The 57,232-nt window shown below is 72.9% G+C and carries 52 protein-coding genes and 1 pseudogene (2 of these 53 cut by a window edge); 33 read left to right on the forward strand and 20 right to left on the reverse strand.

Annotation, left to right across the window (positions count from 1 at the left end; translation table 11 throughout):
• Positions 1-2,759, reverse strand: the 5' portion of a protein-coding gene (gene ileS / locus ABVB68_RS11010) for an isoleucine--tRNA ligase (RefSeq protein ID WP_353600733.1). It extends 385 nt beyond the left edge of the window; the window shows 2,759 of its 3,144 coding nt (coding positions 1-2,759); it begins with the start codon at positions 2,757-2,759; the stop codon falls past the left edge of the window.
• A 603-nt stretch (positions 2,760-3,362) separates the two neighbouring features.
• On the opposite strand from ileS, the gene ABVB68_RS11015 reads away from it, so the two are divergent.
• The 5 genes from ABVB68_RS11015 (at position 3,363) to ABVB68_RS11035 (ending at position 8,652) form a co-directional block, all read left to right on the forward strand.
• The gene (locus tag ABVB68_RS11015) at positions 3,363-4,559 is read left to right on the forward strand and encodes a TraR/DksA family transcriptional regulator (RefSeq protein ID WP_353600734.1); all 1,197 of its coding nucleotides are present in this window, start codon (positions 3,363-3,365) and stop codon (positions 4,557-4,559) included.
• Positions 4,560-4,626: 67 nt separating this feature from the next.
• Positions 4,627-5,268 carry a signal peptidase II gene (lspA, locus tag ABVB68_RS11020; protein WP_353600735.1) on the forward strand — a complete coding sequence of 214 codons (642 nt, stop codon included), beginning with the start codon at positions 4,627-4,629 and terminating at the stop codon, positions 5,266-5,268.
• Positions 5,269-5,582: 314 nt separating this feature from the next.
• On the forward strand, positions 5,583-6,527 hold the full coding sequence (locus ABVB68_RS11025) for an RluA family pseudouridine synthase (RefSeq protein WP_353600736.1): 945 nt from the start codon (positions 5,583-5,585) through the stop codon (positions 6,525-6,527).
• A complete protein-coding gene (locus ABVB68_RS11030) occupies positions 6,524-6,991 on the forward strand; it encodes a GNAT family N-acetyltransferase (protein ID WP_353600737.1) in 468 nt (155 codons plus the stop codon). Before ABVB68_RS11025 ends, ABVB68_RS11030 begins: the two co-directional genes overlap by 4 nt.
• Positions 6,992-7,065: 74 nt before the next feature.
• A complete protein-coding gene (locus ABVB68_RS11035; RefSeq protein WP_353600738.1) occupies positions 7,066-8,652 on the forward strand; it encodes a Na+/H+ antiporter in 1,587 nt (528 codons plus the stop codon).
• Positions 8,653-8,748: 96 nt separating this feature from the next.
• On the opposite strand, the gene ABVB68_RS11040 is transcribed toward ABVB68_RS11035, so the two are convergent.
• On the reverse strand, positions 8,749-9,855 hold the full coding sequence (locus ABVB68_RS11040) for a mechanosensitive ion channel family protein (RefSeq protein WP_353600739.1): 1,107 nt from the start codon (positions 9,853-9,855) through the stop codon (positions 8,749-8,751).
• Positions 9,856-9,962: 107 nt separating this feature from the next.
• Here ABVB68_RS11040 and ABVB68_RS11045 point away from each other — a divergent pair, with 107 nt between their 5' ends.
• Positions 9,963-10,535 carry a dienelactone hydrolase family protein gene (locus tag ABVB68_RS11045; protein ID WP_353600740.1) on the forward strand — a complete coding sequence of 191 codons (573 nt, stop codon included), beginning with the start codon at positions 9,963-9,965 and terminating at the stop codon, positions 10,533-10,535.
• A 21-nt stretch (positions 10,536-10,556) separates the two neighbouring features.
• Here the strand turns inward: ABVB68_RS11045 and ABVB68_RS11050 are convergent, their stop codons facing one another.
• The 4 genes from ABVB68_RS11050 to ABVB68_RS11065 form a co-directional block, all read right to left on the reverse strand.
• The gene (locus ABVB68_RS11050) at positions 10,557-12,227 is read right to left on the reverse strand and encodes an alkaline phosphatase D family protein (protein WP_353600741.1); all 1,671 of its coding nucleotides are present in this window, start codon (positions 12,225-12,227) and stop codon (positions 10,557-10,559) included.
• Positions 12,228-12,320: 93 nt separating this feature from the next.
• Positions 12,321-13,163 carry a thioredoxin domain-containing protein gene (locus tag ABVB68_RS11055; RefSeq protein ID WP_353600742.1) on the reverse strand — a complete coding sequence of 281 codons (843 nt, stop codon included), beginning with the start codon at positions 13,161-13,163 and terminating at the stop codon, positions 12,321-12,323.
• Between the two features lie 87 nt (positions 13,164-13,250).
• Complete coding sequence (locus ABVB68_RS11060; RefSeq protein ID WP_353600743.1) at positions 13,251-13,937, reverse strand: hypothetical protein; 687 nt, start codon at positions 13,935-13,937, stop codon at positions 13,251-13,253.
• 68 nt (positions 13,938-14,005) lie between these two features.
• Complete coding sequence (locus ABVB68_RS11065; protein WP_353600744.1) at positions 14,006-15,331, reverse strand: DUF2252 domain-containing protein; 1,326 nt, start codon at positions 15,329-15,331, stop codon at positions 14,006-14,008.
• Positions 15,332-15,623: 292 nt separating this feature from the next.
• Between ABVB68_RS11065 and dnaE the strand changes: the two genes are divergently transcribed.
• Positions 15,624-19,163, forward strand: a complete 3,540-nt coding sequence (gene dnaE / locus ABVB68_RS11070) for a DNA polymerase III subunit alpha (protein ID WP_353600745.1) — start codon at positions 15,624-15,626, stop codon at positions 19,161-19,163.
• 146 nt (positions 19,164-19,309) lie between these two features.
• On the opposite strand, the gene ABVB68_RS11075 is transcribed toward dnaE, so the two are convergent.
• Complete coding sequence (locus ABVB68_RS11075; protein WP_353600746.1) at positions 19,310-19,489, reverse strand: hypothetical protein; 180 nt, start codon at positions 19,487-19,489, stop codon at positions 19,310-19,312.
• A 225-nt stretch (positions 19,490-19,714) separates the two neighbouring features.
• On the opposite strand from ABVB68_RS11075, the gene ABVB68_RS11080 reads away from it, so the two are divergent.
• From ABVB68_RS11080 to ABVB68_RS11095, 4 genes are all read left to right on the forward strand, one after another.
• Positions 19,715-20,938: an NYN domain-containing protein gene (locus ABVB68_RS11080; RefSeq protein WP_353600747.1), complete on the forward strand. Its 1,224-nt coding sequence runs from the start codon at positions 19,715-19,717 to the stop codon at positions 20,936-20,938.
• 130 nt (positions 20,939-21,068) lie between these two features.
• Positions 21,069-22,082: an ABC transporter ATP-binding protein gene (locus ABVB68_RS11085; protein ID WP_353600748.1), complete on the forward strand. Its 1,014-nt coding sequence runs from the start codon at positions 21,069-21,071 to the stop codon at positions 22,080-22,082.
• Between the two features lie 64 nt (positions 22,083-22,146).
• Positions 22,147-22,968 (forward strand): ABC transporter permease, encoded by an 822-nt coding sequence (locus ABVB68_RS11090; protein ID WP_353600749.1) that lies wholly within the window; start codon positions 22,147-22,149, stop codon positions 22,966-22,968.
• A gap of 34 nt (positions 22,969-23,002) precedes the next feature.
• A complete protein-coding gene (locus ABVB68_RS11095; protein ID WP_353600750.1) occupies positions 23,003-23,629 on the forward strand; it encodes an AAA family ATPase in 627 nt (208 codons plus the stop codon).
• A 448-nt stretch (positions 23,630-24,077) separates the two neighbouring features.
• Here ABVB68_RS11095 and ybaK read toward each other — a convergent pair whose 3' ends face one another.
• From ybaK to ABVB68_RS11115, 4 genes are all read right to left on the reverse strand, one after another.
• Entirely contained in the window at positions 24,078-24,578 is a 501-nt protein-coding gene (gene ybaK, locus ABVB68_RS11100; RefSeq protein WP_353600751.1) for a Cys-tRNA(Pro) deacylase, read from the reverse strand.
• A gap of 34 nt (positions 24,579-24,612) precedes the next feature.
• Complete coding sequence (locus ABVB68_RS11105) at positions 24,613-25,353, reverse strand: LON peptidase substrate-binding domain-containing protein (protein ID WP_353600752.1); 741 nt, start codon at positions 25,351-25,353, stop codon at positions 24,613-24,615.
• 11 nt (positions 25,354-25,364) lie between these two features.
• A complete protein-coding gene (locus tag ABVB68_RS11110; protein ID WP_353600753.1) occupies positions 25,365-26,417 on the reverse strand; it encodes a hypothetical protein in 1,053 nt (350 codons plus the stop codon).
• A 210-nt stretch (positions 26,418-26,627) separates the two neighbouring features.
• Positions 26,628-28,205: an oxidoreductase gene (locus ABVB68_RS11115; RefSeq protein ID WP_353600754.1), complete on the reverse strand. Its 1,578-nt coding sequence runs from the start codon at positions 28,203-28,205 to the stop codon at positions 26,628-26,630.
• Positions 28,206-28,415: 210 nt separating this feature from the next.
• Here ABVB68_RS11115 and hisD point away from each other — a divergent pair, with 210 nt between their 5' ends.
• From hisD to ABVB68_RS11165, 10 genes are all read left to right on the forward strand, one after another.
• The gene (gene hisD, locus ABVB68_RS11120) at positions 28,416-29,741 is read left to right on the forward strand and encodes a histidinol dehydrogenase (protein ID WP_353600755.1); all 1,326 of its coding nucleotides are present in this window, start codon (positions 28,416-28,418) and stop codon (positions 29,739-29,741) included.
• Positions 29,738-30,862, forward strand: a complete 1,125-nt coding sequence (locus ABVB68_RS11125) for a histidinol-phosphate transaminase (protein WP_503006070.1) — start codon at positions 29,738-29,740, stop codon at positions 30,860-30,862. Before hisD ends, ABVB68_RS11125 begins: the two co-directional genes overlap by 4 nt.
• Positions 30,859-31,452 (forward strand): imidazoleglycerol-phosphate dehydratase HisB, encoded by a 594-nt coding sequence (hisB, locus tag ABVB68_RS11130; protein WP_030743584.1) that lies wholly within the window; start codon positions 30,859-30,861, stop codon positions 31,450-31,452. Before ABVB68_RS11125 ends, hisB begins: the two co-directional genes overlap by 4 nt.
• Before the next feature lie 3 nt (positions 31,453-31,455).
• On the forward strand, positions 31,456-31,620 hold the full coding sequence (locus tag ABVB68_RS11135) for a CG2302 family histidine operon protein (RefSeq protein WP_353600756.1): 165 nt from the start codon (positions 31,456-31,458) through the stop codon (positions 31,618-31,620).
• On the forward strand, positions 31,611-32,255 hold the full coding sequence (gene hisH, locus ABVB68_RS11140) for an imidazole glycerol phosphate synthase subunit HisH (protein ID WP_353600757.1): 645 nt from the start codon (positions 31,611-31,613) through the stop codon (positions 32,253-32,255). The genes ABVB68_RS11135 and hisH overlap by 10 nt, the downstream gene beginning before the upstream one ends.
• A gap of 3 nt (positions 32,256-32,258) precedes the next feature.
• The gene (priA, locus tag ABVB68_RS11145; protein ID WP_353600758.1) at positions 32,259-32,984 is read left to right on the forward strand and encodes a bifunctional 1-(5-phosphoribosyl)-5-((5-phosphoribosylamino)methylideneamino)imidazole-4-carboxamide isomerase/phosphoribosylanthranilate isomerase PriA; all 726 of its coding nucleotides are present in this window, start codon (positions 32,259-32,261) and stop codon (positions 32,982-32,984) included.
• Positions 32,981-33,376, forward strand: a complete 396-nt coding sequence (locus ABVB68_RS11150; RefSeq protein ID WP_353600759.1) for a RidA family protein — start codon at positions 32,981-32,983, stop codon at positions 33,374-33,376. The genes priA and ABVB68_RS11150 overlap by 4 nt, the downstream gene beginning before the upstream one ends.
• Positions 33,373-34,143, forward strand: a complete 771-nt coding sequence (gene hisF, locus ABVB68_RS11155; RefSeq protein WP_353600760.1) for an imidazole glycerol phosphate synthase subunit HisF — start codon at positions 33,373-33,375, stop codon at positions 34,141-34,143. The genes ABVB68_RS11150 and hisF overlap by 4 nt, the downstream gene beginning before the upstream one ends.
• 342 nt (positions 34,144-34,485) lie before the next feature.
• Positions 34,486-35,076, forward strand: a complete 591-nt coding sequence (locus ABVB68_RS11160) for an ArsR/SmtB family transcription factor (protein WP_353600761.1) — start codon at positions 34,486-34,488, stop codon at positions 35,074-35,076.
• 14 nt (positions 35,077-35,090) lie between these two features.
• The gene (locus tag ABVB68_RS11165) at positions 35,091-36,356 is read left to right on the forward strand and encodes an MFS transporter (protein WP_353600762.1); all 1,266 of its coding nucleotides are present in this window, start codon (positions 35,091-35,093) and stop codon (positions 36,354-36,356) included.
• Between the two features lie 92 nt (positions 36,357-36,448).
• Here the strand turns inward: ABVB68_RS11165 and ABVB68_RS11170 are convergent, their stop codons facing one another.
• Together ABVB68_RS11170 and ABVB68_RS11175 are read right to left on the reverse strand one after the other, a co-directional pair.
• Positions 36,449-36,844, reverse strand: a complete 396-nt coding sequence (locus tag ABVB68_RS11170) for a VOC family protein (RefSeq protein WP_353600763.1) — start codon at positions 36,842-36,844, stop codon at positions 36,449-36,451.
• A 13-nt stretch (positions 36,845-36,857) separates the two neighbouring features.
• The gene (locus ABVB68_RS11175) at positions 36,858-37,493 is read right to left on the reverse strand and encodes a TIGR03085 family metal-binding protein (protein ID WP_353600764.1); all 636 of its coding nucleotides are present in this window, start codon (positions 37,491-37,493) and stop codon (positions 36,858-36,860) included.
• Between the two features lie 83 nt (positions 37,494-37,576).
• Here ABVB68_RS11175 and hisI point away from each other — a divergent pair, with 83 nt between their 5' ends.
• The 10 genes from hisI (at position 37,577) to lgt (ending at position 46,607) form a co-directional block, all read left to right on the forward strand.
• The gene (gene hisI, locus ABVB68_RS11180; RefSeq protein ID WP_353600765.1) at positions 37,577-37,978 is read left to right on the forward strand and encodes a phosphoribosyl-AMP cyclohydrolase; all 402 of its coding nucleotides are present in this window, start codon (positions 37,577-37,579) and stop codon (positions 37,976-37,978) included.
• Between the two features lie 11 nt (positions 37,979-37,989).
• Positions 37,990-39,468 carry an anthranilate synthase component I gene (locus ABVB68_RS11185; RefSeq protein WP_353600766.1) on the forward strand — a complete coding sequence of 493 codons (1,479 nt, stop codon included), beginning with the start codon at positions 37,990-37,992 and terminating at the stop codon, positions 39,466-39,468.
• A gap of 52 nt (positions 39,469-39,520) precedes the next feature.
• Positions 39,521-40,159, forward strand: a complete 639-nt coding sequence (locus ABVB68_RS11190; RefSeq protein WP_353600767.1) for a TIGR02234 family membrane protein — start codon at positions 39,521-39,523, stop codon at positions 40,157-40,159.
• A gap of 203 nt (positions 40,160-40,362) precedes the next feature.
• On the forward strand, positions 40,363-40,620 hold the full coding sequence (locus ABVB68_RS11195) for an HGxxPAAW family protein (protein WP_353600768.1): 258 nt from the start codon (positions 40,363-40,365) through the stop codon (positions 40,618-40,620).
• Between the two features lie 153 nt (positions 40,621-40,773).
• Positions 40,774-41,244 carry a DUF2752 domain-containing protein gene (locus ABVB68_RS11200; protein WP_503006072.1) on the forward strand — a complete coding sequence of 157 codons (471 nt, stop codon included), beginning with the start codon at positions 40,774-40,776 and terminating at the stop codon, positions 41,242-41,244.
• Between the two features lie 139 nt (positions 41,245-41,383).
• The gene (gene trpC / locus ABVB68_RS11205) at positions 41,384-42,193 is read left to right on the forward strand and encodes an indole-3-glycerol phosphate synthase TrpC (protein WP_353600769.1); all 810 of its coding nucleotides are present in this window, start codon (positions 41,384-41,386) and stop codon (positions 42,191-42,193) included.
• A gap of 296 nt (positions 42,194-42,489) precedes the next feature.
• Positions 42,490-43,773 carry a tryptophan synthase subunit beta gene (gene trpB / locus ABVB68_RS11210; RefSeq protein ID WP_353600770.1) on the forward strand — a complete coding sequence of 428 codons (1,284 nt, stop codon included), beginning with the start codon at positions 42,490-42,492 and terminating at the stop codon, positions 43,771-43,773.
• On the forward strand, positions 43,770-44,588 hold the full coding sequence (gene trpA, locus ABVB68_RS11215; RefSeq protein ID WP_353600771.1) for a tryptophan synthase subunit alpha: 819 nt from the start codon (positions 43,770-43,772) through the stop codon (positions 44,586-44,588). Before trpB ends, trpA begins: the two co-directional genes overlap by 4 nt.
• A gap of 107 nt (positions 44,589-44,695) precedes the next feature.
• The gene (locus ABVB68_RS11220; protein WP_353600772.1) at positions 44,696-45,469 is read left to right on the forward strand and encodes a DsbA family protein; all 774 of its coding nucleotides are present in this window, start codon (positions 44,696-44,698) and stop codon (positions 45,467-45,469) included.
• Between the two features lie 85 nt (positions 45,470-45,554).
• Positions 45,555-46,607: a prolipoprotein diacylglyceryl transferase gene (gene lgt / locus ABVB68_RS11225; RefSeq protein ID WP_353600773.1), complete on the forward strand. Its 1,053-nt coding sequence runs from the start codon at positions 45,555-45,557 to the stop codon at positions 46,605-46,607.
• A gap of 75 nt (positions 46,608-46,682) precedes the next feature.
• Here lgt and ABVB68_RS11230 read toward each other — a convergent pair whose 3' ends face one another.
• The 7 genes and pseudogenes from ABVB68_RS11230 to ABVB68_RS11260 form a co-directional block, all read right to left on the reverse strand.
• Positions 46,683-47,495: an HpcH/HpaI aldolase/citrate lyase family protein gene (locus ABVB68_RS11230; protein ID WP_353600774.1), complete on the reverse strand. Its 813-nt coding sequence runs from the start codon at positions 47,493-47,495 to the stop codon at positions 46,683-46,685.
• Positions 47,492-48,697, reverse strand: coding sequence for a CaiB/BaiF CoA transferase family protein (locus ABVB68_RS11235; RefSeq protein WP_353600775.1), 1,206 nt, complete (start codon positions 48,695-48,697; stop codon positions 47,492-47,494). Before ABVB68_RS11235 ends, ABVB68_RS11230 begins: the two co-directional genes overlap by 4 nt.
• Positions 48,694-49,587, reverse strand: coding sequence for a ribokinase (gene rbsK, locus ABVB68_RS11240; protein WP_353600776.1), 894 nt, complete (start codon positions 49,585-49,587; stop codon positions 48,694-48,696). The genes ABVB68_RS11235 and rbsK overlap by 4 nt, the downstream gene beginning before the upstream one ends.
• The gene (locus ABVB68_RS11245) at positions 49,584-50,945 is read right to left on the reverse strand and encodes an ADP-ribosylglycohydrolase family protein (RefSeq protein ID WP_353600777.1); all 1,362 of its coding nucleotides are present in this window, start codon (positions 50,943-50,945) and stop codon (positions 49,584-49,586) included. The genes rbsK and ABVB68_RS11245 overlap by 4 nt, the downstream gene beginning before the upstream one ends.
• Entirely contained in the window at positions 50,933-52,144 is a 1,212-nt protein-coding gene (locus ABVB68_RS11250) for an ADP-ribosylglycohydrolase family protein (RefSeq protein ID WP_353600778.1), read from the reverse strand. The genes ABVB68_RS11245 and ABVB68_RS11250 overlap by 13 nt, the downstream gene beginning before the upstream one ends.
• 8 nt (positions 52,145-52,152) lie before the next feature.
• Positions 52,153-53,271: an ADP-ribosylglycohydrolase family protein gene (locus ABVB68_RS11255; protein WP_353600779.1), complete on the reverse strand. Its 1,119-nt coding sequence runs from the start codon at positions 53,269-53,271 to the stop codon at positions 52,153-52,155.
• Positions 53,272-54,188: 917 nt separating this feature from the next.
• A pseudogene (locus ABVB68_RS11260) lies at positions 54,189-55,253 on the reverse strand (ADP-ribosylglycohydrolase family protein); the annotation flags it as partial.
• 293 nt (positions 55,254-55,546) lie between these two features.
• Here ABVB68_RS11260 and ABVB68_RS11265 point away from each other — a divergent pair.
• Both ABVB68_RS11265 and gltB read left to right on the forward strand, forming a co-directional pair.
• Complete coding sequence (locus ABVB68_RS11265) at positions 55,547-56,278, forward strand: VIT1/CCC1 transporter family protein (protein WP_353600780.1); 732 nt, start codon at positions 55,547-55,549, stop codon at positions 56,276-56,278.
• 406 nt (positions 56,279-56,684) lie between these two features.
• On the forward strand, positions 56,685-57,232 hold the 5' end (the start) of the coding sequence (gene gltB / locus ABVB68_RS11270) for a glutamate synthase large subunit (RefSeq protein WP_353600781.1). 4,051 nt of this gene lie beyond the right edge of the window; 548 of the gene's 4,599 nt are visible here — the first part of the coding sequence; the start codon lies at positions 56,685-56,687; the stop codon falls past the right edge of the window.

The raw sequence follows: 57,232 nt of genomic DNA on the forward strand, positions 1-57,232 counted from the left end.
TCGACCTCCACCGAGGCCGTGCCTTCACGCAGGGCCAGGGACAGCGCGGCGGCGTCGGCGGCCGCGACGGCCTTGGCCACGTCCTGCACCCGCTTGCCGAACCGCTTGCCGAGCGCACGGAAGTTGGCCTTGGCGGTGGTGTCGACCAGCGAGCCGCCGACCTGCGAGAGGGACGCCAGCGAGGAGACGTTCAGCTCCTCCGTGATCTGGGTGTGCAGCTCGGGGTCGAGGGACTCGAAGCCGGCGGCCGCGATCAGCGCGCGGGACAGCGGCTGGCGCGTCTTGACGCCCGACTCCGCGCGCGTGGCGCGGCCCAGCTCCACCAGCCGGCGGACCAGGACCATCTGCCGGGACAGCTCCGGGTCGATCGCGCCGAGGTCCGCCTGCGGCCAGGACGCCAGGTGCACCGACTCCGGCGCACCCGGGCTGACCGGGACGATCAGGTCCTGCCACACCCGCTCGGTGATGAAGGGGGTGATGGGCGCCATCAGCTTCGTGACCGTCTCCAGCACCTCGTGCAGCGTGCGCAGCGCGGCCTTGTCGCCCTGCCAGAAGCGGCGGCGCGAACGGCGGACGTACCAGTTCGACAGGTCGTCGACGAACGCGGACAGCAGCTTCCCGGCGCGCTGGGTGTCGTACGCCTCCAGCGCCCGGGTCACCTGGTCGGTGAGCGCGTGCAGCTCGGACAGCAGCCACCGGTCGATCAGCGGGCGCTCGGCCGGGGCCGGGTCGGCCGCGCTCGGCGCCCAGCTCGACGTGCGGGCGTACAGGGCCTGGAAGGCGACCGTGTTCCAGTACGTCAGCAGGGTCTTGCGGACGACCTCCTGGATGGTGCCGTGGCCGACCCGGCGGGCCGCCCACGGGGAACCGCCGGCTGCCATGAACCAGCGCACCGCGTCCGCGCCGTGCTGGTCCATGAGCGGGATCGGCTGCAGGATGTTGCCCAGGTGCTTGGACATCTTGCGGCCGTCCTCGGCGAGGATGTGGCCGAGGCACACGACGTTCTCGTACGACGACTTGTCGAAGACCAGTGTGCCGACGGCCATGAGGGTGTAGAACCACCCTCGCGTCTGGTCGATCGCCTCGGAGATGAACTGCGCCGGGTAGCGGCTCTCGAACAGTTCCTTGTTCTTGTACGGGTAGCCCCACTGCGCGAAGGGCATGGATCCCGAGTCGTACCAGGCGTCGATGACCTCCGGTACGCGCGTGGCCGTCTTCCCGCAGCCGTCGTGGCGGCAGGCGAAGGTGACCTCGTCGATGTACGGGCGGTGCGGGTCCAGGTCCGACTGGTCGGTGCCGGTCAGCTCGGTCAGCTCCGCGCGGGAGCCGACGCAGGTGAGGTGGTCGTCCTCGCAGCGCCAGATCGGCAGCGGGGTGCCCCAGTAGCGGTTGCGGGACAGCGCCCAGTCGACGTTGTTGTTCAGCCAGTCGCCGAAGCGGCCGTGCTTGACCGTCTCCGGGAACCAGTTGGTCTTCTCGTTCTCCTGGATGAGGCGGTCCTTGATCGCCGTCGTGCGGATGTACCAGGAGGGCTGCGCGTAGTAGAGCAGCGCGGTGTGGCAGCGCCAGCAGTGCGGGTAGCTGTGCTCGTACGGCAGGTGCTTGAAGAGGAGGCCGCGCTGCGCCAGGTCCTCGGTGAGCCTCTCGTCGGCCTTCTTGAAGAAGACGCCGCCGACCAGGGGCACGTCCTCCTCGAAGGTGCCGTCGGGGCGGACCGGGTTGACCACGGGCAGGCCGTAGGCGCGGCAGACCTTGAGGTCGTCCTCACCGAAGGCGGGGGACTGGTGGACCAGACCCGTACCGTCCTCGGTGGTGACGTACTCGGCGTTGACCACGTAGTGCGCCGGTTCCGGGAACTCCACCAGCTCGAAGGGGCGCTGATACGTCCAGCGCTCCATCTCGGCGCCGGTGAACGTCCGGCCGGTGGCCTCCCAGCCCTCGCCGAGCGCCTTGGCGAGCAGCGGCTCGGCGACGACGAGCTGCTCCTCGCCGTTCGTCGCGACGACGTAGGTGACGTCCGGGTGCGCGGCGACCGCCGTGTTGGACACCAGGGTCCAGGGGGTCGTCGTCCACACCAGGAGCGCGGCCTCACCGGCGAGGGGGCCGGAGGTGAGCGGGAAACGGACGTACACGGACGGGTCGACGACCGTCTCGTAGCCCTGCGCCAGCTCGTGGTCGGACAGGCCGGTGCCGCAGCGCGGGCACCAGGGGGCGACGCGGTGGTCCTGGACCAGCAGATCCTTGGTGAAGATCTCCTTCAGCGACCACCAGACCGACTCGACGTACTCCGGGTCCATGGTCCGGTAGGCGTCGTCCAGGTCGACCCAGTAGCCCATGCGGGTCGTCAGCTCGGCGAAGGCGTCCGTGTGCCGGGTCACCGACTCGCGGCACCTGGCGTTGAACTCGGCGATGCCGTACGCCTCGATGTCCTGCTTGCCGGAGAAGCCCAGCTCCTTCTCGACCGCCAGCTCCACCGGCAGGCCGTGGCAGTCCCAGCCGGCCTTGCGGGCCACGTGGTAGCCGCGCATCGTGCGGAAGCGGGGGAAGACGTCCTTGAAGACGCGGGCCTCGATGTGATGGGCGCCGGGCATGCCGTTGGCGGTGGGCGGGCCCTCGTAGAACACCCACTCGGGGCGGCCCTCGGACTGCTCCAGGCTCTTGGCGAAGATCTTCTGGTCGCGCCAGAATTCGAGCACGGCGTGCTCAAGAGCGGGCAGGTCGACCTGAGCGGGCACCTGGCGGTACGTCGGCGCTGTCATCTGCGAGCATCCTCCAACGGACTTGCTGCCTTCCGTCGGAGGGACGAGAGCCTTCGATCCTGTCTACGCCGTGTGCGGCGCGCTCCCGCGGTACCACCCTCCTTGGCCCTCCGCCGCGCCGTACACGCCGGTGAGCCCCCTCATTGGGGTCGCGAAGCCGGTTCTACTCGCCCCCGCCTGTCGGCTGCGGCTTTCCTCCGGCGGCTCCGGGGTGATCTTCACGTCGCGCTCGCCCCCGGGCTCACACCGTCCCCGGGTCGCTCTGGGCTGCGTACGCCGCTACTCGTCCCCATCCACGCTTCTCGCTCCGCCCAGTGTACGGCGCCGCGCGGACAGCGGCGGACCGGTTTTCCGGGCCCCGGGACGGCGGCCCGGGGGCCGGCCGGGCTGACCCGAATGGCGAGGGGTGGAGCACTCGCCTCCGCGGAGCTCCGCCGGGCGGATTACCCGCCGGGGAGCTGGGCACAACGCATGCAGGCCCGCTGCGTGGGGGGTGTGGGCGGGCGAATCGGGCGGTGTGCCCCGTTGCCGCGGGACTCAAGTCGATTTATCGTCCCAGCACGATTCGCGTGCGAGATCACAATATGTGAAGGGGCCGCGGCCATGGTGGCGAAAAAGACCGCCGTAGAGCACCCGGCGACCGGCCGGACCAGGGGCGCGGCCGCCTCCTCCGGTATGGCCGCCTCCGGCGGCGAGGCCGGGAAGAGCGCCGGCCAGAAGGCACCCGCCGGCACGGCACGGGCCGGTAAGGCGCCGGCGGAGAAGACGCCGGCCAGGAAGACGCCGACCGAGAAGGCGCCCGCCAGGAAGACGGTGACGAAGAGGGCGGCCGATGCGGTGACCGCGGCGAAGGCGGCCACGAAGAGGTCGGTCGCGAAGACGTCCGCTGCGAAGGAGCCCGTCGCGAAGACGCCCGCTGGGAAGGAGCCCGCCACGAAGACACCCGTTGCGAAGGAGCCCGCCACGAAGACGTCCGCTGCGAGGAAGGCCGCCACGAAGGGGGCCGTCGCGAAGAGGACGGACGGCGTCGAGAGGCCGGCCGGGAAGGCGGAGGTCAAGAAGACGGCGGCCGGGAGGACGGCGGCCGGGAAGGCCGTCACCCGCCAGGCACCGGCCGGCAAGGCCGCGGCCCGGAAGGTCGCCGAGGAGAGGCCGGGCGCCAAGAAGCCGGTGACGCACAAGGAGCCGGCGGCGGGGAAGACGCTCGGGGGGAAGTCGGGCGGCGGGAAGGCGGACGGCGAGCGGGTCTCCGCGGAGACGGCCGCGAAGAGCACGGCCAAGAAACCGGGCGCGGCGCGGGCCGCGAAGCAGACGGGAGCCACGACGGTGGTTGCGAAGAAGACTCCTGGCACGGCCACGGCGGAGACCGGTGTCCCCAAGGCGCGGGCCGGTGCGGCCGAGCCCGGCGAACTGGCGGTGCGCCCCGGCGAGGATCCCTGGACCCCGGAAGAGGTCGAGGAGGCGCGCACGGAGCTGCAGTCCGAGATGGAACGGCTGCGGGCGGAGATCACCTCGTCGGAGGCCTCCCTCGTCGGCCTGATGCGGGACTCCGGTGACGGTGCGGGCGACGACCAGGCCGACACCGGCACCAAGAACATCACACGCGAGCACGAGATGGCGCTGGCCGCCAACGCGCGCGAGATGCTCATCCAGACCGAGCGGGCGCTGGAACGGCTGGACGCGGGCACCTACGGACTGTGCGAGAACTGCGGGAACCCCATCGGCAAGGCCCGGATGCAGGCCTTCCCGAGGGCCACGCTGTGCGTGGAGTGCAAGCAGAAACAGGAACGCCGCTCCTGAGCGTGGGGCCCTGTGGGGGTGTGCCGTAGTCTCGTCCCCAGTCAGGCACCTAGGTTGAGGGACTCACGTGGCAGAGGTGGAGCGCACCATCGGTACGCCGAAGACCCCGGGCGACGGCGGCGAGCGGACGGGGGCCGCGGTGCCCGCCGGATCCGGGGCGTCCCGCGAGTCCGGGGTGCCCGGCGCGGACTCGCGGGAGACCGCGGCGCGGCGGCGGACCGGGCGCGGGCGCCGCATCGCCGTGCTGTTCGCGGTCGCCGCCTTCGCGTACGCCGTCGACCTGATCAGCAAGCTGCTCGTGGTCGCGAAGCTGGAGCACCACGCCCCCATCGAGGTCGTCGGGGACTGGCTGGAGCTGCACGCCATCCGCAACCCGGGGGCCGCCTTCGGCTTCGGTGCGGCCTTCACGATCATCTTCACGCTCATCGCGGCCGCCGTGATCGTGGTGATCATCCGGCTGGCCCGCAAGCTCTACAGCTTCCCTTGGGCGATCGCGCTCGGCCTGCTGCTCGGCGGCGCGCTCGGCAACCTCACCGACCGCGTCTTCCGGGCCCCCGGGCTCTTCGAGGGCGAGGTCGTCGACTTCATCGCACCCAAGGGCTTCGCGGTCTTCAACCTCGCCGACTCCGCGATCGTGTGCGGCGGCATCCTGATCGTGCTGCTGTCCTTCCGCGGCCTGGACCCGGACGGCACGGTCCACAAGGACTGAGGCCCGCGGTCCGGACCCGGGCGGCCCGGTCCCACCAGGACTGAGGCCCGCGGCCCGGACCCGGGCGGCCCGGTCCCACCAGGACTGAGGCCCGCGGCCCGGACCCGGGCGGCCCGGTCCACCAGGGCTGAGGCCCGCGGTCCGGACCCGGGCGGCCCGGTCCCACCAGGACTGAGGCCCGCGGCCCGGACCCGGACGGCCCGGTCCGCCAGGACTGGACGGCACGGTCCGCCGGGACCCGGGTGGCATGCTCCGCCGGGAGGTTGTCCACAGGCCCGTTCGGAGCCGTCCGGTCCGTCCGGCATACTCGACGGGTGAGCCCGAACCCCGAGATCCGAACCCTGCCCGTGCCCGACGGCCTGGAGGGCGAGCGCGTCGACGCCGCCATCTCCCGCATGTTCGGCTTCTCCCGCACGAAGGCGGCCGAGCTGGCCGCGGCCGGCAAGGTCCAGGTCGACGGCGGGGTGGTCGGCAAGTCCGAGCGGGTGCACGGCGGCGCCTGGCTCGAGGTCGAGATGCCGCAGGCGCCCGCGCCGGTGCAGGTGGTCGCCGAGCCCGTCGAGGGCATGGAGATCGTGCACGACGACGAGGACGTGGTGGTGATCGTCAAGCCGGTCGGCGTGGCCGCGCACCCGTCGCCGGGCTGGTCGGGCCCCACCGTCATCGGCGGCCTCGCGGCCGCCGGGTACCGGATCTCCACCTCGGGTGCCGCCGAGCGCCAGGGCATCGTGCACCGCCTCGACGTCGGCACCTCGGGTCTGATGGTGGTCGCCAAGTCGGAGCGCGCCTACACCTCGCTCAAGCGCCAGTTCAAGGAGCGCACGGTCGACAAGCGCTACCACACCCTGGTCCAGGGCCACCCGGACCCGACGAGCGGCACGATCGACGCCCCGATCGGCCGCCACCCGAACCACGACTACAAGTGGGCGGTCACGGCCGAGGGCAAGCCCTCGGTCACCCACTACGACCTCGTCGAGGCCTTCCGCGCCGCCTCCCTGCTGGACGTGAAGCTGGAGACCGGCCGCACCCACCAGATCCGCGTCCACATGGCCGCCCACCGCCACCCCTGCGTCGGCGACCTCACCTACGGCGCCGACCCGACGCTCGCCAAGCGGCTGGGCCTGACCCGCCAGTGGCTGCACGCCGTGCGGCTCGGCTTCGAGCATCCCGGGGACGGGCAGTGGGTGGAGTTCGCCAGCGACTACCCCGACGACCTGCAGCAGGCCCTCGACCAGGTCCGCGAGGAGACGTACGCGTGAGCACGCCGTACACCGTGCGCGTCGCCGAGGACCCCGCCGACCGCGAGGCCTGCTTCGCGGTCCGCAAGGAGGTCTTCGTCGTCGAGCAGGGCGTCGCCGAGGACATCGAGTACGACGCCTACGACCGTGTCGCCGTCCATGTGCTGGCGATCCGCGAGGACGGCGTGCCGCTCGGCACCGGGCGGCTGCTGCACGGCGACGCGGCCGCCGGGAAGACCGGCGGCGACCCGGCCGTCGGCTCCCTCGGACGGCTCGCGGTCTCCCGGGAGGCACGCGGTCTCGGCGTCGGCGCGGCACTGGTGCGGGCCATCGAGGACGTGGCACGCGCGCGCGGCCTGGCGGCGGTGGACCTGCACGCGCAGACCCACGCGCTCGGCTTCTACGAGCGGCTTGGGTACGCGGCCTACGGCCCGGAGTTCCCGGACGCGGGCATACCGCACCGGGCGATGCGCCGCGCCCTGTAGAGCCACGCTTTCCCGCCGGCGGATGGCAGGCTGGAGGCCTCCCGTGTGATCGTCGACCCCTCGGAGCGCCGGCCGTGGACCAGTTGGCCCTGTTGTTCGTCCTGCTGCTCGGGGCGCTGGTGAGCGTTCCCGTGGGGGACCGCTTCGGCGTGCCGGCGCCGGTCCTGATGACGCTGTTCGGCGGGGCCCTGGCGGTGGCCACCTTCGTGCCCAACGTGGACATCCCGCCCGACCTGATCCTCCCGGCGCTGCTGCCGCCGCTGCTCTACGCCGCCGTACGCCGGACCTCCTGGCGGCAGTTCGCGGCCAACGTCCGCCCGATCTTCCTGCTCGCCGTCGCCCTGGTGTTCGTCACGATGGTGTGCGTCGCGCTCGTGGCGAACGCGATCGTGCCCGGGCTGCCGATGGCCGCCGCCATCGCGCTCGGCGCCCTGATTGCCCCGCCCGACCCGGTCGCCGCGACGAGCGTCGCCGGGCAACTCGGGCTGCCGCGCCGCCTGGTGTCGATCCTGGAGGGCGAGGGGCTCTTCAACGACGTCACCGCCATCGTGCTGTACCACGTGGCGATCGCCGCCGCCGTGAGCGGCACCTTCTCGCCCTGGCGGGCGGGTCTGGACCTGGTGCTGTCCGCCGTCGTCGCGGTGGCCGTGGGCCTGGCGCTCGGCTGGGGCGCGAACCGGGTGATGGACCTGCTGGGCGATCCCACCCTGCAGATCGGCCTGACCCTGCTGGTGCCGTACGCCTCCTACGTGCTGGCGGAGAAGCTGCACGGCTCGGGCGTGCTCGCCGTGCTCACCACGGCCCTCTTCCTCGCCGAGTACGCCACCGGCGCCGACGACGTGATGACCCGGCTCGCCGGGCACACCTTCTGGGACATCATCGACACCCTCGTCACCGGCGTCGCCTTCGGGCTGATCGGCCTGGAGCTGCACAACGCCATCCGCACCGCCCAGGGGCGGTGGGCCGAGATGCTCGGCTGGGCGGCGGCCGTCGCGGGCGTGGTGATCGTCGTACGGCTGCTGTGGCTGCTGCCCGCCACCTGGCTGACCAAGCGGCTGCACGCCCGCCGGGACTACGACGAGGAGATCCCGGTGAGCTGGCGGGAGACCATCATCATGTGGTGGTCCGGGATGCGCGGGGTGGCCTCGGTGGCACTGGCGCTGGCCGTTCCGCTGAAGACCGACGACGGGGCGCCGTTCCCCGACCGCGACGAGATCATCTTCATCGCCTTCGGGGTGATCGTCGCCACGCTCGTGCTGCAGGGGCTGACGTTGCCCTGGCTGGTGAGGTGGCTCGGGGTGCAGGCCGACTCCGAGCGGGAGAAGGAGCTCGAGAAGGATCTGGCGGTGCGGGCCGCGAAGGCGGCGAAGCGCCGGCTGCGGGAGATCGAGCAGGTGGAGGACCTGCCCGAGGACCTCTCCGAGCAGATGCTGCGCCGGGCCTTCGAGATCGGCATCCGGATCAGTCCGGACATCGGCGAGGAGGAGCGGCGAGAGGCGCAGGGCCAGCGGGTCAAGCGGCTCAAGCGGATCCGGCGCATCCAGTCCGAGATGCTCAGCGCCGCCCGGCACGAGGTGCTGGCGGCGCGGAGCGAGCCGGGGGCCGACCCGGAGATCGTGGACCGGGTGCTTCGCCATCTCGACGTGCGCAGCCTCCGCTGAGAGCCTCCGCACGACCTGGGCCGGCCACCGGCCGCCGGCCTCTGCGCGGGCAGAGCCCGGGCCGGCCACCGGGGGCCCTGGGCGGGGAGCGGCGGGTCAGCCGCGGCCCGTGCGCGGGAACTCGTACGCCTTGCGGAGCGAGGAGTGGTCGGGGGAGGGGACCCGGTACGGCGGGAGCACGGCCTCCGAGGTGTTGACCCGGGGCAGCGCGTACGGGTGCTCGGTCGACAGCCAGGTGATCATGCGCTCGCGCACCGTGATCCGTACCGTCCAGATGTCGTCGGCGTCCTTCGCGGTCACCAGCGCCCGCACCTCCATGGTGTTCGCCGTGGTGTCGGTCACCACCAGGTTGCAGGCGCGGCCGTCCCAGGCCGGGCACTCGCGCAGGATGTCGCGCAGCTTCTCGCGCATCGCCTCGATGGGCGCGCTGTGGTCGAGGTACCAGAAGACGGTGCCGGTCATCTGCGGGGTGCCGCGGGACCAGTTCTCGAACGGCTTGGACGTGAAGTACGACACCGGCATGGTGATCCGGCGCTCGTCCCACGTGCGGACCGTCAGGAACGTCAGGGTGATCTCCTCGACCGTGCCCCACTCGCCGTCCACGACGACCGTGTCGCCGATGCGCACCATGTCGCCGAAGGCGATCTGCAGGCCCGCGAACATGTTCGACAGCGTCGACTGGGCGGCCACACCGGCCACGATGCCCAGGATGCCCGCCGAGGCCAGCAGTGAGGCGCCCGCGGCGCGCATCGCCGGGAAGGTGAGCAGCATCGAGGCGATCGCCACGACGATGACGATCGCCGAGACCACCCGCATGATCAGTTCCACCTGGGTGCGCACCCGGCGTACCCGGGCCGCGTCGCGGTGGGCGCGCGCGTAGCGGCTGTAGGAGGTCTCCACGATCGCCGCGGCGATCCGGATCGCCAGCCAGGCGGCGGAGCCGATGAGCACCAGGGTCAGCGTGCGGCCGAGGCCGACCCGGTGCTGTTCCAGGAGTTTCGCGTGGTCGTAGGAGCCTCTGAGCAGTGCGCTGCACAGGACGAGCTGGTAGGGGATGCGCCCGCGCCGCAGCAGCTCCCACAGCGGGGAGTCGGGGCTGCGTTCGTCGGCGGTGCGCAGCAGCCGGTCGGTGGCCCACCCGATGGCAAGGGTGAGCAGTACCGAGCCGCCGAACACGATCAGGGGGCGGAGTACGTTCTCCATGCCTGGGCGCCTAACCCGGCTCGCGGGGGGATGAACATGTGTTTTCGCGGCCAGGATGGGTAGGGCCGCGGTGCGGCCGGGCCGCCCCCGGCTGGCACCATGGCCTCATGAACATCATGCTCTTTCACTCGACCTACGGGCTCCGGCCCGCGGTGCGCGCGGCCGCCGACCGGCTGCGCGCGGCGGGCCACGAGGTGTGGACGCCGGACCTCTTCGGGGGGCGCACGTTCGACACCGTCGAGGAGGGCATGGCGTACAAGGAGGAGCTGGGCAAGGAGGAACTGCTCAAGCGGGCGGTGCTGGCGGCCGCGCCCTACTCGGACCGGGGGCTGGTGTACGCCGGGTTCTCGCTCGGTGCCTCCGTCGCCCAGACCCTCGCCCTCGGCGACGACAAGGCGCGCGGCCTGCTGCTCCTGCACGGCACCTCGGACCTCGCGCCGAACGCCGAGGCGGACGAGTTGCCGGTGCAGCTGCACGTGGCCGAGCCGGACCCGTTCGAGACGGACGACTGGCTGAGCGCCTGGTACCTGCAGATGGGCCGGGCGGGCGCCGACGTGGAGATCCACCGCTATCCCGGCGCCGGGCACCTCTACACCGACCCCGAGTCGCCCGACTACGACGAGGAGGCGGCCGAGGCCACCTGGCGGGTGGCGCTCGGCTTCCTCGAGTCGCTCGGCTGAGCGCGGCGCCCCGGTGAGCGGTTACACCGGGTCGTAGGTCCGCTCGACCTTCTGCGTGCCGCTGCGGGTGCGGTACGAACGCGCCCAGGTGGAGGTGGCGTCGGCGTTCGTACGGTCGGACAGGACGTAGTAGTCCATCTGCGCCCGGTCGGCGGTGATGTCCAGGACGCCGTAGCCGTGCCGGTCGGTGTCCACCCAGTGGACGTGCCGGTTGGCGGCCTTGATGACCGGCGCGGTGATCGCGGAGACGGTGCCCTCCGGCGCCTTCACGATGTCGTCGAGGTTGTCCGAGGTCACCGAGGTGATCACGAACTCGGTGGCCGCGGAGGCGGAGAGCGGGTAGGTCCCGGCGTCGACCGGCACGTCGTTGGCCCACGACATGTGGATGTCGCCGGTCAGGAAGACGGTGTTGCCGATGGCGTTGGACCGCAGATGGCCGAGCAGCTCACGGCGGTCGTCGGTGTAGCCGTCCCACTGGTCGGTGTTGGCGGCGATGCCCTCCTGCGGCAGGCCCAGCAGCTTGGCGAGCGGCTTGAACAGGTCCGCGGAGAGGGAGCCGAAGGAGAACGGCGAGATCATCACCGAGTTCCCGACCAGCCGCCACCTGGTGTCGGAGGCCTTCAGGCCGGCCTTGAGCCAGTCGAGCTGGGCGCGCCCGGTGAGCGTGCGGTCCGGGTCGTCCACCGAGCCGCTGGCCGTGGTCGCCTGCTGGGAGCGGAAGGATCGCAGGTCCAGCAGGGAGAGGTCGGCGAGCCTGCCGAAGCGCAGCCGGCGGTAGGTGGTCCCCGCGATCGCCGGGCGGACCGGCATCCACTCGAAGTAGGCCTGCTTGGCGGCGGCCTGACGGGCCGACCAGGTGCCCTCGGCCCCCTCGGTGTGGTTGACCGCGCCGCCGGACCAGGCGTTGTCGGCGAACTCGTGGTCGTCCCAGATCGCGATGACCGGCGCCGTCAGGTGCAGCGCCTGCAGGTCGGGGTCCGTCTTGTACTTGGCGTGCCGGACGCGGTAGTCGGCGAGGGTGAGGATCTCGTTCGCCGGCGCGTGCGGGCGGACGACCTTGCCGCGGGTGCCGTACTCACCGGACTTGTACTCGTAGATGTAGTCGCCGAGGTGCAGCCACGCGTCGAGGTCGTTGCGCGCCGCGAGGTGACGGTAGGCGGAGAAGTAGCCCGCCTCCCAGTTGGCGCAGGAGACCACGCCGAAGCGCAGGCCGGGGACGGCCGCGTCCGCCGCCGGCGCGGTGCGGGTGCGCGCCACCGGCGAGTCGGTGCCGCCGGCCGAGAAACGGAACCAGTAGTCGGTGGCCGGCCGCAGCCCGCGGATGTCGGCCTTCACGGTGTGGTCGGAGGCGGCCGTCGCGGTGGTGGAGCCCTTGGCGACGACGTTCGTCAGCGCCTTGTCCGTGGCGACGGTCCAGCTCACCTCGGTGTCCGGGCCGTTCCCGGAGCCGGGTATCGCATCCGGGACCGGGGTGATCCGGGTCCATAGCAGGATGCCGTCGGGGAGCGGGTCGCCGGAGGCGACGCCGTGCAGGAAGGCGGGGGCGTCCGTGGCGGCGCGGGCCGGCAGGGCGGCGGCGAGCGGGCCGGCCAGGACAGCGGTCGCCGCCGCGGCCTTGACGACCGTACGGCGGCGGGGCGAGAACGAGTTGAGGCCCTGAAGTGCCTCGGCTGGTCTGTATCGACTGGTCACGGTCGATCAGGTTACTGATCGGTATGCGCGAGAGCGGGCGAACTCCGAATGTTCGCCCGCTCTTCACGGATTCATCGGCGGTCCGGCGGGATGTCAGCCCTTGAGGGCGGCGCCCACCACGCGCTCGAAGTCGGCGACGGTCAGGAGCGGGGCGCGCTTGCCGTCGGCCGTCAGCTGCTTGCCGTCCATGACGAAGCCCGGGGTGCCGGTGACGCCGTCCTTGTTGGTGTCGAACGTCTTCGACATGGCCAGCGCCCAGGCGTCGTAGGTGCCGTTCTTCACGGCCTGCTCGAACTTGGCGTTGCCCTTCAGCGCCGGGACGGAGGCGGCGACCTTGAGGAGGTAGTCGTCGCTCTTGAACTTGTCGTCCGTCTCCTGCGGGTGGAACTTGGCGGAGTAGAGCGCGCTCTTGTACTCGAGGAAGGCGTCCGGGGACACGTTCAGGGCGGCGCCGAGCGCGCTCAGCGCGTTCTTGGAGCCCTCGCCGTTGGCGCCGATCTTGCCGTTCTTCAGCGAGTCACCGTCCAGGAACGTGGCACCGGTGAACTGGATCTTGAACTTGCCGTCGTCGAGGTCCTTCTTCACGGTCGAGCCCACGGTCTGCTCGAACTGGGCGCACACCGGGCAGCGCGGGTCCTCGTACACCTTCAGCGTCTTCTTGGCGCTGTCCTTGCCGATGACGACCGTGGTGCCCTTCGCGCCCGTGGTGTGGGCCGGGGCGGTGACCTCGGCGTCCTTCAGGCCGTCCCAGTAACCGGGCTTGTTGGCCTGGACGACGGCGTAGCCGATGCCGCCGGCCGCCGCGAGCACGGCCACCACCGATGCGGCCACGACGATCTGCCGCTTGGCCTTGTCGCGCTTGGCCTGCCGCTCGCGTTCCTGGCGCAGCCGCTCCCGCGCCGCCGTCTTCGCCGTCTGGCTGTTCCGCTTGCTCATGTGGGTGATCTCCATGTGGGACGCGCACGGGTTGTACGCGGGATACGTGTGGGGGACTGGTCGTGCTCAGCCGTTCTCGCGCCGCGCTCAGAGGAGGGCGGTGACGGGCGAGCACGGCGGTCCACGCCGTCCCAGGGAGTACACGAGCAGCAGGTCGCGGACGGCGGCGCGGCGCGGCGCCGGACGGGGCGTCCGGCGCGCCGGGGCCGTCCGCACCGCGACCGCGGACACCGCGAGCAGCAGCGGCCGGAACGTGGCGCCGGCGACCGCGTGCAGCAGCTGTGCCAGCGCCCGCTCGCCCCGGCGCAGCCAGGCGGCGGCGAGCAGGCCCACGCCCACGTGCGCGGCGAGCAGCAGCCAGGCGGAGTCCGGGCCGGCCTGGGAGAGCAGGGCGGCCGCGCGGTCGGGATCGCCGGCCACCCGGGCCAGCGGCGTGCCCACCCGCCCCTCGCACAGCACGTCGAGGCCGAGCGCGTGCAGCGGGCCCGCGACGGGGCCGCCCGCCCGGCCGTAGCAGGTGTCCTGGCCGCCGGTGAGCACGGTGTCGGCGGCCAGCTCCAGCGGGATCAGCAGGGCCGCGATCCGGCCGAAGCCGCGCTCGCGGCCCGCCAGCGCGTACGCGGTGACGAACACTCCGGCGGTGACCACGGCCACGCTCGCCGCCGGCAGGGGGGCCCGGGACAGCAGCACGTGCGACGCGGTGCTGAGCGTCACGACGAAGGCCGTGAACAGCGCCGCGCGCACGGCTCTGAGCTGGGTCCCGGATATGTCCATAGCGAGAGGAGAGTCTGTCACGTACGCGGTTAAGGGACCCCTAAGGGGTGCCTGTGAGACCGCGGAGGTCACAGTCCCGGAATCCGGCCGTTGCGGAACAGGTCGAGGAAGATCTGGTGGTCGGCACGCGCGCGTGCGCCGTAGGCGTGCGCGAAGTCCACCAGGAGCGGGGCGAAGCCCTCCTCGTCGGCCGCGAGCGCCGCGTCGATGGCCCGCTCGGTGGAGAACGGCACCAGGGACTCGCCGGAGGTGTCGTCGGCGGCCGCGTGCATGGTGGCGGTGGCCCGGCCCAGATCGGCGACGACGGCCGCGATCTCCTCCGGGTCGTCGATGTCGCCCCAGCCCAGGTCGACCGCGTACGGCGACACCTCGGCGACCAGCTGACCGGAGCCGTCCAGCTCGGTCCAGCCCAGCCACGGGTCGGCGTGCGCCTGCAGGGCGCGCTGGGAGATCACCGTGCGGTGGCCCTCGTGCTGGAAGTACCCGGCGATCGCCGGGTCCGTGATGTGCCGGGAGACGGCCGGGGTCTGGGCCTGCTTGATGTAGATCACGACGTCGTTCTCCAGGGCGTCGCTGTGCCCCTCCAGCAGGATGTTGTACGACGGCAGGCCGGCCGAGCCGATGCCGATGCCCCGGCGGCCGACGACGTCCTTCACGCGGTAGGAGTCCGGGCGGGCCAGCGAGGAGTCCGGCAGCGTCTCCAGGTAGCCGTCGAAGGCGGCCAGCACCTTGTACCGGGTCGCCGCGTCCAGCTCGATGGAGCCGCCGTCGGGCGCGAACCGGCGCTCGAAGTCGCGGATCTCGGTCATCGAGTCCAGCAGCCCGAAGCGGGTCAGCGCGCGGGCGTCACGCAGCGCGTCCAGCAGCGGACCCTCCGCGGTGTCCAGCGTGAACGGCGGCACCTCGTCGCTCTTGGCGCCGGTCGCCAGGGCGTGGATCCGCTCGCGGTAGGCGGCCGCGTAGACCGTCACCAGCTCGGTGATCTGCTCGTCGCTGAGCGCCTTCGCGTACCCGATGAGGGCGATGGAGGCCGAGAAGCGCTTGAGGTCCCAGGTGAAGGGGCCGACGTAGGCCTCGTCGAAGTCGTTGACGTTGAAGACCAGGCGGCCGTTGGAGTCCATGTAGGTGCCGAAGTTCTCGGCGTGCAGGTCGCCGTGGATCCACACGCGCGAGGTGCGGTCGTCCAGGTAGGGGCCGCCGCGCTTCTCCGCGTCCAGGTCGTGGTAGAAGAGGGCCGCCGTGCCCCGGTAGAACGCGAAGGCGGAGGCCGCCATCTTCCGGAACTTCACCCGGAACGCGGCCGGGTCGGCGGCCAGGAGCCGGCCGAAGGCGGTGTCGAAGACGGCGAGGATCTCCTCGCCGCGCTGCTCGTCGCTGAGCTGGGGGACCGACATCGCGGGGTGCCTCCTGGTGCAGAACGATGGTGCGTGGATGTGCGTGAACGGGTACGACGGCGCTTCCGCCGTCTTCAACGGGCGACGCCGCGCCGGAGTGCCCGGTTCCCGGACGAAGGTACGCGGGGAAGCCCGCCGGGTGTCAGTGCCCGGGCATAGACTTCGACGCTGTCCCCCAGACTGTCCGCAGTCGGTCGGAAGATCGTCGACGCTCGTTCGCCCGCCCGTCTCCCGACCACCGCCCCGCACCGAGGCGCCTCGCCGCCGTAGTTCGATCTTGGAGGCCGAAACCGTGTCAAAGCCGCCGTTCACGCACCTGCACGTCCACACCCAGTACTCGCTGCTGGACGGTGCCGCGCGGCTCAAGGACATGTTCAACGCCTGCAACGAGATGGGCATGACGCACATCGCCATGTCCGACCACGGCAACCTCCACGGGGCGTACGACTTCTTCCATACCGCGAAGAAGGCCGGAATCACCCCGATCATCGGGATCGAGGCGTACGTCGCCCCCGAGTCGCGGCGCAACAAGCGCAAGATCCAGTGGGGCCAGCCGCACCAGAAGCGGGACGACGTCTCCGGTTCGGGTGGCTACACCCACAAGACGATCTGGGCGGCGAACGCGACGGGCCTGCACAACCTCTTCCGCCTCTCCTCGGACGCGTACGCCGAGGGCTGGCTGCAGAAGTGGCCCCGGATGGACAAGGAGACCATCTCCCAGTGGTCGGAGGGGCTCATCGCCTCCACCGGCTGCCCCTCGGGCGAGGTGCAGACCCGGCTGCGGCTGGGCCAGGAGGAGGAGGCCCTGAAGGCGGCCGCCGACTACCAGGACATCTTCGGCAAGGACCGGTACTTCCTGGAGCTGATGGACCACGGCATCGACATCGAGCACCGGGTCCGCGACGGGCTGCTGGCCATCGGCAAGAAGCTCGGCATCCCGCCGCTGGTGACGAACGACTCCCACTACACGTACGCGCACGAGGCGGGCGCCCACGACGCGCTGCTGTGCATCCAGACCGGCAAGAACCTCTCCGACCCGGACCGCTTCCGCTTCGATGGCACCGGCTACTACCTGAAGTCCACGGACGAGATGTACGCCATCGACTCCTCGGACGCCTGGCAGGAGGGCTGCGCCAACACCCTCCTGGTCGCCGAGCAGATCGACACCACCGGCATGTTCGAGGCCCGCAACCTCATGCCGAAGTTCGACATCCCCGACGGCTACACCGAGGTCACCTGGTTCCAGGAGGAGGTCCGCCGCGGGATGGAGCGCCGCTTCCCCGGCGGCATCCCCGAGGACCGCCAGAAGCAGGCCGAGTACGAGATGGACGTCATCATCCAGATGGGGTTCCCGGGGTACTTCCTCGTCGTCGCCGACTTCATCATGTGGGCCAAGAAGCAGGGCATCGCGGTCGGCCCCGGCCGTGGCTCGGCGGCCGGCTCGATCGTCGCGTACGCCATGGGCATCACCGACCTCGACCCCATCCCGCACGGCCTGATCTTCGAGCGGTTCCTCAACCCCGAGCGCGTCTCCATGCCCGACGTCGACATCGACTTCGACGAGCGCCGGCGCGTCGAGGTGATCCGGTACGTGACCGAGAAGTACGGCGCCGACAAGGTCGCCATGATCGGCACCTACGGAAAGATCAAGGCGAAGAACGCCATCAAGGACTCCGCGCGCGTCCTGGGCTACCCGTACGCCATGGGCGACCGCCTGACCAAGGCCATGCCCGCCGACGTCCTCGGCAAGGGCATCGACCTCAACGGCATCACCGACCCCTCGCACCCCCGCTACTCGGAGGCGGGCGAGATCCGGGCGATGTACGAGAACGAACCGGACGTGAAGAAGGTCATCGACACGGCCAAGGGCGTCGAGGGCCTGGTCCGGCAGATGGGCGTGCACGCGGCCGGCGTCATCATGTCCAGCGAGACCATCACCGAGCACGTCCCCGTGTGGGTGCGGCACACCGACGGTGTGACCATCACCCAGTGGGACTACCCGAGCTGCGAGTCGCTCGGCCTGCTGAAGATGGACTTCCTCGGCCTGCGCAACCTGACGATCATGGACGACGCCGTCAAGATGGTGAAGTCCAACAAGGGCGTCGACATCGACCTGTTGAGCCTCCCGCTCGACGACCCGACGACCTTCGAACTGCTCCAGCGCGGCGACACCCTCGGCGTCTTCCAGTTCGACGGCGGCCCCATGCGCTCGCTGCTGCGCCTGATGAAGCCCGACAACTTCGAAGACATCTCCGCCGTGTCGGCGCTCTACCGTCCCGGCCCGATGGGCATGGACTCGCACACCAACTACGCGCTGCGCAAGAACAAGCTCCAGGAGATCACCCCGATCCACAAGGAGCTCGAAGAGCCCCTCAGGGAGGTCCTGGACGTCACCTACGGCCTGATCGTCTACCAGGAGCAGGTGCAGAAGGCCGCCCAGATCATCGCCGGGTACTCGCTCGGCGAGGCCGACATCCTCCGCCGCGTGATGGGCAAGAAGAAGCCCGAGGAACTGGCCAAGAACTTCACCATCTTCCAGGCCGGCGCCCGCAGGAACGGCTACAGCGACGAGGCCATCCAGGCCCTGTGGGACGTCCTGGTCCCCTTCGCCGGCTACGCCTTCAACAAGGCCCACTCCGCCGCGTACGGCCTGGTCTCGTACTGGACCGCCTACCTGAAGGCGAACTACCCGGCCGAGTACATGGCGGCGCTGCTCACCTCGGTCAAGGACGACAAGGACAAGTCCGCGATCTACCTCAACGAGTGCCGCCGCATGGGCATCAAGGTGCTCCCGCCGAACGTCAACGAGTCGGAGTCCAACTTCGCCGCCCAGGGCGACGACGTGATCCTCTTCGGCCTCTCCGCCGTCCGCAACGTCGGCACCAACGTGGTCGAGTCGATCATCAAGTGCCGCAAGGCCAAGGGGAAGTACAGCTCCTTCCCCGACTACCTCGACAAGGTCGACGCGGTCGTCTGCAACAAGCGCACCACGGAGTCCCTGATCAAGGCCGGGGCCTTCGACTCGATGGGCCACACCCGCAAGGGCCTCACCGCGCAGTACGAACCGATGATCGACAACGTGGTCGCGGTCAAGCGCAAGGAGGCCGAGGGCCAGTTCGACCTCTTCGGCGGCATGGGCGAGGAGACCAGCGACGAGCCCGGCTTCGGCCTCGACGTCGAGTTCACCACCGACGAGTGGGAGAAGACCTACCTCCTCGCGCAGGAGCGCGAGATGCTCGGCCTCTACGTCTCCGACCACCCGCTCTTCGGCCTGGAGCACGTGCTGGCCGACAAGGCCGACGCGGGCATCTCCCAGCTGACCGGAGGCGAGCACTCCGACGGCGCCGTCGTCACCATCGGCGGCATCATCTCGGGCCTGCAGCGCAAGATGACCAAGCAGGGCAACGCCTGGGCGATCGCCACCGTCGAGGACCTCGCGGGCTCCATCGAGTGCATGTTCTTCCCGGCCACCTACCAGCTGGTGTCGACCCAACTCGTCGAGGACGCGGTCGTCTTCGTCAAGGGCCGGCTGGACAAGCGCGAGGACGTGCCGCGGCTCGTCGCCATGGAGCTGATGGTCCCCGACCTGTCCAACGCGGGCACCAACGCGCCGGTGGTCCTCACCATCCCGGCCACCCGGGTCACCCCGCCCATGGTCAGCCGGCTCGGCGAGATCCTCAGCCACCACAAGGGCGACAGCGAGGTCCGCATCAAGCTCCAGGGGCCGCGCAAGACCACCGTCCTGCGCCTGGACCGGCACCGGGTCAAGCCCGACCCGGCGCTCTTCGGCGACCTGAAGGTGCTGCTCGGCCCGTCCTGCCTGGCCGGCTAGTGCCGCTCGGCCCGTCCTGCCTCGTCGGCCAGTGCCGCTCGGCCCGTCCTGCCCGGCCGGCCGGCGCGACGACACGCGAAGGGGCGCACCCTCGGGGGTGCGCCCCTTCTCTGTGCGTACCGGGCTTCAAGTGCCCTTTAGTTGTGTCAGTTGTGGCCGAAGCTCTTGTGCTTCTTGCGCCCAACCTCCGCGGGGCTGCCCGCGACGCCCGCCATGGGAGACTCCTGCTCCTCCGCCGACGGACGCTGTGCGCGCTCCTGAGCGTGCTCGCTCTGCTGGGCGCGGTTCTGCGGGCCAGCCTGCTTGCGGTTCTTGTTCTTGGCCATGGTGATCTGCCTCCTGTGGGGGATCTAGGGGCCAGGGCCGGATCCAGATTCACATACGCTGATATCGGGCGCATGTCGGATAATTACCGTCTGTGACAGGGGAGGTGGGCGAACGGCAGGCGCAAACGCCACGCCGATGATCGAGTTCGGGCCGTTAACCCCCGCGCGGTCGGGCAGACTCGAAGCAAGTCCGAAGCAAAACCTCCCGGGAAGAGGGTGAGTCGCGTGGACCGCTGCATCGTCCTGGTGGACGCCGGGTATCTGCTGGGCGCCGCCGCCAGCCTCCTCGCCGGCGAGCCCTCGCGGTCCCGGATCACCGTCGACCACACCGCGCTGATCCAGGCGCTGCGCGAGCGTGCGGAGGCGGAGACCGAGCGGCCCCTGCTGCGCATCTACTGGTTCGACGGCGCCCCCGACCGGGTCCCCCAGCCGGAGCACCGGCGGCTGCGCGTGATGCCCCGGGTCACCGTCCGCCTGGGCGCCCTGACGCGCAGTGACGGGAGGTGGGCCCAGAAGGGCGTGGACGCGGCCATGCACGCCGAACTGACCGAACTGGCCCGCAACGGCGCCTGCTCCGACGTCGTCCTCGTCACCGGCGACGGCGATCTGCTGCCCGGCATGATGGCCGCCAAGGAGCACGGGGTCGCCGTCCACCTGTGGGCCGTCCAGGCCGCCGACGGGGACTACAACCAGTCCGAGGACCTGGTCGCCGAGGCCGACGAGCGGCGGGTGCTGGACCGCGCCTGGATCACCCAGGCCGTCCGGGCCAAGGAGCTGACCGGCGTCTGCGCGCCGCCGCCCGTGCCCCGCCCCGAGATCGCCGCGATCCTCTCGGCGCCGCTGCCCGAGTCCGCGCTCTCCTCCACCGCCGACCGGGCCGCCGACGAGCAGGTCGCGCACCCGCCGGGCGGCACGCCGGCCCGGAACGGCGCCCAGGAACGGCTTCCCGGCCCCAAGGGCGTCCCCACCCCCAAGGACCTCGCCGCGCTGCGCGCACCGGGCCCCCAGGCCGCGCAGCAGCCCACGACGGCGACCCTGCGCTGGTCCTCCGACAAGGGCTGGGTGGACCGCCCGGGGGCCGTCCCGGAGCCGCCCGAGGTCGCCTCCATGCCGACGCTGGCCCAGCTCACCACGGCCGAGCAGCGGTGGGCCGACCGCGAGGAGGACATCACCACCGTCGGCGGCGACCCCTACGAAGTGGGTCAGGTCTTCGCCCGCCGCTGGATGTCCCGGCTCGGCGACCAGCCCCAGCTGCAGAAGCTGTCGCAGATGTACCCGCGCATCCCGCACCGCATCGACGGGGAGCTGCTGCGGTACGCGGCGCGGTTCGGGCTGCTGGCCCACAAGGACGACCAGATCGACGAGCACGACCGCTACGCCATTCGGGCGGGGTTCTGGCGGGAGGTCGACGTCCCGGCCGCCGCCGAGCCCGCGGGGACGGCCGAGTGAGCGCGGGCGCCGGTGCGGACGGCACGGGCGGGTGCGGCCGATCGCCGGCGTGGCGGGGATTCCCGCGGGTCACGTACGGAATCGGCCCCAAAGGCGAGTAAAGGCCCCCGACCCCGTAGTCTCGTCCCTTGTGAATACGCGCGCGGCACCGGCACCTCGGCAGGTCGAGGTCGTACGCGTGCGCGGGCTCAGCAAGACCTACCCGGCCGTCAAGGGGCGGCGCGGGACGGCCGGCACCCCCGAGGTGCGGGCCACCGACGACGTCGAGCTGGACGTGCGGCGCGGCGAGGTCTTCGGGCTGCTCGGGCCGAACGGCGCCGGCAAGTCCACCCTCGTACGCCAGCTGACCGGGCTGCTGCGACCGGACGCCGGCCGTGTGGAGATCCTCGGCCACGACATCGTCAGGCACCCCGAGCGGGCCGCCCGCATTCTCGCCTACCTGGGCCAGGAGTCCTCCGCCCTGGACGAGTTGACGGTCTCCCTGGCCGCCGAGACCACCGGACGCCTGCGCGGCCTGGACGTGAGGCGGGCGCGGGCCGAGCGGGACGCCGTACTCGAGGAGCTGGGGCTCACTCCGATCGCCGGGCGGGCGCTGAAGAAGCTCTCCGGCGGACAGCGGCGGCTCGCCTGCCTCGCCGCCGCCCTCGTCGGGCAGCGGCCGCTGCTCGTGCTGGACGAGCCGACCACCGGCATGGACCCGGTGGCCCGGCGCGCGGTCTGGGCGGCCCTCGACCGGCGGCGCGCCGAACACGGGACGACCGTGCTGCTGGTCACCCACAACGTCATCGAGGCCGAGACCGTGCTGGACCGGGTCGCCGTGCTGGACCAGGGCAGGGTCATCGCCTGCGACAGCCCGGCGGGGCTCAAGGAACGGGTCGCCGGCGAGGTGCGGGTGGAGCTGGTGTGGCGGGAGAGCGCGCCGCTGGAGGTGCCCGAGGTCGCGGTGCTGCGCGAGCGGGCGGTGGAGTCCGGCCGGCGCTGGACGCTCCGGCTGGCGCCCGAGGAGGCCCGTGCCGTCGTCGCCACCGTGACCGGCGGGGCCGCGTTCGCCGCTCTGGACGACTTCACGCTCGCCACGCCCAGCCTGGAGGACGTCTACCTGGCGCTGGGCGGAGCGGCCCGGCAGGGGCTGGTGAAGGCATGAGCGCGCGGGCCGCGGAATGCGTATGGATGTGTGCGCCTGCCGTAGCGAAGGGGAGCGGTTCGTCGTGAGTGTCGTACCAGCCGAGGTTCTGCCGGGCGGCGCCCGGACCGGGCCCGAGGCGGCACCGGCCGCGGCCGAGCTCGGCCCGCCCGTGCGGCTGTGGCCCTCGCTGGTGGCCGTCTACCGCGCGCAGCTGTCCCGGGCCCGGGTGGCCCGTATCCCGCTGCTGTTCGTGGCGACCTTCCAGTCCGTCGGCATCACGGTGATGATGCGCGGCGTCGTGGACAGCGGCGGCGAGGCCCAGTCCGTGGTGGCCGGCTCGTCCGTGCTGGTCGTCGCGTACGTGGCGCTGAACCTCCTGTCGCAGTACTTCGGGCAGCTGCGGGCCAGCGGCGGGCTCGATCACTACGCCACCCTGCCGGTGCCGCCGGCCGCGGTGGTGCTGGGCGCGGCGGCGGCGTACGCCTCCTTCACCGTGCCGGGGACCCTGGTGACCGCCGTCTTCGGCTGCGCGCTGTTCGGGCTGCCGCTGTCCAACCTGTGGATCCTGCTGGCCGTGGTCCCGCTCGCCGGCGCCGCGCTGGCCGGGCTCGGCGCCGCCTGCGGGCTGCTCGCGCCCCGGCCGGAGCTGGCCACGCTGCTCGGGCAGCTGGGCATGTCGGCGGCGCTGCTGCTGGGTGTGCTGCCCGCCGACCGGATGCCGGGGATCGTACGTCTGGCCCGTGACCTGCTGCCGTCGACCTACGGCGTGGAGGCGTACGCGCGGACCTTCGGGGCACACCCGGACTGGGCCGTCGTCCTGGTTGACCTGGGGGTGTGCGCGGGTGTCGGGGTGGTCTCGCTGGCGGTGGCGACCTGGGCGTACCGCAGGGCCGCCGTCCGGTGACGCGGCGCACAGCACGACCTGGCACGATGTCAGGGTGACCGCACCGCTGACTCCGCCCCCGCCGCCGCACGACCACTCCGCGCACCAGGTCTGGCAGGCGTCGCCGCCTGCCGGGGCGCCGGGCGCGGGCGCGTACGAACAGGACGGCCCCGGGATGAAGACGGAACTGCGGGAGGCCGCCGTGATCACGGTGGCGGTGGCGCTCGGCGGAGTGCTGCTGGGACTGCTGTGGTGGTGGCTGGCTCCGCACGTGCCGCTGGTCGGCGCCGAGGTCGACCGGAGCTGGGTGGTCTACCTCAAGGACACCGAGGGGGAGCAGGCGGCCGGGGTGGACGGAACGTTCACGCTGCTCGCTCTGGCCCTCGGACTGGTCAGCGCGGTGGCCGTCTTCCTGTGGCGGCGGCGTGGCGGGGTGCCGCTCGTCGTGGCCCTCGGCCTCGGCGGGCTGCTCGGCTCCGTGCTGGCCTGGCGGCTGGGGGTGTGGCTGGGGCCCGAGTCCGACGTGCTCGCGCATGCGAAGGCCGTGGGCAAGGGGGTCACGTTCTCGGCGCCGCTGAAGCTCGGGGCGAAGGGGGCGCTGCTGGCCTGGCCGCTCGCCGCGCTGCTGGTGCACCTCGGACTGATGGCGCTGTTCGGCCCCCGAGACCCCGAAGCGCCGTAACCGGCCCCACCCACCCGGCTCCGGCCCCTTCCCGGGGCCGCTCACCCGGCTTCCCAGGACCGCTCGCCCGGCGTTTTCCCGGGCCGCTCGCTCGGGGTTCTCCCGGCCTGTTCCCCCGGCTCTTCCCGGGGCGGCTCGCTCGGGGTTTTCGCGGACTGTTCGCTCGGGGCTTCCTCGGGGCCGCTCGCCCGGGGTTTTCCCGGGCCGCTCGCCCGGCTCTTCCCCGGGCCGGTCGCCCGGGGTTTTCCCGGACTGTTCGCCCGGCTCCTCCCGCGGCCGCTCGCCCGGGGCTTTTCTGGACTGTTCGCCCGGCTCCTCCCGGGGCCGCTCGCCCGGCTCCTCCCGGGCCGCTCGTACTGGCCCGGCGCCGTCTTCCTCGGGTTCCGGCGGCCGGCGGCCGTACCGCGTCCCGCTCGGGTTCGTCGGACCGGCCGCGGCGGGGTGCCGCTCAGGCCCGGCCGACGGGAGCCAGTACCGCTTCCGTGAGCTTCGCCAGGTCCTCCGGTGCCAGTTCCACCTCCAGGCCCCGGCGGCCCGCCGAGACGCAGATCGTCGGGTGGGACCGAGCCGAGTCGTCGAGGACCGTGCGGAGCCTCTTGCGCTGGCCGAGGGGGGAGATGCCGCCGCGGACGTAGCCCGTGGTGCGCTCGGCGAGGGCCGGGTCGGCCATGGCCGCCCGCTTGCCGCCCACCGCCGCCGCGAGGGCCTTCAGGTCCAGCGAGCCGGCCACCGGGACGACGCCGACGACCAGCTCGCCGTCCACCTCGGCGACCAGGGTCTTGAAGACCCGGGCGGGGGAGACGCCCATCGCCTCCGCCGCCTCCTCGCCGTAGGAGGGGTGCGCCGGATCGTGGTCGTAGGAGTGGACGGTGAAGTCCACGCCCGCCGCCGTCAGGGCCACCGTGGCGGGCGTGCCCCCGGACTGCTGTTTCTTCTGCTTCTTCGCCATGGGGCGGTCTCGGCCTCGGTCTTCCCGGTCTCGCTCAGTTCAGGCTCGTCGGCGTCCGCGTCAGCTCGAACGCGGGCAGCGACGGCAGATTACGGATGATGGACGTCTCGGAGCGAAGGAGTTTCAGCTCGTCCCGCAGGCGGGACGCGGTGTCCGGGGCCTGCAGCAGTCGCTGCTTGGTGGGCGTGTCGTGCACCATCGCGGCGGCCACCAGGTACGACACCACACTCGGGTCGTCCGGCAGGTCGGCGCCGCTGGACAGCGAGCGTTCGCGGGCCCCGGCCAGCCGCTTCTGGTACTGGCGGAAGGACCGCAGCACCCCCTCGGCCAGCGCCCCCGCCTCGTCGCCGGGGTCCTCCGCCAGCTCCTCCACCTCCGCCGTCAGGAAGGGGCCCGAGGCGTCCACGGACAGCAGCCGCACCCGGGTCGTGCCGGTGGCCAGTACCTCGAAGGTGCCGTCGGCCCGCTCCCGGATGGTCGCGGCGTCCGCCACACAGCCCACCCCGTGGAAGGACTTCAGCGGGTCGGGGCCGAACCCGGCGGCGGGGCCCCGCTCGGGCTGTGCCGTGGGATCCGGCATGCCCGCGGCGGTCGGCGAGACCTCGTAGCCGTCGCGGATGGCCACGACGACGAAACGGCGCGGTTCGTCCTCGGGGGTCTTGAGCAGCTCGCGCAGCATGGCGCGATAGCGCTCCTCGAAGACGTTCAACGGCAGCACGAGCCCCGGGAACAGCACCGAGTTCAGCGGAAAGAGCGGGAGACGGGCGGTGGTCACGGCGCCCCAGCCTAGTGGTCGCCGGCGCGCACGTGTCCGCCGTGCCCGTCCGGTGGGTCAGCGGGCCCATGGACCAGCCCCGCCGGGACGGCCCGCGAACCGCCCGTCAGGAGGTGCTCGCGCACCCGCAGGAAGTGGCCCAGCGGGTCTTCCGAGAGCCGGTCCCAGGGGAAGGAGGTGGCGTACGGGCCGATCAGGCGCAGCTGGACGCGCGCGTCCTCCGGGCGGCCCAGTCGCAGCAGGACGTACAGCAGCTTGTTGCGGACCTCGGCGGGCCACGGGTCGGCCGCCGGGAACCGGCCGGAGAGCGCGACCGCCCGGTCCGCCGCCGCGTCCAGCCGCCGGCGCGGCACCTCGGGGCCGCAGCCGTCGGTCAGATAGCCGAAGGCCGCCCGGACCGGCAGCGCCTGGACGAGCGACTCGGCCGGGGCGTCCTGCGCGGCGCGGTCGGCGAAGTCGAAGCACTCCTGGTGCGCGCCGTGCCAGAACGCGGCCAGATAGCGCAGGGCGGCCACATGGCAGCCGTAGTGGTGCGGGGCGCGCCGGACGGCCGCCTCCCACAGCTCCCCGAAGTAGCGGTGCCCGGCCCGGGAGCCGCGCGCGTGGTCGAGCGCGATCCGCCAGGGCACCGGGTCGCGGTCGTCGGCGCGGGCGGCGGCCGTGATGAGCGGGCTCACCTCGCGCAGCAGCTCGGCGCGGGCCGGGGAGGGCCAGGCGCGGTCCACCGCCAGCTGGGCACCGAGCAGCAGCGCGTCGGGGCCGTCGGGCGCGGCCGCGCGCCACTCCTCGAACCATTCGGGGCGCGAGCGGGCGAAGGCGGCGAGACGCCTGACGTACCGGTCGTGGTTCTCCCAGTCGGCCGCCGCGCGGGTCGCGGCCAGCAGCTCGGCCGCGGCCGTGTACTCGCCCCGGCCGGCGGCGACCAGGGCGGGCGAGAGGCGGTCGTCGGGCGCGTCGAGCACGGCCTCGTCGCCGGCCGGCGGTCGGCCGGCGGGGCGCGCGGAGCGTTTGGTCATCCGGGTGGGGCGGATGAACGAGGGCAGCAGAGCCATGGTGTCGACCATTGAAAGTCCGCAGGTCGGGGCGGCGCCAGAGGATCACGGCAAGTCGCGGAAGGTTGTACGCCCGATGGTCAAGGACGGGCAAAAGGGTGACAGGTGGCGAGTGGGCTCCGTCGGCCGGGCCGACCGCCGGCCGGGTGCCCGACGCCCGTGGCCCGCCGGCCGGGTGCCGGACGCCCGTGGCCCGACGGCCGGGTGTCCGCAGCCGCCGGGTCAGTTCCGCCGCAGCAGCCGGGTCGCCCCCGCCGCCACCGTCGTCGCCAGGATCCAGCCGAGCAGGATCATCGCGGCCGCCAGCCACTGCCAGCCGCCGCGCAGCCGCCACTGCCCGGCCTGGCCCAGATCGATCACCGGCAGCAGCAGATCCAGGGTGAACAGCGCCGCGCTCCAGGACGGGTGCCCGTCGTGGTTCACCGGCGGATGGTCCGCGTGCGCGAACGTGAGCGTGCCCGCGGCCCACAGCACCGCCATCCACACCGCGGCCCGGCCCGGACGGTAGCCGTAGGCGACCGTCCAGTCCTGCACGAAGCCCCACAACTTCCCGGCCAGCGGCAGCGTCTCGCGCCGCCGCCGCTGCTTGGCCAGCAGCACCTCCCGCGCGTCCTCGTCCTCCCCGGCCGCGCGCAGCACCGAGGCCAGCCGCTCGTACGGCTCCGGGGCGTACTCGGCGGTGGCCGCCGACACCCAGTCCAGGCGCCGGGTCAGCGGGAAGGGGCCCTGCGGGACCAGGTTCTCGTAGGCGAACCCGGCCATGTGCAGATTGCCGGCCTCCGGCCAGCTGCCCGCGCGGTCCACCAGGTTCACGATCCTGGCGCCGGACAGCGCCACCTTGCCGTGCTGCGGCTTGTCGCAGAGGAACCGCAGCTCGGGCGTCTGCACCCGGCGCAGCGACAGCTCCTGGTCCTCGGTGAGCGTGAACCGGGCCCGCTGCAGGTCGACGGCGTCCCCGAACCGCCCGTCGTCCAGGCGCACCCCGCCCCGGCACTCGAAGGGCTGGATGCGCGTCCCGCGCGCGGGTGTCGTCCCGCTCAGCAGCGGGCTGCCCACGCCGGCCGGGGTGAGGTACAGGGTGCGCTCGACCGTCAGCTGGGGCGCGTTCAGGGCGAGCCGGGAGTAGGGGTTGGCGAGTTTCGCGCCGCGCAGGCTGAGCGAGACGCCGACCTTCGCGCCGCGCAGGCTCAGCTCGCCGTGCGACTCCAGCAGCTCCGCCTGCAGGTCCTGGCCGACGGTCATGCCGTCCGCCGCGATCGACCGCCCGCTGCGGTCGCGGTAGACGATCGCCTGGTTGAGCAGCAGATCGGTGCCTATGTGCGCGTCGGTCAGCCGGACCCCGTTCTGGAAGCGGCAGCGCGGCAGGTGCAGGTCGCCCTCGGTGTGCACCCGGGCCGCCTCGAGCCGGGGTACCTGGCAGTCCACCAGGCGCACGGTCGTGAACCGGGCCTCCGGCAGCCTGACCTCCTCGTCGAAGCGGCAGCCGCGCAGTTCCACGTACGGCCTGACCGTGCCGCCCGCCAGGTCGAGCGGGTCGGTGATCCGGACCCCGGCGAGCTTCAGGGCCGCCACCCGGCCCGCCAGGGCGGGCGGGCCGTCCAGCAGCAGCCAGCACACGATGCGCGCCCGCACGGTGCGCCCGGGCCCCCAGGGGTGACCGCCGTGCGGATCGTCCACGACGGCGTCCCCGCTGCTCAGGTCGTACACGCTGCCGTTGCGGAAGGCCTGCCACATGCCCGCCTCGGCCGCGGTCAGGTCGTCCGGCAGGTCCCCCTCGCGCGGGCCGGTCCCCTCGGTCACCGCTCTCCTTCTCCCTCGCCCGTGCGGGCTACTCGTGAGTCACGTGTGTCGTACTGGCGTTCATGCCCGTTGCGTGACACCTCGAACACCATGCGTGAACACGATCTTCCGGGTTCCGGCCACCCTATGTACCAGCGTTTGGCCCGCGTTCTGTATCAGCCATTGATACGCGCGAACGGCCGCGGACGCCGGTCTGAGAGAATTGGGACTGTGATCTCCCGAATCGATCTGCGCGGCGACGCCCTCCCCGAGGGCCCCGCCCTGCGCGACCTGCTGCCCCGAGCCGACTTCGACGTAGCGGCCGCCCTGGAGAAGGTGCGCCCGATCTGCGAAGCCGTGCATCATCGGGGCGACGCGGCGCTGATCGACTTCGCCGAGAAGTTCGACGGAGTACGGCTGGAATCCGTCCGTGTCCCGGCCCAGGCGCTCACCGACGCCCTCGCCGGCCTCGACCCGGCGGTGCGCGCCGCCCTCGAGGAGTCCATCCGCCGCGCCCGGCTGGTCCACCGCGAGCAGCGCCGTACGACGCACACCACCCAGGTCGTGCCGGGCGGTTCGGTGACCGAGAAGTGGGTGCCGGTCGACCGCGTCGGGCTGTACGCGCCGGGCGGCCGCTCGGTCTACCCGTCCTCCGTGATCATGAACGTCGTGCCCGCGCAGGAGGCCGGCGTCGAGTCCATCGCGCTCGCCTCCCCGGCCCAGGCCGACTTCGGCGGCCTGCCGCACCCGACGATCCTCGCCGCCTGCGCCCTGCTCGGCGTGGGCGAGGTGTACGCGGCCGGCGGTGCCACCGCCGTCGCGATGTTCGCCCACGGCACCGAGTCCTGCCCGCCCGCGAACATGGTCACCGGCCCGGGCAACATCTGGGTGGCCGCGGCCAAGCGCTACTTCACCGGCAAGATCGGCATCGACGCCGAGGCGGGGCCCACCGAGATCGCGATCCTCGCGGACGAGAGCGCCGACGCGGTGCACGTCGCCTCGGACCTGATCAGCCAGGCCGAGCACGACCCGCTGGCCGCCGCCGTCCTCGTCACCGACTCCGCCGAACTGGCGGCCGCGGTCGAGAAGGAGCTCCAGCCGCAGGTCGAGGCCACCAAGCACGTCGAGGACCGGGTCCGCCCGGCCCTCGCGGGCAAGCAGTCCGCGATCGTGCTGGTCGACGGCATCGAGGAGGGCCTGAGGGTGGTCGACGCGTACGGCGCCGAGCACCTGGAGATCCAGACCGCCGACGCCGCGGCGGTCGCCGACCGGGTCAGGAACGCCGGCGCGATCTTCATCGGTCCCTGGGCCCCCGTCTCGCTCGGCGACTACGCGGCCGGGTCCAACCACGTCCTGCCCACCGGTGGCTGCGCCTGCCACTCCTCGGGCCTGTCCGTGCAGTCCTTCCTGCGCGGCATCCACATCGTCGACTACACCAGGGACGCGCTGGCCGAGGTCGCGCACCACGTGGTCACGCTGGCGGAGGCGGAGGACCTGCCGGCACACGGCGCGGCGATCAAGGCGAGGTTCGGCTGGAAGGTACCCGAGAGCAAGTGACCGGCAACCCCTCTGTGTCCCCCTGGGACGAGCTCCCCATCCGCGACGAGCTGCGCGGCAAGTCCCCCTACGGCGCGCCCCAGCTGGACGTCCCGGTACGGCTGAACACCAACGAGAACCCCTACCCGCTGCCCGAGCCGCTGGTCGAGCGGATCACGGAGCGGGTGCGCGAGGCCGCCCGCGGCCTGAACCGCTACCCCGACCGGGACGCCGTCCAGCTGCGCACCGAGCTCGCCGCGTACCTGACGAAGACCGGCAGGCACCCGCTCGGCGTCGAGAACGTGTGGGCGGCCAACGGCTCCAACGAGGTCATCCAGCAGTTGCTGCAGACCTTCGGCGGACCGGGCCGCACGGCCATCGGCTTCGAGCCGTCGTACTCGATGCACGCGCTGATCGCGCGCGGCACGGGCACGGGCTGGATCTCCGGCCCGCGCACCGAGGACTTCGACATCGACCTCGCCGCGGCCGAGCGGGCCATCGCCGAGAACCGGCCGGACGTCGTCTTCATCACCACCCCCAACAACCCCACGGGCAACGCGGTCCCGCCGGAGACGGTCCTCGCGCTGTACGAGGCGGCTCAGGCGGCCAAGCCGTCGATGGTGGTCGTGGACGAGGCCTACGTCGAGTTCAGCCACGGCGACTCACTGCTGCCGATGCTGGCCGGCCGCCCCCACCTGGTCGTCTCGCGCACCATGTCGAAGGCGTTCGGTGCGGCCGGACTGCGCCTGGGCTACCTCGCCGCGCACCCCGCGGTGGTGGACGCTGTCCAGCTGGTCCGGCTGCCGTACCACCTCTCGGCGATCACCCAGGCGACCGCGCTGGCCGCGCTGGAGCACACCGACACGCTGCTGGGCTACGTCGAGCAGCTGAAGTCGGAGCGGGACCGGCTGGTCGCGGAGCTGCGTGCGATCGGCTACGACGTCACCGAGTCCGATGCCAACTTCGTGCAGTTCGGCCGCTTCGAGGACGCCCACGCGGTCTGGCGGAAGATCCTCGACCGCGGTGTCCTGGTCCGGGACAACGGCGTGCCGGGCTGGCTGCGGGTGTCCGCCGGAACCCCCGAAGAGAACGACGCGTTCCTCGACGCGGTCCGTGAAGTCAAGAAGGAGTCCCAGGTATGAGCCGCGTAGGACGCGTGGAGCGCACCACCAAGGAGACCTCGGTCCTCGTCGAGATAGACCTCGACGGCACCGGGAGGACCGACATCGCCACCGGGGTCGGCTTCTACGACCACATGCTCGACCAGCTCGGCCGGCACGGTCTGTTCGACCTGACGGTGAAGACCGACGGCGACCTGCACATCGACTCCCACCACACCATCGAGGACACCGCCCTCGCGCTGGGCGCCGCCTTCAAGCAGGCGCTCGGCGACAAGGTGGGCATCTACCGCTTCGGCAACTGCACGGTCCCGCTGGACGAGTCCCTCGCCCAGGTCACCGTCGACCTCTCCGGCCGTCCCTACCTCGTGCACACCGAGCCCGAGAAGATGGCGCCGATGATCGGCGAGTACGACACGACGATGACCCGGCACATCCTGGAGTCCTTCGTCGCCCAGGCACAGATCGCGCTGCACGTGCACGTGCCGTACGGGCGCAACGCGCACCACATCGTGGAGTGCCAGTTCAAGGCGCTGGCCCGGGCGCTGCGTTACGCCTCCGAGCGCGACCCGCGCGCGGCCGGCATCCTCCCCTCCACGAAGGGCGCGCTCTAACCCATGACCGGTCTGTCGACCCTCCTGATCGTCGTCGGCCTCTTCCTGGTCGGCGGCATCGTCTCCTTCGCCAAGCAGAAGATGCCCGCGAGCCTGATCGTGCTGCTCTCGATCGGCGCGGGCCTGTGCCTCGTCGCGGGCGTCATGCGGCTGGAGGTGTGGAATTGAGCACCAAGAAGGTCGTGGTCTTCGACTACGGCTTCGGCAACATCCGGTCCGCCGAGCGCGCCCTCGCGCGCGTGGGCGCCGACGTGGAGATCACGCGCGACTTCGACCAGGCGATGGCCGCCGACGGCCTGCTCGTGCCGGGTGTCGGCGCCTTCGCCGCCTGCATGCGGGGCCTGCGCGCCGCCCGCGGTGACTGGGTGATCGACCGCCGGCTGTCCGGCGGCCGCCCGGTCATGGGCATCTGCGTCGGCATGCAGATCCTCTTCGCGCGGGGCATCGAGCACGGCGTCCAGGCCGAGGGCCTGGAGGAGTGGCCCGGCACGGTCGAGCCGCTCCAGGCCGACGTGGTGCCGCACATGGGCTGGAACATCGTGGACGCCCCGGCCGGCTCACGGCTGTTCGCCGGACTCGACGCCGGCGCCCGCTTCTACTTCGTGCACTCCTACGCCGTCCACGAGTGGGCCCTGGAGTCGCACAGCCCGCTGATCGAGGCCCCCAAGGTCGCCTGGTCGACGCACGGCAAGCCGTTCGTGGCCGCCGTGGAGAACGGCGCCCTGTGGGCCACCCAGTTCCACCCCGAGAAGTCCGGCGACGCCGGCGCCCAGCTCCTCACCAACTGGATCGGAACCCTGTAGACCATGGCCAAGCTCGAACTCCTCCCCGCCGTCGACGTCCGCGACGGCCAGGCCGTACGCCTCGTGCACGGCGAGTCCGGGACCGAGACCTCCTACGGCTCGCCGCTGGAGGCCGCCCTCGCCTGGCAGCGCTCCGGCGCCGAGTGGCTGCACCTGGTCGACCTGGACGCCGCGTTCGGCACGGGTGACAACCGGGAACTGATCGCCGAGGTCGCCCGGGCGATGGACATCAAGGTGGAGCTGTCCGGCGGCATCCGCGACGACGACACCCTCGCCGCCGCCCTGGCCACGGGCTGCACCCGGGTGAACCTGGGCACCGCCGCCCTGGAGACCCCCGAGTGGGTCGCCAAGGTCATCGCCGAGCACGGCGACAAGATCGCCGTCGGCCTGGACGTCCGCGGCACGACCCTGCGCGGCCGCGGCTGGACCCGCGACGGCGGCGACCTCTACGAGACGCTGGCGCGGCTCGACAAGGAGGGCTGCGCCCGCTATGTCGTCACCGACATCGCCAAGGACGGCACCCTGCAGGGCCCGAACCTGGACCTGCTGAGGAACGTCTGCGCCGCCACCGACCGCCCGGTCGTGGCGTCCGGCGGCGTGTCGTCCCTGGACGACCTCCGCGCCATCGCCGAGCTGGTACCCCTCGGTGTCGAGGGCTCCATCGTCGGGAAGGCCCTGTACGCGAAGGCGTTCACCCTGGAAGAGGCCTTGGAGGCGGTGGCCAAGTGAGTGACGTACGACGCGTGTCGACCGGCGCGCCCTGGGAAGAGGAATTCGGCTACTCCCGCGCGGTGGAGCTGCCGAACGGCCTGGTGCTGGTCTCGGGCTGCACGTCCATCGTGGACGGGCAGATCGCCGGGGGCGGCCCGTACGAGCAGGCGGTCAACTCGTTCAACGTCGCCCTGGCCGCGCTGGGGCAGCTGGGCCTCGGCCGCGACGATGTCGTGCGCACGCGCATGTACATCACCCACGCCCGCGACGTGGAGGAGGTCGGGCGCGCCCACAAGGCGCTGTTCGAAACCGTCCGGCCCGCCGCGTCGATGATCATCGTCTCCGGTTTCGTGGACCCCAGCCTGGTCGTCGAGGTCGAGGTGGAGGCGTTCCGAGGGGTGCCCGCATGACGCTGGCCGTACGGGTCATCCCCTGCCTGGACGTGGACAACGGCCGGGTCGTCAAGGGCGTCAACTTCCAGAACCTGCGCGACGCGGGCGACCCAGTCGAGATGGCCAAGGTGTACGACGCCGAGGGCGCCGACGAGCTGACGTTCCTGGACATCACCGCCTCCTCGGGCGACCGGGAGACGACCTACGACGTGGTGCGGCGCACCGCCGAGCAGGTGTTCATCCCGCTGACCGTCGGCGGCGGGGTCCGCACCGCCGAGGACGTGGACAAGCTGCTGCGGGCGGGCGCCGACAAGGTGGGCGTGAACACCGCGGCCATCGCCCGCCCGGACCTGATCCGCGAGATCGCCGAGCGCTTCGGCCGGCAGGTGCTGGTGCTGTCGGTGGACGCGCGCCGCACCCCCGGCCGCGCCGGCTCGTCCGGCTCCTTCGAGGTCACGACCCACGGCGGCCGACAGGGCACCGGCATCGACGCCGTCGAGTGGGCGCACCGGGCCGCCGAGCTGGGCGCCGGGGAGATCCTGCTGAACTCCATGGACGCGGACGGCACGAAGGACGGCTACGACCTGGAGCTGATCGCCGCCGTCCGCAAGCACGTCGGCGTTCCGGTGATCGCCTCGGGCGGCGCGGGCAGCCTGACCCACTTCCCGCCGGCCGTCGAGGCGGGCGCGGACGCGGTGCTGGCCGCCTCGGTCTTCCACTTCGGCGACCTGCGCATCGGCGAGGTGAAGCAGACGCTGCGCGAGGCGGGGCACCCGGTGCGCTGACGCGGCGCCGAGCCGGGGACCCGCCGTACGAGCGGGAGTGCTGTCGCGGACCGTACGAGCGGGAGTGCTGTCGCGGACCGTACGAGCGGGAGTGCTGTCGCGGACGTACGCGGGAGTGCCGCCGCGGGGCCGCCGCACGTGTCGTCGCGCGGGCCGGCCGTACGGGCGTGGCGCCGGGCCCGACGAGAGTGACGCCGGGCCCCGACAGGAGTGACGCCGGGCCCCCTACGGGGGTGAGTCGTGCCGGCCGCCGTACCGGCATGGCGTGACGGGCGCGAAACGCGAAAGAGAAGTTGCGCAAAGTTCGTTGCGCAACTTCTCTTGCGTATCTACGGTGAGCGCATGCCGCCGAGCGAAGAGCCCCGCAGGATCACCGACGTGGGCACCTTGAAGGCCCTCGCCCATCCGCTGCGCGCGAACCTCTACCGCCTGCTGTGCGTCGAGCGGGTCGCCACGGCCTCCCAGCTCGCCGAGCGCGTGGACGAGGCCGTGTCGCTGGTCAGCTACCACCTGCGCAAGCTCGCCGAGCACGGGCTGATCGAGGCGGCACCGCCGCAGACCGGGGACGCCCGGGAGCGGTGGTGGCAGGCCGCCTCGGACGGGGTGGCCATCCGGGACCAGGACTTCCGGGGGGAGCCGGGGAGGGCCGCGGCCCACCTGGCGGCCACCCGCCTCTTTCACGACCAGCGCACCGACCGCTACCGCCGCTACCTCGACGAACGCGCCACGTGGAGCCCCGAGTGGAACACCGCGTCGATCGACAGCGAGTCCTGGATGCGGCTGACCCCGACGGAACTCACCGCGCTGAAGGACGAACTCGTCGCGGTCCTGCGCAGGTACGACGAGCGGGGCCGGGCCGCGGAAGCCGCGGGCGGGACCGAGCAGCGCGAACACGTCGCCCTGCACGTGTACGGCTTCCCGTTCCGCGACTGAGAAAGGGCCCGTCCGTGCCCGACACCGTGACCGGCCCGCACATACCGGCGAGCCCCAGCACCGGGGAACGCGCCGCCCACCGGGACCCCAACGTCCTGCGCTGGCTCGCCGCCTACACCTCCTCCATGCTCGGCGACGGCGTCTACTACCTCGCCCTGTCCTGGGCCGCCGTCCAGGCCGGCAGCCCGGCCCAGGCCGGTGCCGTGATGTCCGTCAGCGCGGTGCCCAGGGCCGTGCTCATGCTCGGCGGGGGAGTGCTCGCCGACCGGCTGGGCCCGCGCCGGGTCGTCATCGGCAGCGACGCCGTGCGCTGCGCCGCCGTTCTCGCCGTCGCCGCCCTGCTGTTCCTCGCCGGCCCCGGGCTGTGGCCGCTCACTCTGCTGGCGCTGGTCTTCGGCACGGTCGACGCCGTCTTCATGCCCGCCGTCGGCGCCCTGCCGGCCCGCCTGACCGGCAAGGGCCAGCTGGCCCGGGTGCAGGGCATGCGCGGCCTCGCCATCCGCCTCTCGACCGTGGTCGGCGCCCCGCTCGGCGGGCTCGGCGTGGCCGTCGGCGGGGCGGCCGGGGCCTTCCTGCTCGCCGGGGTGCTCATCGCCGTCTCCGTCCCACTGCTGATCTGCGTGCGCGTGGGCGACCTGCCCGAGGACGACACGCCCGGGGCCGCCCGCACCACCGCCGTGGGCGACCTCGCCGCGGGCCTGCGCTACATCCGCCGCCATCGCGTCCTCGCCCCGCTGGTGCTGGCCATCGCCCTCGGCGACCTCGGTTTCGTCGGCCCGCTCAACGTCGGCCTCACCCTGCTCGCCGAGCGGCGCGGCTGGGGCGCCGCCGGGATGGGCTGGGTGCTCGCCGGGTTCGGCACCGGCGCGGGCGCGGCCTCGCTGCTGCTGACCGTGCGGGGCCGAGTGCCCCGGGCCGGACTGGTCATCGGGTGCGCGTGCGTCACGGGCGCGGTGGCCATCGGCGCGCTCGCCTTCGTCCCCGCGCTCGCCGCCGCCGTCGGCGTGGCGCTGGCCGTGGGCCTGCTCGCCGGGCTCAGCGGCGCCCTGTGCGGGGCCCTGCTGCAGACCCGGTCCGACCCCGCCTACCTCGGCCGGGTCACCGCCGTGGCCGCCCTGGTCAGCCTCGGCCTGGCCCCGCTGAGCATGCCGTTCGCGGCCGCCGCGATCGGCGCCTGGGGCCTCGGACCGGTCTTCGTGGCCAGCGCCACCGTCTGCGGCCTCGGCGGAGTCGTCGCCCTCGTCGTCCCGGACCTGCGCCGCGCCGAACTCCCCGGCTGACGACCGGACCCCCGGCCGGCGGCTCACCGGACTCCCGGCCGGCGGCTCACCGGACTCCCGGCCGACCGCTGACCGGACTCCCGGCCGACCGCTCACTGCTTCGGCTGGACCAGTTGCACCAGATTGCCGACGGTGTCGTCGAAGACCGCCGCCAGTACCGGCCCCCGCTGCCGCGGCCGGTGCGTGAACCGGACGCCGAGGCCGCTCAGCCGCGCGTACTCGGCCCGGAGGTCGTCCACGGAGAAGACGATGCACGGGATGCCGGCCCGGTACAGCGCGCCGCGGTACGGCTCGGCGATCGGGCCCTGTCCGGGCTCCAGCAGCAGCTGCACGTCCGGCTGGGCCCCGTGCGCCCCGACGGTCACGAACAGCCTGCCGTCCCCGAGGTCCAGGCGGGTGCGCGTCTCGAAGCCGAGGACGTCGGTGTAGAAGGCGTGCGCCTGCGCCACGTCGTCCACGTACACCCCGGTCATCGCCACCTTGATCACGGGGTGGCCCCTCTCAGATGCCCAGCTGCTTGGACTCGTGGAGCCTCTCGATCGCCTCCGCGTCGCCCTCCACGTCCACCGCCGCGGCGTTCTGCCGGCCGAAGACGAACATCAGCAGCTCCGACGGCTCACCGGTCACCGTGACCACCGGAGCGCCCCGGTGCGCCACCACCGTCTGGCCGTCCGGGCGGCGCAGCACCAGACCCGTCGGCACCCCACGGCCCGCCAGCCGCGCCGTGCGCTCCAGCCGGGACCACAGGGCGTCCTGGAAGACGGGGTCCAGTTCGCGCCGGCTCCAGTCGGGCTGGGCGCGGCGGACGTCCTCGGTGTGGACGTAGAACTCGACGATGTTGGCCGCCTCGTCGATCTGCTTGAGCTGGAAGGGCGAGAACCGGGGCGGGCCGGTGCGGATGAGCTGGATCAGCTCCTCGTACGGCTTGGCGGTGTACTCGGCCATCACCCTCTCCAGACGCGGCGCGAGCTGCTTGACGAGCGTGCCGCCGGCCGCGTCCGGCCGGCGTTCACGCACGATCACGTGCGCGGCCAGGTCCCGGGTCCGCCAGCCGTCGCAGAGGGTCTCGGCGTCCGGCCCGACGGTTTCCAAGAGGTCGGCGAGCAGGAGCCGTTCACGCTTGGCGAAGGTCGACATGCTGTCACCCTACGACCAGGTGATCGGTCCGCCCAACGGACGCGCCTCCGGCCGTGTCGGTGCGGCGCGGCACAATGGCACCCATGACCAGTACGACCGGAACCCCCCGGCCCAGCAGCCTCGACCCGGAGATCGCCGCGCGCCTCAAGCGCAGCGCCGACGGGCTCCTCCCGGCCATCGCCCAGCAGTACGACACCGGTGAGGTGCTCATGCTCGGCTGGATGGACGACGAGGCCCTGCACCGGACGCTGACCACCGGCCGCTGCACCTACTGGTCGCGCAGCCGCCGGGAGTACTGGGTCAAGGGCGACACCTCCGGCCACTTCCAGTGGGTGAAGTCGGTCGCCCTGGACTGCGACGCCGACACCGTGCTCGTCAAGGTCGACCAGGTCGGCGCCGCCTGCCACACCGGCGCGCGCACCTGCTTCGACGAGGACGTCCTGCGCGGGGGCGCCGATTCCGGCCCCGCCCGTTCGGATCAGTAAGGTCACCGTTCATGGACCTCGAGACCTTCCGCAAACTGGCCGCCGACCGGCGCGTCATCCCGGTCACGCGCAAGCTGCTGGCGGACGGCGACACCCCGGTCGCGCTGTACCGCAAGCTGGCCGCCGAGCGCCCCGGCACCTTCCTGCTGGAGTCCGCGGAGAACGGCCGCTCCTGGTCCCGGTACTCGTTCGTGGGCGTCCGCAGCGCCGCCACCCTGACCGCGCGGGACGGGCAGGCCCACTGGCTCGGCACCCCGCCCGTCGGCGTCCCCACCGACGGCGACCCGCTCCAGGCCCTGCGCACCACGATCCAGGCCCTGCACACCCCGCACCAGGAGGGCCTGCCGCCCTTCACCGGCGGCATGGTCGGCTACCTCGGCTACGACATCGTCCGTCGCCTGGAGAAGATCGGCCCCGGTGAGCGCGACGACCTGCGACTGCCCGAACTGACCATGCTCCTGACCAGCGACCTCGCGGTCATGGACCACTGGGAGGGCTCGGTCCTGCTGATCGCCAACGCGATCAACCACAACGACCTCGACACCGGTGTGGACGAGGCCTACGCCGACGCCGTGGCCCGCCTCGACGCGATGGAGGCCGACCTCACGCGCGCGGTGGCCCAGCCCCCGGCCGTCCTGCCGCCCTCGGAGCTGCCCGAGTACACCGCGCTGTGGGGCGGCGCCGACTTCCGGGCGGCCGTCGAGGACGTCAAGGAGCGCATCCGCGCGGGCGAGGCCTTCCAGGTCGTGCCCTCCCAGCGGTTCGAGACCCCGTGCACGGCGAGCGCGCTGGACGTCTACCGGGTCCTCAGGGCGACCAACCCCTCGCCGTACATGTACCTCTTCCGCTTCGACGGGTTCGACGTCGTCGGCTCCTCGCCGGAGGCCCTGGTCAAGGTCGAGGACGGACGCGCGATGGTGCACCCCATCGCCGGCACCCGGCCGCGCGGGGCCACCCCGCAGGAGGACCAGGCCCTGGCCGACGAACTGCTCGCCGACGCCAAGGAGCGCGCCGAGCACCTGATGCTGGTGGACCTCGGCCGCAACGACCTCGGCCGGGTCTGCGAGCCCGGCTCCGTCGAGGTCGTCGACTTCATGTCCATCGAGCGCTACTCGCACGTGATGCACATCGTCTCCACCGTCACCGGCAGGGTGGCCGGGGACCACACCGCCTTCGACGTGCTCACCGCCTGCTTCCCGGCCGGCACCCTCTCCGGCGCCCCCAAGCCGCGCGCGATGCAGATCATCGACGAACTGGAGCCGTCCCGGCGCGGGTTGTACGGCGGCTGCATCGGCTACCTGGACTTCGCCGGCGACTCCGACACCGCGATCGCCATCCGCACCGCCCTGCTGCGGGACGGCACGGCGTACGTGCAGGCCGGAGCCGGCATCGTGGCCGATTCCGACCCGGTGGCGGAGGACCAGGAGTGCCGCAACAAGGCGGCCGCGGTCCTGCGGGCGGTGCACACCGCCAACCGCCTGGGCGAGTAGGGCGCTTCTCATACGAGCCCCGGGTGACACTTCGCCCGGGGTTCAGGCGATAGTGGAGTACGTGACTGCTGCTCCTGACCCTCGCTCCGAAGCCGACGCTCCCGCCCGGTCCGGCCGGCGCAGCCTCGCCGTGGCCCTCCTGTGCGGTGCCCTCGGCGCGGCCGTGGCGCTGCTCGCCACCCGGCAACGCTGGGCGGAGGGGACCGCGACGGTCGCCGGCGGCGCGTTCCCGCTGACCGTGAAGGGCAGCGACGTCACCGGCGTCCCAGCGGCCCTCGCCATAGTGGGCCTCGCCGCGCTCGTCGCCGTCTTCGCCGTCCGCAGGGCCGGCCGCCTCCTGGTCGCCGCCCTCCTCGCGCTCTCCGGGGCCGGCATCGCCATCGCCGCCCTCGCGGCCGCCACCGACAGCTCCGCGCTGGACGACCGGGCGGCGCAGGTGAGCGGTGACACCTCCGCCACGGTCGGCGCGCTGAGCCACACGGGCTGGCCCTACGTCGCGGCCGTCGGCGGCGCCCTGATCCTGGTCGCCGGCCTGTTGGCGCTGCGCTACGGCCGTACGTGGCCCGCCATGTCCGGACGCTACGAGCGCGGCACCGAGCGCCCCCGCCGCAAGGGCCGGCCGGTCGACCCGGAGCGCCCCGAGGAGATCTGGAAGGCCCTGGACCGGGGCGAGGACCCGACCGGCGCCTGACCGGTGCGCTGCGCGCGCCCGCCCGGGCGGCGGGTGTACGGTCCGCCCGGGCGATGTGGTGAAACAGACGCCACCCCCGCGTCCGGCATGCGCGCGCGTACGGGACAATGGACGGCGAGCGTCCGGCTCGGACGGTGACGGGCGGGCCCGGAACCCGTACGGACACGTACTTCGACACGTACACAGCAACGAGGAGCAAAGTCATGGCGGGCAGCAGCCACGGTCACACCCCGGCCGCCTGGACCGGCGTCACCATCACCTTCATCGGTTTCTGCGTCTCGGGCGCGTTCATGGTGATGGCCCAGCCCGTCGGCTTCTGGGCCGGCATGGTGATCGTGGTCCTCGGCGGCGTCGTCGGCATGATCATGCGTGCCATGGGTCTCGGCCAGCCGAAGCAGGAGCGCGCCCTCCCGCACCAGGCTCCCGTCGCGACCCCCGAACCGGCCGGCGCCAAGGGCTGACCGCGACGGCACCCAGGTCTTCCGAGGGGCGGCCCGGCATCCACAGGATGCGGGGCCGCCCCTCGCCGCGTGCCGGGCCGCACGCCGGCGGCCCCGTGCCCGGTCGGCCGCTGCGGGCGCGCGCGTGGCCGGCGGGCGGGGCAGAATGCCGCCGTGAACGCCGACAGCAGCACGGCCCCGCCGCCGACCCCCCACCCGGCCCGGACCCCCCACCCGGCCCGGGTCGCCCCCGTGTGGCGGCGGCTCGCCGTTCCGGCCGGGCTGTTCACGGCCGCCGCCGCGGCCTTCGCCTACGTCGGAGCCGTCGACCCCGGTGAACCCGGCCACTACCCCGTCTGCCCCCTGTACCGGCTCACCGGCCTCTACTGCCCCGGCTGCGGCGGACTGCGCAGCGCGCACGCCTTCGTCCACGGCGATCTCCTCACCGCCCTGCGGGACAACGCGGCGGGCGTGGCCGCCTACCTGGTCTGCGCGGTGCTGTGGACCGTCTGGGTGATCCGGACGGTGCGGGGCAGACCGGCCCGGCTCGATCCCGGACCGGCGCGGCTGTGGGCGGTCGGCGCGCTGCTGCTGGTCTTCACCGTGGTCCGCAACCTGCCGTTCGGCAGCTGGCTGCACCCCTGACCGGCCGGGCGCGAAAGGTCCAGGTGGTGGGACCGCCCGCCACCGGATGCGAGGCCTTGGCGCTCCTGCGGATACCATCGCAGTGACTACGGGTTCTCGGAACCCGAAGGAACCACCGCCCAGGAAGGGGGCCGCTCGCGTGAGTGTGCTCGACGAGATCATCGACGGAGTCCGTGCCGACCTCGCGGAGCGGCAGGCACGCGTGAGCCTCGACGAGCTCAAGGAGCGCGCGGCCAAGGCCCCCGCCGCCAAGGACGGGGTGGCCGCGCTCAAGGGCGACGGCGTCAAGGTGATCTGCGAGGTCAAGCGCTCCAGCCCCTCCAAGGGCGCGCTGGCCGCGATCGCCGACCCGGCCGCGCTGGCCGCGGACTACGAGGCGGGTGGCGCGGCCGTCATCTCCGTCCTCACCGAGCAGCGCCGCTTCGGCGGCTCGCTGGCCGACCTGGAGGCCGTCCGCGCGCGCGTGGACATCCCGATCCTGCGCAAGGACTTCATCGTCACGTCGTACCAGCTGTGGGAGGCCCGCGCGTACGGCGCCGACCTCGCGCTGCTGATCGTGGCCGCCCTCGACCAGCCGGCCCTGGAGTCGCTGATCGAGCGGGCCGTCTCCATCGGCCTCACCCCGCTCGTGGAGGCGCACGACGAGGACGAGGTCGAGCGGGCCGTGGACGCGGGCGCCAGGATCATCGGTATCAACGCGCGCAACCTGAGGACGCTGGAGGTCGACCGCGGCACGTTCGAGCGGGTCGCCCCGGAGGTCCCGGAGGGCATCGTCACGGTGGCCGAGTCCGGGGTGCGCGGACCGCACGACCTGATCGCCTACGCCAACGCCGGCGCCGACGCGGTGCTGGTCGGCGAGTCGCTGGTCACCGGCCGCGACCCCAAGGCGGCGGTGGCCGACCTGGTGGCGGCGGGCGAGCACCCGGCGCTGCGGCACGGCCGCGGCTGATCCCCCGCTAGGCTTGGTTGCGATGACCCTCACGATGACGACCGTGGACCGGTACGCCCGCCTGGCGCGCGGCTGCCGTCCCCGGGGCTGCCGTGCGCCGGCCCGGCGCGTGCACGGTCGCCGGGTGCGCTACGTCATCGGTGACGAGCCCGGACAGGTGAACGGGCGTCGATGGCAGCGCGCCCCCAGGGGCGCGGGGAACTGCGCGACCAGCCACACACCACCTGAGGCCGTTCGACATCCTCCGCCCCACGGCGATTCGTGTTCTTCATCCACACTCACCGTGAGGTTTCCGCATGCCCAGCGAGTTCTTCATCCCCGACCCGGACGGTCACATCCCCAGTCCCGAGGGCTACTTCGGCGCGTTCGGCGGCAAGTTCATCCCGGAGGCCCTCGTCGCCGCCGTGGACGAGGTCGCCGTCGAGTACGACAAGGCCAAGCACGACCCCGAGTTCGCCCGCGAGCTCGACGACCTGCTGGTCAACTACACCGGCCGCCCCAGCTCCCTCACCGAGGTGCCGCGGTTCGCCGAACACGCCGGTGGCGCCCGGGTGTTCCTCAAGCGCGAGGACCTCAACCACACCGGCTCCCACAAGATCAACAACGTGCTCGGCCAGGCCCTGCTCACCAAGCGCATGGGCAAGACGCGGGTCATCGCCGAGACCGGCGCCGGCCAGCACGGCGTCGCGACCGCCACCGCCTGCGCGCTCTTCGGCCTCGACTGCACCATCTACATGGGCGAGATCGACACCGAGCGCCAGGCCCTGAACGTCGCCCGCATGCGCATGCTCGGCGCCGAGGTCGTCGCCGTGAAGTCCGGCAGCCGCACCCTCAAGGACGCCATCAACGAGGCGTTCCGCGACTGGGTCGCCAACGTCGACCGCACCCACTACCTGTTCGGCACGGTCGCCGGCCCGCACCCCTTCCCGGCCATGGTCCGCGACTTCCACCGGGTCATCGGCGTCGAGGCCCGCCGTCAGCTGCTCGAGCGCGCCGGCCGCCTCCCGGACGCGGCCGTCGCCTGCGTGGGCGGCGGCTCCAACGCCATCGGCCTCTTCCACGCCTTCATCCCCGACGAGGGCGTCCGGCTCATCGGCTGCGAGCCCGCCGGACACGGCATCGAGACCGGCGAGCACGCGGCCACCCTGACCGCGGGCGAGCCCGGCATCCTGCACGGCTCCCGGTCCTACGTCCTGCAGGACGAGGAGGGCCAGATCACCGAGCCGTACTCGATCTCGGCGGGTCTGGACTACCCGGGCATCGGCCCCGAGCACTCCTATCTGAAGGACTCCGGCCGCGGCGAGTACCGCGCGGTCACCGACGACGCCGCCATGCAGGCCCTGCGCCTGCTGTCCCGCACCGAGGGCATCATCCCGGCCATCGAGAGCGCCCACGCCCTGGCCGGCGCCCTGGAGGTCGGCAGGGAGCTGGGCAGGGACGGCCTGATCGTCGTCAACCTGTCCGGCCGCGGCGACAAGGACATGGACACCGCCGCCCGCTACTTCGGCCTCTACGACACCGACGCCGAGGTGGCCGCCGACGAAGCCGACACCGCCGAGATCGAGGGAGACGCCAAGTGAGCGGGAACAGCGAGCTGCTGACGGACACCCTGGCGGCCGCGAAGGCCGAGGGCCGCTCCGCGCTCATCGCCTACCTGCCGGCCGGCTTCCCCACGGTGGACGGCGGCATCGAGGCGGTCAAGGCCGTGTTCGACGGCGGCGCCGACGTCGTGGAGGTCGGCCTGCCGCACAGCGACCCGGTGCTGGACGGCCCGGTCATCCAGACCGCCGACGACATCGCCCTGCGCGGCGGCGTCAAGATCGCGGACGTCATGCGCACGGTCAGGGAGGCCCACGAGGCCACCGGCAAGCCCGTGCTCGTCATGACGTACTGGAACCCCATCGACCGCTACGGCGTCGAGCGCTTCACCGCCGAGCTGGCCGAGGCGGGCGGCGCCGGCTGCATCCTGCCCGACCTGCCGGTCCAGGAGTCGGCCCTGTGGCGGGAGCACGCCGACAAGCACGGTCTCGCCACCGTCTTCGTCGTCGCCCCCAGCAGCCGGGACGAGCGGCTCGCCCAGATCACCGCGGTGGGCAGCGGCTTCGTCTACGCCGCCTCGCTGATGGGCGTCACCGGCACCCGCGAGTCGGTCGGCACGCAGGCCCAGGACCTGGTCGAGCGCACCCGCGGCACCGGCACCGCACTGCCCGTCTGCGTCGGGCTCGGCGTCTCCGACGCGGCGCAGGCCGCCGAGGTCGCCGGCTTCGCCGACGGCGTCATCGTCGGCTCGGCGTTCGTCAAGCGGATGCTGGACGCCCCGGACCACGCCGCGGGCCTCGAGGAGGTCCGCCGGCTGGCCGGCGAGCTGGCCGAGGGCGTGCGCCGCCGGGTCTGACCGGCGGCAACCGTCCGGAGCCGGTCACCACGGAAGATCCGGTCACTCGAACGGGTGGACCTGGGACCGGGGAGGCGCGCTGCGCCTCCCCGGTTCGTTCTGGGGGTGTGAGCGAGAACAACCGTGACGGAAAGCGCACGGCCCGGGAACGGCTGACGGTCGAGCGCGAGAAGCAGAAGGCCGCGGAGAAGCGGCGGCGCACGCTGATCGTGGGCGCGAGCGTCGTCTGCGTCCTCGGCCTGGCGGCGGTGATCGGCGTGGTCGCCGCCAACGCCGGCAAGGACAAGCAGAGCGGCGCGGGCCCGGTCGTGGCGCCCTCCGGCGCGCAGGGCAAGGACAGCCTCGCCATCCCGGTCGGCAAGGACGGCGCCAAGTCCACGCTCACCGTCTGGGAGGACTTCCGCTGCCCGGCCTGCCAGGCCTTCGAGACGGCGTACCGGCCGACGCTCCACGAACTCGCCGACGCCGGCAAGCTCAGAATCGACTACCACCTGGTCCGCCTGATCGACGGCAACCTCGGCGGCAGCGGCTCCCTGCGCGCGGCCAACGCCGCCGCCTGCGCCCAGGACGCCGGAAAGTTCCGCGACTACCACGACGTGCTGTACGCGAACCAGCCCAGGGAGACCGACGACGCCTTCGGCAGCAACGCCCGGCTGATCGAGCTGGCCGGCAAGGTCAACGGCCTGGACACGCCCGCCTTCCGCACGTGCGTGCAGGACGGCACCCACGACAACTGGGTGAACAAGTCCCACAAGGCCTTCAAGTCCGGCAACTTCTCCGGCACGCCGACGGTCCTGCTCAACGGCAAGAACATCTACCAGGACCAGACGATGACCCCGGCCAAGCTCAAGCAGATGGTGGAGGACGCCGACAAGCGGTGAGGGTGTTTTCCCACGCTCCCGTTATGGACCCGTAGCCGGGCTGCTTGCCGTCCCCACGGCCCGGCACGGTAGCGTCGGACCTGCCATGGAACTTGCCTACATTCCCAGCCCGTCGCGCGGGGTGCTGTATCTCGGCCCCATCCCGCTGCGCGGCTACGCCTTCTGCATCATCATCGGCGTCTTCGTCGCCGTCTGGCTCGGCAACAAGCGCTGGGTCGCCCGCGGCGGACGGTCCGGCACGGTCGCCGACATCGCTGTCTGGGCCGTGCCGTTCGGCCTGGTCGGCGGCCGGCTCTACCACGTGATCACGGACTATGAGCTGTACTTCAGCGACGGCCGTGACTGGGTGGACGCCTTCAAGGTCTGGGAGGGCGGCCTGGGCATCTGGGGCGCGATCGCGCTCGGCGCGGTGGGTGCCTGGATCGGCGCGCGCCGCCGGGGTGTCCCGCTGCCCGCGTACGCCGACGCCGTGGCGCCGGGCATCGCGTTCGCGCAGGCCATCGGCCGCTGGGGCAACTGGTTCAACCAGGAGCTGTACGGCCGCGAGACGCACGTTCCGTGGGCGCTGCACATCACCTCCGCCGAAGGCGGCCGGGTGCCGGGCTACTACCACCCGACCTTCCTCTACGAGTCCCTGTGGTGCGTCGGCGTCGGCCTCCTCGTCATCTGGGCCGACCGCCGCTTCGTGCTGGGCCACGGCCGGGCGTTCGCCCTGTACGTCGCCGCGTACTGCGTGGGCCGCGGCTGGATCGAGTACATGCGCGTGGACGACGCCCACCACATCCTCGGTCTCCGGCTGAACGACTGGACCGCGCTGGCCGTCTTCCTGCTCGCCGTGGCCTACATGGTGGTGTCCTCGAAGAAGCGGCCCGGACGCGAAGCGGTGGTGGAGCGGGGAATGCCCGGCGCCTCCTCCGACGGCACGGCCGATGACGTCTCCGGCGGCCCGGCCGACGGTGCCGAGGACGCCGCCGAGGACACGGGGAAGCCGGAGCACGCCGGGACGGCGGAGGACGCCGGAAGGCCGGAGGGCGCCGGGAAGGCGCCGAACGGCGGGAAGCCGGAGGACGCCGCCGAGCCGGAGAACGCCGGATCGGTGGAGGACGAGACCGCCGAGTCGGCTTCGAAGAAGAGCTGACCCGCGCCACTGACGGCACCGAGGGCGCCCGGGATCTCCGGGCGCCCTCGGCGTGTCCGGGCACCGGGGCACCGGTCATCGCCGGTGGGCCAGCGACAGCGTCCGCCGGGCCGCCGCGACCACCGCCGCGTCGATGAAGCGGCCGTCGGGCAGGGCCTGGGCCCCCTGCTCCTCCGCCGCCGCCTTGATGATCGTCTCGGCCTGCTCGATCTCCGCGGGCGTGGGCAGATAGGCCCGCTCGATCACCGGAAGCTGCCGGGGGTGGATCGCCGAACGGCCCAGGAAGCCCAGGGCGCGTCCGCGGGCGCAGGACGCGGCGAGGCCGTCCAGGTCGCGGATGTCGGGGTGGACGGACTGCGACGGCGGGGCCAGACCCGCCGCGCGGGCGGCGACGACCACCCGCGAGCGCGGCCCGTCCAGACCCGCGTCGGCCCGCAGTCCCAGGTCGGCCCTGAGGTCCGCCTCGCCGAGGGAGATGCCCCGCAGCGCCGGATGGGCACCGGCGATGGCGTAGGCGTGCTCGATGCCGAGGGCCGACTCCAGCAGCGCGTACAGCGGAAGCGGGGTGGCCACGGCGACCTGCCTGATCTGGCCGGGCGAGGTCACCTTCGGCAGCCGTAGCCCGGACACGCCCGGCAGCGTGGCCAGTGCCGCGAGGTCCGCGGCCGCCCACGGGGTGTCCAGGGCGTTGACACGGACGTGCACCGGGACCGGCTGGCGGGTGCGGAGCAGCTCGGCCGTGGCGGCGCGGGCGTAGTCCTTGCGGTCCGGGGCGACCGCGTCCTCCAGGTCGATCACCACCGTGTCGGCGCCCGCCGTCAGCGCCTTGGCCACGACGTGCGGGCGGTCGCCGGGAGCGTAGAGCCAGGTGAGCGGGAACCGGATCACAGGGCGCCCTCCGCGCGCAGGGCGGCGATGTCGGCCGGGCCCAGGCCCAGTTCACCGAGCACGGCGTCCGTGTCGGCACCGTGCGGGCGGCCGGCCCAGCGGATCGCGCCGGGTGTGGCGGAGAGCCGGAAGAGGACGTTCTGCATGCGCAGCGGTCCCAGCTCCGGGTCGCTGACCGTGGTGACGGTCTCCAGGGCCTGGTACTGGGGGTCCGCCAGGACGTCCCGGACGTCCTGCACCGGGGCCGCGGCCGCCTCCGCCTTCTCGAAGGCCGCCAGCACCTCGGTGCGGGTGCGGGCGGCGATCCAGGAGCCGACCGCCTCGTCCAGCACGTCGGCGTGCGCGGCCCGGCCCACGCCCGTGGCGAACCACGGTTCGGCGGCCAGCTCCGGGCGCCCCACCAGCCGCATCACCCGCTCGGCGACCGACTGCGCGGAGGTGGAGACGGCGATCCAGGCGCCGTCGGCGGTGCGGTAGGTGTTGCGCGGGGCGTTGTTCGCGGACCGGTTGCCGGTGCGCTCCTGCACATGACCGAGCTGGTCGTACCAGGTCGGCTGGGGGCCGAGGACCGACAGGATCGGCTCGATGATCGCCATGTCGACCACCTGCCCGCTGCCGGTGCGCTCCCGCGCCGCCAGCGCCGTCAGCACGGCGTAGGCGGTCGCCAGGCCCGCGATGGAGTCGGCGAGCCCGAAGGGCGGCAGCGTCGGGGGCGCGTCCGGCTCCCCGGTGATGGCGGCGAAGCCGCTCATCGCCTCGGCGAGGGTGCCGAAGCCCGGGCGGTGGGCGTACGGGCCGAACTGGCCGAACGCGGTGACCCGGGCCAGGACCAGCCGCGGGTTGGCCGCGGACAGCTCGTCCCAGCCCAGGTCCCATTTCTCCAGGGTGCCGGGGCGGAAGTTCTCGATCACCACGTCGGCGGTGGCGGCGAGCCTGAGCAGGGTGCCGCGGCCGCCCGGCGTGGACAGGTCGAGGGTGATGGCGCGCTTGTTGCGGCCGAGCACCTTCCACCACAGACCCACGCCCTGCCGGGCGGGTCCGTGGCCGCGCGAGGGGTCGGGCCGGCGGGGATGCTCGACCTTGATCACCTCGGCGCCGAAGTCGCCCAGCAGGGTCGCGGCCATCGGGCCCGCGAACAGGGTCGCGAGGTCCAGCACCCGCAGACCGGCGAGGGCCGGGTGCGTACCCGTCGCCGTACTCATGCGGTGTACTGGGCGTCGATCTCCGGGCGGTACGGCATCGAAGCCGACGCCCCGGCCCGCTGGACGGAGATCGCCGCCGCGGCGGCCGCCCAGGACAGCGCCTCCCGTACCGGTTTCTCCTCGGCCATGGCCACCGCCAGCGCGCCGGCGAAGGTGTCGCCCGCGCCCGTGGAGTCGACGGCGGTCACCCGGGGGGCGGGGACCACGAGCGGTTCGGCGCCCCGCGCCAGGTACAGGCTGCCGGTCGCGCCCAGGGTGACGACGACCTCCGGCACCAGGTCCAGCAGCGCCGCGGCCGCCTCGCGTGGGTCCGTGCGGCCGGTGAGGGTGAGCGCCTCGTACTCGTTGGGCAGCAGCAGATCGGTGGCGGCGAGGAGTTCGGGTGGCAGCGGCCGGGCCGGGGACGGGGTGAGGACCGTGCGGATCCCGTGCCGGCGGGCCGCCTCCGCGCCCGCGACGACCGCGGCGAGCGGGATCTCCAGCTGGAGCAGCAGGGTGTCGGCGGAGGCGATCAGCTGCTCGTCGCCGGGGGAGAGGTGGTCGACCGTGCCGTTCGCGCCGGGGATGACGACGATGGAGTTGCCGCCCTCGTCGTCCACGACGATGTGCGCGGTTCCGGAGGGGCCCTCGACGGTGCGCAGGAAGTCGGTGTCGACGCCGGAGTGTTCGAGGGTGTCGCGCAGCCGCAGGCCGAAGGCGTCGTTGCCGACCGCGCCGATCATCGAGACGGTGGCGCCGGCGCGGGCGGCGGCGATCGCCTGGTTGGCGCCCTTGCCGCCGGGGATCGTACGGAACTCCCGTCCGGTCACGGTCTCGCCGCGCTGCGGGGCCTTCGTGACGTAGGTGACCAGGTCCATGTTGGTGCTGCCGAGGACGGCGATGTGAGTCATGTGCGGGTCGCCTCCAGGTGGGTGAGGTGGGCGAGGGAGTCGAAGCCGGTGCCGTCGAAGTCCGCGACGGTGGTGGCGAGCCGGTTCTTCAGCGGGCCCCGAAGGCGGTCGGGCAGCGCCTCCGGGGTGCCGGCGAGGAGACCGGCGATGCTGCCGGCCGTCGCGCCGTTGGAGTCGGTGTCCCAGCCGCCGGACACCGCACGGCAGACGGAGCCGGCGAAGTCGCCGTCCGCGTGGGTGAGGGCGGCGGCGGTCAGGGCGGTGTTGGGAATCGCGTGGACCCAGTGGTGGGCCGGGTCGTAGCGGGCGTGCAGGGCGTCCACGACGTCGTCGAAGTCCTCGGTCGACCGGGCCAGCCGGACGGCGTGGCCGACCGCCTCCGCCAGCCGGGAGCGGGGCGGGAGCACCGCGCGGCCGGCGTGCAGGCAGGCGTGGACGTCGTGGGTCCCGGTGGCGGCGGTGGCGATGACGGCGGCCGTGAACATGGCCGCGTACACGCCGTTCGCGGTGTGGGTGAGGACGGCGTCCCGGTGGGCCTGGCCGGCCGCGGCGGCCGGGTCGCCCGGGTTGGTCCAGCCGTGCACGTCGGCGCGGATCAGGGCGCCGATCCACTCGCGGAACGGGTTGCGGTGGCGTGCCGTGTGCGGGGGTTCGACACCGGTGAGGAGGTTGCGGTAGGCGATGCGCTCGGCGGTGAAGGTGCGGCCGGGCGGGAGTTCCTCCAGCCACAGCCGGGCCACGTCCGTGGTGGTGAAGGCCTTCCCGTGGCGCCGCAGCAGCAGGAGGTTGAGCAGGGGGTAGTTCAGGTCGTCGTCCTCGGGCATGCCGTCGATGTTCTCGGCGAGGGAGGTCGGTGCCGAGCGGCGGTTCCAGGGGTACTCCCCGAGGAGCGGCCCGGGCACGCCCCTGGCGGTGAAGTAGGTGGTCAGGGGCCAGTTGCCGGCGGCCCGGGCGAGGGCACGGATGCCGTCCAGGGGGAGCTTCTCGACCGGCTTGCCCAGCAGGCAGCCGATGGCCCGGCCCAGCCAGGCGGCCTCCAGGGCGGCCGGTGCGAGCGCAGCGCGCAGCCGTACGGCGGGCCAGTCGGGACACGCGGCCCTGATCCGGGCCAGGTCCGTCGGTTCGTCCTCGCTCAGCCCGCTGGGCAGGTCGGCCAGTTCGTCCAGCAGGTCCTCGGCCAGCAGGCGCAGGTAGCGGGACACGCGGTGGGCGGAGGCCCCCGCCCGTTCCGGGGCGTCGGGGCCGCCCGCCGCCCGCCATCTCGCCTCGATCGCCGAGGGTTCCCGGCCGTCCAGGCGGGCCTGGCGCAGTTCGTGGCCCAGCAGGTCCTCCGGCTGGACCCAGGTCAGCCGGAGCACGGGCGGCCTCCGAGTGCGGTGAACGCCCGCTCATGGGCGCGCCGGCGGCGCACGTCCCGTTCGAAGATCTCGCGGGTGACCGCGGTGAGCGTGCGGGCCGGCTCCCACAGGTCCAGCCGGCTCGCCTCCGCGACCGCCTTCGCCCAGTCCTCGGGCACGGGCGAGCCGAGGGCGCCCGCGAGGGCACCGGCCATCGTGGCGATCGAGTCGCAGTCACGGCCGTAGTTGACCGACCCGAGGACGGCGTGCCGGTAGTCACCGCCGGCGACCAGCAACATGCCCAGTGCGATGGGCAGTTCCTCGATGGCGTGCAGACGGGAGGGGCGGCGTGCGGCGAGCGTGGGGGCGCGGTAGTCCGGACCGACCGTGTCGTACGGGGCCACCGCCGCGCGCAGCGGACCGAGCGCCGACTCGAAGTCCCGGTGGCGTGCGGCGACTTCGCAGACCGCCTCGATCGCCGTGCGGGTGCCGTCCTTGGCCAGCGCCAGACAGGCGGTGACGACCGAGTCCGGGGTCGCGCCCGGTGCGCCGGCGGCGGCCACGGCCGCGGCGAAGACGCCGGCCGCCTCACGGCCGTACGACGACTGGTGCGCGCCGGCGACGTCCAGCGCCTCGGCGTAGGCGGCGGCCGGGGCGGCCGTGTTGACCAGGCCGACGGGCGCCATGTACATCGCCGCACCGCAGTTGACGATGTTGCCGACGCCCGCCTCCCGGGGGTCGACGTGACCGTAGGCGAGCCGGGCCACCAGCCACTTCTCGGCGAGGAAGACGCGGTGCAGCGGCAGCGTCTCGGTCTGCAGCTCAGGGATCCAGCGGGGGTTGGTCATCAGGTCCGGGACCAGGTGGTCGGCGATCGCGTGGGCGTCGAGGTGGTCGCGGACGCGTTCGTAGACCCGGACCAGCGCGTGGGTCATCAACGTGTCGTCGGTGACGTGGCCGTCGCCCTTGTGGTACGGGGCGATGGGGCGGGCGGTGCGCCAGTCGTCACCGTGCCAGGGTCCGACGATGCCGTGGATCCGGCCGCCGTGGCGCTCGGCGATCTGGTCGGGGGAGTAGCCCTCGACCGGACCGCCGAGGGCGTCGCCGACGGCGGCTCCGACCAGGGCGCCGGTGATCCGCTCGTCGAGCGCGTGCGGAGGCGGGCCGCCGGTTTCTTCTCCCTCGACCTCTTCAGGGTCTTTGGGTGCTTCGGGCGTCATGGGCCGAATCATCCCCCTGGAGGGGCCGGTTGTGCGGCTTCCAGGAGTCCGGCGAGTTCCACCAGGTCGGTGCCGGTGAGGCGGGGCAGCGCGCAGCCGCTCAGGGTGCGGCAGGCGTCCCGCCAGGTCCGCGGGATGGCCGCGCCGCCGCCGAGGGCGCCGGTCAGCGCGCCCGCGAGGGCGGGGGCGGAGTCCGCGACCCGGGACAGGCAGGCGGCGGCGGGGACGGCCTCGGCGATTCGGCCGCGGGCGGCGGTGGCCAGGGCCAGGGCGACCGGCACGGTCTCGGCGGCGGCGATGCCGTAGCTGTAGACGTGGTCGACGATCTGGTGTTCGAGGAGGGGGACGAGGGCGAAGGCGGACTCGCCGTCCCGTGCCAGGGCGAGTGCGTGGCGGGTGTTGCGGCCGATCTCGGAGTCCGCGGGGAGTTCGGCGAGCGCGGCGGACACGCAGGTGGCGGTGTCCACGCCGGTCAGCGCCAGCGCCAGGGCCGCGGCCATCGCGCGGGCGCCGTGCACACCGTCGCCGTCCTGGGTGTAGCGGGCGTCGAACTCGGCGAGCGCGGCGGCACTTCGCGGATCGCCCGGGTGGGCCACCGCGAGGACGCAGGCGCGGACGCAGGCGGCGTCGTCGAAGTAGTGCGGGTTGTCATGGCCGGTGGCGGGCGGGCGCAGGCCGGCGGCGAGGTTGCCGAGGCCTGCCCGGACGGAGATGCGGGCGCGCAGGGGGAGGACGGCGGACTCGACCTCCGGGGCGCGATCCGCCGCGGCGGCGACCTCGGAGGCCACGGTGGTCCAGGTGAGGTCGATCGCGGCGCGCATACGGCGTTCCCGGCTGAGGTCGCCGAGTACGTCGTCGTCGCCGGCGCGCAGGACGGCCTCTGCGGCGAAGACCGCCCACTCGGCGTCGTCGGAAGGGCCGAGGCGGAGGGGCTCGGGGGGCTGGTTCAGGGCGATCGGGACGGGCAGGGTGGTGGTGGCGTTCTGCTCCGCGAACGTGTCCAGCTCCCGGGTGAGGCGGCGGGTCCACTCGGGCATGCGGGCGGCGCGGTGCCGGGCGGCGGGCCAGCCGGCGGCGTCTCCCGCGGCGAGGCCGAGGAGGAGGCCCTCGATACGGCGTGACGTCATGACCGCGGCTCCCTCTCGCCCGCCGGGCACTCACCGGCCCCGACGAGCGGCCTGGCCTCCCGGCCCGGCCCCCCACCGCTCACGACCCCCTCCAGCGGGCTCGACCCGCTGCCTCCCTGAGCCTCCGGTGGGCTCGGCTCGTCGATTCCCTTTGCCTCCGGTGGGCTCGGCTCGTCGGTCCCCCGGCTCTCCAGGGGGCTCGGCGTCCTGGTCCCCAGGCCTTCCGCCCACCCACCGCCCGGCTCGGTGGGTGGGGAGGTGGACGTTGGGGGTGGGGGTGGGCCCAGCTCGGTGGGTCGGTGGGTGACGGTTGGGGGCGGGAGTGGCTCGGTGGGCTGCGGGGTGTGCGTTGGGGGTGGGCCCAGCTCGGTGGGTCGGTGGGTGACGGTTGGGGGCGGGGGCAGTTCCGGGGGCTGGGGAGGGGGCGTCAAGGCCGGCGGCTGTGAGGCCTCCGGCGCCGCGCTGTCCGCCCCGCACCTCGCGCCGCCGCCCGGCGCCGCGCTGTCCGCCCCGCACCTCCCGGCGCCGCCCGGTCCCGGCAGTTCCACGGGCAGGGCTTCCGGTAGTGCGCTGCCCGCCCCACGGTTCTCGCTCGCGACCGGGGTTTGCGGTGGTGCGTGGTCTGGCTCCCGGTTCTGGCTCGCGGCCGGTGTCAGGAGTGGCGTCGGCGGGGTTTGCGGTGGTGCGCTGCCCACCTCCCGGTTCTGGCTCGCGGCCGGTGTCAGGAGTGGCGTCGATGGGGTTTGCGGTGGTGCGTGGTCCGGCTCCCGGTTCTGGCTCGCGGCCGGTGTCAGGAGTGGCGTCGACGGGGGTTCCGGTAGTGCGTGGTCTGGCTCCCGGTTCTGGCTCGTGACCGGTGTCAGGAGTGGCGTCGACAGGGGTTCCGGTAGTGCGTGGTCTGCCTCCCTGTTCTCGCTCGCGGCCGGTGCCGGCAGTTCCGATGGCAGGGTTCCCGGTAGGACGATGTCCGCCCCCCACTTGCCGCCCTCGCCCGGTACCAGCAGTTCCGCCACGTCCAGGACGTGGTGGCCGGCCATGGACGGCAGGCAGCGGCCGCGGGCGGGGCCGATCGCGGCCGCCCAGGCCGGTGGGATCGCCGACAGGCCCTGCGCCGCGCCGGACAGCGCGCCCGCCACCGCCGCCGTCGTGTCCGCGTCGCGGCCCATGTTGACGGCCGTCAGGACCGCCTCGCGGAAGTCGCCGTCGGCCGCCGCGTACGCGCCGAAGGCGAGCGCGACCGCTTCCGGGGCCAGGTCGGTCCAGGGGTAGCCGCCGATGACGACCGCGGAGCGCACCGCGCGTTCGCCGCGGTGGGCCACCGTCACCGCGCGGCGCAGCGAACGGGCCGTCCAGGAGTCGTCGGGGACGACCGCGAGGGCGGAGGCGACCACCACCGGCACGGGCGCTCCCGTCATCGCCGCCGCCACCCCCGCCGCGACCGCCTGGCCGCCGTAGATGCCCTCGCCCTCGTGACTGATGGAACCGTCGATCGCCACCAGCCGGGCCGCCTCCCCCGGGCGCCCGGCGGCGAAGACGCCGAAGGGCGCCGCGCGCATCGCCAGACCGTCGCTCCACGCATGGCGGTGCTGGGCCGAGATGGGCGCGGCCAGACCCCGCCGGAGGTTCTCCAGGGTGCCGCGCTCGCTGAAGCCCGCGCCCCGGAACGGCCCCTCGGCCCGGTCGGCGATCCACTCGTGCCAGGCCGCCTCGACGTGTGCCGGGGTCAGCGCCGAGCCGTGCCGGGCCAGCAGGAGACCGGAGAAGATCGCGTACTCGGTGTCGTCCGTGCCGGACGGCTTCTCCGCCACGTACCCGGTGATGCGGCCCCAGCGCGCGCGGATCTCCGAAGGCCTGAGGTTCTCCGCCGGAGCCCCCAGCGCGTCCCCGACCGCCAGACCGAGCAGTGCGCCACGGGCCCGTTCGCGCAGCCCCGGGGCGTCCCCGGGGGCCGGGACCGGGGGAGTGCAGGCGATCGATGCCATGAGGCGGCCTCCTCGAACAGGACCACGGGCCCTGGGCGGCCTCGATCAGCGGGACCCGCAGACCCTTTGCGCATGTGTGCCACGGCAGGCGGCGAGCCCAGCCACCACCGGCCGGTAGTCACCCGCTCGGCATCTGAGCTGACACCCGCACGAATGAGCAAAGAAGGTAAAGCCGCAGGTTAGCTCAGCCTTTCCTTGCTGGCGGGCGGGGAATGATCGGCATAGAGTTCTAGTTGTCAAAAAGTAGATCTCGTCCAAAGTTAGCTTTGGCTTAGCTATCCCGGGGGGCCGGTATGGCCATCATCGACACCGAGGCCGCGCTGCACGAGGCGCACCGCGACAACCACACGCACCGCGACGTGAACGGCGGCTGGCTGCGCCCCGCCGTCTTCGGCGCGATGGACGGCCTGGTCTCCAACCTCGCCCTGATGACCGGTGTGGCCGGTGGTTCCGTGGGCCAGCAGACGATCATCGTCACCGGACTCGCCGGCCTCGCCGCGGGCGCCTTCTCGATGGCGGCCGGGGAGTACACCTCCGTCGCCTCGCAGCGCGAGCTGGTCGAGGCCGAGCTCGACGTCGAGCGCCGCGAGCTGCGCAAGCATCCGCAGGACGAGGAGGACGAGCTGGCGGCACTCTACGTGGCCCGCGGTGTCGAGCCCGAGCTGGCCCGGCAGGTCGCCCGCCAGCTGTCCCGGGACCCCGAGCAGGCCCTGGAGATACACGCGCGCGAGGAACTGGGCATCGACCCCGCCGATCTGCCGTCGCCCCTGGTCGCCGCCGTGTCGTCGTTCGGCTCGTTCGCGCTCGGAGCCCTGCTGCCGCTGCTGCCGTACCTGCTGGGCGCCTCCGCCCTGTGGCCCGCCGTGCTCCTCGCCCTCGCCGGGCTCTTCGGCTGCGGTGCCGTGGTGGCCAAGGTGACCGCGCGGTCCTGGTGGTACAGCGGCCTGCGGCAGCTCGCGCTCGGCGGTGCGGCGGCCGGTGTGACCTACGCCCTGGGCGGACTGTTCGGAACGGCCGTAGGATAGCCCAGGCGCAATGTATGCATCGGGTTGTATAAGTAGCCGTTACCCGTTGGTTTCAGGAGCGTGGCCACCGGGCATCAGCCGTAAGCGCCGCGGGCAATGACGCCTGCCGTACCCCCCTCCCGTGGGATGAGCCGACGAGGCTCCCCCGCCCCGGGCCGACGGACAGCGATCCGAACGATCTCATCCGTGCCGGCCCCCCTCATACGTTGACCGCCCGCTGGGCACAGTGCCGCTCCGTGCGGCAGGGCGCCACGGCCCCCCGTGGTGTCCGCATGCTGGAACGGAGTATCCGCTTCCCGAGAACCGCTCCATCATGTAACCTGCACGAAATTTTGCACTCCACGCAGAGGGCCAACGTCGTCCCTCGGCACCTGCCACATGCCACATGACGACGACGGGAGAGCCGATGCGTACACCGCGCCAGCCGTCCCAGCATTCCGCGAATGGCCAGAACTGGTCGTTCATGGATGCTCGCCCTGCTGCCCAGGGTATGTACGACCCCCGCAACGAACACGACGCCTGTGGTGTCGGTTTCGTCGCCACCCTTACCGGCGAGGCGTCCCACACGCTGGTCGAGCAGGCGCTCACCGTACTGCGCAACCTGGAGCACCGGGGTGCCACCGGCTCGGAGCCCGACTCGGGCGACGGCGCGGGCATCCTGTCCCAGGTTCCCGACACCTTCTTCCGTGAGGTGGCCGGATTCGACCTGCCCGCCGCCGGCTCCTACGCCGTCGGCATCGCCTTCCTGCCGGGGGAGGGAACCGAGGACGCCGTCTCACACATCGAGACGATCGCGGCCGACGAGGGCCTCACCGTCCTCGGCTGGCGCGAGGTCCCGGTCGCCCCGGAGCTGCTGGGTGCCACCGCCCGGTCGACCATGCCGGTCTTCCGTCAGATCTTCGTCGCCGACCACGCCAGCGAGGGCATCGCGCTGGACCGCAAGGCGTTCGTCCT

Source organism: Streptomyces sp. NPDC096012 (genome assembly GCF_040426375.1).
Lineage (GTDB): Bacteria > Actinomycetota > Actinomycetes > Streptomycetales > Streptomycetaceae > Streptomyces.

What these genes read in the sequence shown, in the direction of transcription:
- ABVB68_RS11075 (WP_353600746.1), bottom strand. Translation starts at nt 19,489, where the DNA reads ATGGCCAAGAACAAGAACCGCAAGCAGGCTGGCCCGCAGAACCGCGCC.
- ABVB68_RS11255 (WP_353600779.1), bottom strand. Translation starts at nt 53,271, where the DNA reads ATGACGTCACGCCGTATCGAGGGCCTCCTCCTCGGCCTCGCCGCGGGA.
- ABVB68_RS11055 (WP_353600742.1), bottom strand. Translation starts at nt 13,163, where the DNA reads ATGAGCAAGCGGAACAGCCAGACGGCGAAGACGGCGGCGCGGGAGCGG.
- ABVB68_RS11175 (WP_353600764.1), bottom strand. Translation starts at nt 37,493, where the DNA reads ATGTCGACCTTCGCCAAGCGTGAACGGCTCCTGCTCGCCGACCTCTTG.
- priA (WP_353600758.1), top strand. Translation starts at nt 32,259, where the DNA reads ATGGCCAAGCTCGAACTCCTCCCCGCCGTCGACGTCCGCGACGGCCAG.
- hisF (WP_353600760.1), top strand. Translation starts at nt 33,373, where the DNA reads ATGACGCTGGCCGTACGGGTCATCCCCTGCCTGGACGTGGACAACGGC.
- ABVB68_RS11235 (WP_353600775.1), bottom strand. Translation starts at nt 48,697, where the DNA reads ATGAGTACGGCGACGGGTACGCACCCGGCCCTCGCCGGTCTGCGGGTG.
- ABVB68_RS11265 (WP_353600780.1), top strand. Translation starts at nt 55,547, where the DNA reads ATGGCCATCATCGACACCGAGGCCGCGCTGCACGAGGCGCACCGCGAC.
- hisI (WP_353600765.1), top strand. Translation starts at nt 37,577, where the DNA reads ATGACCAGTACGACCGGAACCCCCCGGCCCAGCAGCCTCGACCCGGAG.
- lgt (WP_353600773.1), top strand. Translation starts at nt 45,555, where the DNA reads ATGGAACTTGCCTACATTCCCAGCCCGTCGCGCGGGGTGCTGTATCTC.
- ABVB68_RS11160 (WP_353600761.1), top strand. Translation starts at nt 34,486, where the DNA reads ATGCCGCCGAGCGAAGAGCCCCGCAGGATCACCGACGTGGGCACCTTG.
- ABVB68_RS11015 (WP_353600734.1), top strand. Translation starts at nt 3,363, where the DNA reads ATGGTGGCGAAAAAGACCGCCGTAGAGCACCCGGCGACCGGCCGGACC.
- ABVB68_RS11135 (WP_353600756.1), top strand. Translation starts at nt 31,456, where the DNA reads ATGACCGGTCTGTCGACCCTCCTGATCGTCGTCGGCCTCTTCCTGGTC.
- ABVB68_RS11185 (WP_353600766.1), top strand. Translation starts at nt 37,990, where the DNA reads ATGGACCTCGAGACCTTCCGCAAACTGGCCGCCGACCGGCGCGTCATC.
- ABVB68_RS11040 (WP_353600739.1), bottom strand. Translation starts at nt 9,855, where the DNA reads ATGGAGAACGTACTCCGCCCCCTGATCGTGTTCGGCGGCTCGGTACTG.
- ABVB68_RS11195 (WP_353600768.1), top strand. Translation starts at nt 40,363, where the DNA reads ATGGCGGGCAGCAGCCACGGTCACACCCCGGCCGCCTGGACCGGCGTC.
- ABVB68_RS11065 (WP_353600744.1), bottom strand. Translation starts at nt 15,331, where the DNA reads ATGTCGGTCCCCCAGCTCAGCGACGAGCAGCGCGGCGAGGAGATCCTC.
- ybaK (WP_353600751.1), bottom strand. Translation starts at nt 24,578, where the DNA reads ATGGCGAAGAAGCAGAAGAAACAGCAGTCCGGGGGCACGCCCGCCACG.
- ABVB68_RS11250 (WP_353600778.1), bottom strand. Translation starts at nt 52,144, where the DNA reads ATGACGCCCGAAGCACCCAAAGACCCTGAAGAGGTCGAGGGAGAAGAA.
- trpB (WP_353600770.1), top strand. Translation starts at nt 42,490, where the DNA reads ATGCCCAGCGAGTTCTTCATCCCCGACCCGGACGGTCACATCCCCAGT.
- rbsK (WP_353600776.1), bottom strand. Translation starts at nt 49,587, where the DNA reads ATGACTCACATCGCCGTCCTCGGCAGCACCAACATGGACCTGGTCACC.
- ABVB68_RS11110 (WP_353600753.1), bottom strand. Translation starts at nt 26,417, where the DNA reads ATGGTCGACACCATGGCTCTGCTGCCCTCGTTCATCCGCCCCACCCGG.
- ABVB68_RS11060 (WP_353600743.1), bottom strand. Translation starts at nt 13,937, where the DNA reads ATGGACATATCCGGGACCCAGCTCAGAGCCGTGCGCGCGGCGCTGTTC.
- ABVB68_RS11045 (WP_353600740.1), top strand. Translation starts at nt 9,963, where the DNA reads ATGAACATCATGCTCTTTCACTCGACCTACGGGCTCCGGCCCGCGGTG.
- hisB (WP_030743584.1), top strand. Translation starts at nt 30,859, where the DNA reads ATGAGCCGCGTAGGACGCGTGGAGCGCACCACCAAGGAGACCTCGGTC.